This is a genomic window from bacterium (assembly GCA_035295165.1).
GTDB lineage: Bacteria > Sysuimicrobiota > Sysuimicrobiia > Sysuimicrobiales > Segetimicrobiaceae > JAJPIA01.
The window spans coordinates 57370-114500 of sequence record DATGJN010000091.1 but is presented as its reverse complement, the minus strand read 5'-3'; the positions used below and the strand labels follow the sequence as shown (position 1 = coordinate 114500).

At 68.8% G+C, this 57131-nt stretch carries 55 protein-coding genes (2 of these 55 only partly in view); 17 read left to right on the top strand and 38 right to left on the bottom strand.

The window, feature by feature from the left end; all coding sequences use genetic code 11:
- The 4 genes in view from VKZ50_15420 to VKZ50_15405 are tightly spaced (at most 40 nt apart) and all read left to right on the top strand, a layout consistent with a single transcriptional unit that may run on beyond the window.
- Positions 1-1066: the 3' portion of an amidohydrolase family protein gene (locus VKZ50_15420; GenBank protein ID HLJ61115.1), read on the top strand. 215 nt of this gene lie to the left of the window's left edge; the window shows 1066 of its 1281 coding nt (coding positions 216-1281); its start codon lies beyond the left edge, outside the window; it ends in the stop codon at positions 1064-1066.
- Between the two features lies 1 nt (position 1067).
- Entirely contained in the window at positions 1068-1889 is an 822-nt protein-coding gene (locus VKZ50_15415) for a creatininase family protein (GenBank protein HLJ61114.1), read from the top strand.
- Positions 1886-3160: an amidohydrolase family protein gene (locus VKZ50_15410; protein ID HLJ61113.1), complete on the top strand. Its 1275-nt coding sequence runs from the start codon at positions 1886-1888 to the stop codon at positions 3158-3160. Before VKZ50_15415 ends, VKZ50_15410 begins: the two co-directional genes overlap by 4 nt.
- Positions 3161-3200: 40 nt before the next feature.
- A complete protein-coding gene (locus VKZ50_15405) occupies positions 3201-4826 on the top strand; it encodes a peptide ABC transporter substrate-binding protein (GenBank protein HLJ61112.1) in 1626 nt (541 codons plus the stop codon).
- Positions 4827-4935: 109 nt separating this feature from the next.
- Here VKZ50_15405 and VKZ50_15400 read toward each other — a convergent pair whose 3' ends face one another.
- Positions 4936-5784 (bottom strand): maleylpyruvate isomerase N-terminal domain-containing protein, encoded by an 849-nt coding sequence (locus VKZ50_15400; GenBank protein HLJ61111.1) that lies wholly within the window; start codon positions 5782-5784, stop codon positions 4936-4938.
- On the bottom strand, positions 5781-6584 hold the full coding sequence (locus VKZ50_15395) for a prolyl oligopeptidase family serine peptidase (GenBank protein ID HLJ61110.1): 804 nt from the start codon (positions 6582-6584) through the stop codon (positions 5781-5783). The genes VKZ50_15400 and VKZ50_15395 overlap by 4 nt, the downstream gene beginning before the upstream one ends.
- A gap of 110 nt (positions 6585-6694) precedes the next feature.
- On the opposite strand from VKZ50_15395, the gene VKZ50_15390 reads away from it, so the two are divergent.
- Complete coding sequence (locus tag VKZ50_15390) at positions 6695-7198, top strand: NUDIX hydrolase (GenBank protein HLJ61109.1); 504 nt, start codon at positions 6695-6697, stop codon at positions 7196-7198.
- 21 nt (positions 7199-7219) lie between these two features.
- On the opposite strand, the gene VKZ50_15385 is transcribed toward VKZ50_15390, so the two are convergent.
- The 7 genes from VKZ50_15385 to VKZ50_15355 all read right to left on the bottom strand — a co-directional run bounded on the left by VKZ50_15385 (position 7220) and on the right by VKZ50_15355 (position 13124).
- Positions 7220-8023, bottom strand: a complete 804-nt coding sequence (locus tag VKZ50_15385) for a family 1 encapsulin nanocompartment shell protein (protein ID HLJ61108.1) — start codon at positions 8021-8023, stop codon at positions 7220-7222.
- Positions 8016-9095, bottom strand: a complete 1080-nt coding sequence (locus VKZ50_15380; protein ID HLJ61107.1) for a Dyp-type peroxidase — start codon at positions 9093-9095, stop codon at positions 8016-8018. Before VKZ50_15380 ends, VKZ50_15385 begins: the two co-directional genes overlap by 8 nt.
- 336 nt (positions 9096-9431) lie before the next feature.
- Entirely contained in the window at positions 9432-10250 is an 819-nt protein-coding gene (locus VKZ50_15375; protein ID HLJ61106.1) for an alpha/beta fold hydrolase, read from the bottom strand.
- A 172-nt stretch (positions 10251-10422) separates the two neighbouring features.
- Positions 10423-10653 carry a hypothetical protein gene (locus tag VKZ50_15370; GenBank protein HLJ61105.1) on the bottom strand — a complete coding sequence of 77 codons (231 nt, stop codon included), beginning with the start codon at positions 10651-10653 and terminating at the stop codon, positions 10423-10425.
- 11 nt (positions 10654-10664) lie between these two features.
- A complete protein-coding gene (locus VKZ50_15365) occupies positions 10665-11021 on the bottom strand; it encodes a Rieske 2Fe-2S domain-containing protein (GenBank protein ID HLJ61104.1) in 357 nt (118 codons plus the stop codon).
- Positions 11021-12151 (bottom strand): amidohydrolase family protein, encoded by a 1131-nt coding sequence (locus VKZ50_15360; protein HLJ61103.1) that lies wholly within the window; start codon positions 12149-12151, stop codon positions 11021-11023. The genes VKZ50_15365 and VKZ50_15360 overlap by 1 nt, the downstream gene beginning before the upstream one ends.
- Before the next feature lie 157 nt (positions 12152-12308).
- Entirely contained in the window at positions 12309-13124 is an 816-nt protein-coding gene (locus VKZ50_15355; protein ID HLJ61102.1) for an SDR family oxidoreductase, read from the bottom strand.
- Between the two features lie 365 nt (positions 13125-13489).
- Here VKZ50_15355 and VKZ50_15350 point away from each other — a divergent pair, with 365 nt between their 5' ends.
- Together VKZ50_15350 and VKZ50_15345 are read left to right on the top strand one after the other, a co-directional pair.
- On the top strand, positions 13490-14302 hold the full coding sequence (locus tag VKZ50_15350) for a creatininase family protein (GenBank protein ID HLJ61101.1): 813 nt from the start codon (positions 13490-13492) through the stop codon (positions 14300-14302).
- A gap of 8 nt (positions 14303-14310) precedes the next feature.
- Complete coding sequence (locus VKZ50_15345; GenBank protein HLJ61100.1) at positions 14311-15210, top strand: 5'-methylthioadenosine phosphorylase; 900 nt, start codon at positions 14311-14313, stop codon at positions 15208-15210.
- A gap of 36 nt (positions 15211-15246) precedes the next feature.
- On the opposite strand, the gene VKZ50_15340 is transcribed toward VKZ50_15345, so the two are convergent.
- The 4 genes from VKZ50_15340 to VKZ50_15325 all read right to left on the bottom strand — a co-directional run bounded on the left by VKZ50_15340 (position 15247) and on the right by VKZ50_15325 (position 17825).
- A complete protein-coding gene (locus VKZ50_15340; GenBank protein HLJ61099.1) occupies positions 15247-15684 on the bottom strand; it encodes a type II toxin-antitoxin system VapC family toxin in 438 nt (145 codons plus the stop codon).
- Complete coding sequence (locus VKZ50_15335; protein HLJ61098.1) at positions 15681-15926, bottom strand: CopG family transcriptional regulator; 246 nt, start codon at positions 15924-15926, stop codon at positions 15681-15683. The genes VKZ50_15340 and VKZ50_15335 overlap by 4 nt, the downstream gene beginning before the upstream one ends.
- Positions 15927-15979: 53 nt before the next feature.
- Positions 15980-16675, bottom strand: coding sequence for an AIM24 family protein (locus VKZ50_15330; GenBank protein ID HLJ61097.1), 696 nt, complete (start codon positions 16673-16675; stop codon positions 15980-15982).
- 130 nt (positions 16676-16805) lie between these two features.
- Positions 16806-17825, bottom strand: coding sequence for a copper amine oxidase N-terminal domain-containing protein (locus VKZ50_15325; protein ID HLJ61096.1), 1020 nt, complete (start codon positions 17823-17825; stop codon positions 16806-16808).
- Positions 17826-18009: 184 nt separating this feature from the next.
- Here VKZ50_15325 and VKZ50_15320 point away from each other — a divergent pair, with 184 nt between their 5' ends.
- Positions 18010-19149: a permease gene (locus VKZ50_15320; GenBank protein HLJ61095.1), complete on the top strand. Its 1140-nt coding sequence runs from the start codon at positions 18010-18012 to the stop codon at positions 19147-19149.
- A gap of 89 nt (positions 19150-19238) precedes the next feature.
- On the opposite strand, the gene VKZ50_15315 is transcribed toward VKZ50_15320, so the two are convergent.
- The 6 genes from VKZ50_15315 to VKZ50_15290 form a co-directional block, all read right to left on the bottom strand.
- A complete protein-coding gene (locus tag VKZ50_15315) occupies positions 19239-20057 on the bottom strand; it encodes an SDR family NAD(P)-dependent oxidoreductase (GenBank protein ID HLJ61094.1) in 819 nt (272 codons plus the stop codon).
- A 15-nt stretch (positions 20058-20072) separates the two neighbouring features.
- On the bottom strand, positions 20073-21317 hold the full coding sequence (locus VKZ50_15310) for an amidohydrolase family protein (GenBank protein HLJ61093.1): 1245 nt from the start codon (positions 21315-21317) through the stop codon (positions 20073-20075).
- Between the two features lie 50 nt (positions 21318-21367).
- Positions 21368-22243, bottom strand: coding sequence for an ABC transporter permease (locus VKZ50_15305; protein HLJ61092.1), 876 nt, complete (start codon positions 22241-22243; stop codon positions 21368-21370).
- Complete coding sequence (locus VKZ50_15300; protein ID HLJ61091.1) at positions 22240-23163, bottom strand: ABC transporter permease; 924 nt, start codon at positions 23161-23163, stop codon at positions 22240-22242. Before VKZ50_15300 ends, VKZ50_15305 begins: the two co-directional genes overlap by 4 nt.
- 131 nt (positions 23164-23294) lie before the next feature.
- Positions 23295-24974 carry an ABC transporter substrate-binding protein gene (locus VKZ50_15295; protein ID HLJ61090.1) on the bottom strand — a complete coding sequence of 560 codons (1680 nt, stop codon included), beginning with the start codon at positions 24972-24974 and terminating at the stop codon, positions 23295-23297.
- A 73-nt stretch (positions 24975-25047) separates the two neighbouring features.
- On the bottom strand, positions 25048-26259 hold the full coding sequence (locus VKZ50_15290; GenBank protein HLJ61089.1) for a M20 family metallopeptidase: 1212 nt from the start codon (positions 26257-26259) through the stop codon (positions 25048-25050).
- A 260-nt stretch (positions 26260-26519) separates the two neighbouring features.
- On the opposite strand from VKZ50_15290, the gene VKZ50_15285 reads away from it, so the two are divergent.
- From VKZ50_15285 to VKZ50_15260, 6 genes are all read left to right on the top strand, one after another.
- Complete coding sequence (locus tag VKZ50_15285; GenBank protein HLJ61088.1) at positions 26520-27281, top strand: GntR family transcriptional regulator; 762 nt, start codon at positions 26520-26522, stop codon at positions 27279-27281.
- 52 nt (positions 27282-27333) lie between these two features.
- The gene (locus VKZ50_15280; GenBank protein HLJ61087.1) at positions 27334-28455 is read left to right on the top strand and encodes a Gfo/Idh/MocA family oxidoreductase; all 1122 of its coding nucleotides are present in this window, start codon (positions 27334-27336) and stop codon (positions 28453-28455) included.
- A gap of 140 nt (positions 28456-28595) precedes the next feature.
- Complete coding sequence (locus VKZ50_15275; GenBank protein HLJ61086.1) at positions 28596-30269, top strand: ABC transporter substrate-binding protein; 1674 nt, start codon at positions 28596-28598, stop codon at positions 30267-30269.
- Positions 30270-30327: 58 nt separating this feature from the next.
- Complete coding sequence (locus VKZ50_15270) at positions 30328-31251, top strand: ABC transporter permease (GenBank protein HLJ61085.1); 924 nt, start codon at positions 30328-30330, stop codon at positions 31249-31251.
- Positions 31252-31281: 30 nt separating this feature from the next.
- Positions 31282-32190 carry an ABC transporter permease gene (locus VKZ50_15265; protein HLJ61084.1) on the top strand — a complete coding sequence of 303 codons (909 nt, stop codon included), beginning with the start codon at positions 31282-31284 and terminating at the stop codon, positions 32188-32190.
- Between the two features lie 220 nt (positions 32191-32410).
- A complete protein-coding gene (locus tag VKZ50_15260) occupies positions 32411-34093 on the top strand; it encodes a DUF885 family protein (GenBank protein ID HLJ61083.1) in 1683 nt (560 codons plus the stop codon).
- Between the two features lie 12 nt (positions 34094-34105).
- Here VKZ50_15260 and cydB read toward each other — a convergent pair whose 3' ends face one another.
- Positions 34106-35122 carry a cytochrome d ubiquinol oxidase subunit II gene (gene cydB / locus VKZ50_15255; GenBank protein HLJ61082.1) on the bottom strand — a complete coding sequence of 339 codons (1017 nt, stop codon included), beginning with the start codon at positions 35120-35122 and terminating at the stop codon, positions 34106-34108.
- A gap of 28 nt (positions 35123-35150) precedes the next feature.
- Complete coding sequence (locus tag VKZ50_15250) at positions 35151-36488, bottom strand: cytochrome ubiquinol oxidase subunit I (GenBank protein HLJ61081.1); 1338 nt, start codon at positions 36486-36488, stop codon at positions 35151-35153.
- Positions 36489-36661: 173 nt separating this feature from the next.
- Here VKZ50_15250 and VKZ50_15245 point away from each other — a divergent pair, with 173 nt between their 5' ends.
- The gene (locus VKZ50_15245) at positions 36662-36859 is read left to right on the top strand and encodes a hypothetical protein (protein HLJ61080.1); all 198 of its coding nucleotides are present in this window, start codon (positions 36662-36664) and stop codon (positions 36857-36859) included.
- A 3-nt stretch (positions 36860-36862) separates the two neighbouring features.
- On the opposite strand, the gene VKZ50_15240 is transcribed toward VKZ50_15245, so the two are convergent.
- The 5 genes from VKZ50_15240 to VKZ50_15220 form a co-directional block, all read right to left on the bottom strand.
- Entirely contained in the window at positions 36863-38251 is a 1389-nt protein-coding gene (locus VKZ50_15240; GenBank protein ID HLJ61079.1) for an NAD(P)(+) transhydrogenase (Re/Si-specific) subunit beta, read from the bottom strand.
- A gap of 17 nt (positions 38252-38268) precedes the next feature.
- Positions 38269-38565, bottom strand: a complete 297-nt coding sequence (locus VKZ50_15235) for an NAD(P) transhydrogenase subunit alpha (GenBank protein ID HLJ61078.1) — start codon at positions 38563-38565, stop codon at positions 38269-38271.
- Positions 38549-39727: a Re/Si-specific NAD(P)(+) transhydrogenase subunit alpha gene (locus VKZ50_15230; GenBank protein HLJ61077.1), complete on the bottom strand. Its 1179-nt coding sequence runs from the start codon at positions 39725-39727 to the stop codon at positions 38549-38551. Before VKZ50_15230 ends, VKZ50_15235 begins: the two co-directional genes overlap by 17 nt.
- 232 nt (positions 39728-39959) lie before the next feature.
- Positions 39960-43556 (bottom strand): pyruvate:ferredoxin (flavodoxin) oxidoreductase, encoded by a 3597-nt coding sequence (gene nifJ, locus VKZ50_15225; GenBank protein ID HLJ61076.1) that lies wholly within the window; start codon positions 43554-43556, stop codon positions 39960-39962.
- Complete coding sequence (locus VKZ50_15220; protein ID HLJ61075.1) at positions 43553-45217, bottom strand: NAD(P)-binding protein; 1665 nt, start codon at positions 45215-45217, stop codon at positions 43553-43555. The genes nifJ and VKZ50_15220 overlap by 4 nt, the downstream gene beginning before the upstream one ends.
- Positions 45218-45557: 340 nt before the next feature.
- Between VKZ50_15220 and VKZ50_15215 the strand changes: the two genes are divergently transcribed.
- Positions 45558-46352, top strand: a complete 795-nt coding sequence (locus VKZ50_15215; GenBank protein ID HLJ61074.1) for a nucleoside monophosphate kinase — start codon at positions 45558-45560, stop codon at positions 46350-46352.
- A gap of 52 nt (positions 46353-46404) precedes the next feature.
- Here the strand turns inward: VKZ50_15215 and VKZ50_15210 are convergent, their stop codons facing one another.
- The 3 genes from VKZ50_15210 to VKZ50_15200 all read right to left on the bottom strand — a co-directional run bounded on the left by VKZ50_15210 (position 46405) and on the right by VKZ50_15200 (position 49045).
- Entirely contained in the window at positions 46405-46905 is a 501-nt protein-coding gene (locus VKZ50_15210; GenBank protein ID HLJ61073.1) for a hypothetical protein, read from the bottom strand.
- A 212-nt stretch (positions 46906-47117) separates the two neighbouring features.
- Positions 47118-48101 carry an amidohydrolase family protein gene (locus VKZ50_15205; GenBank protein ID HLJ61072.1) on the bottom strand — a complete coding sequence of 328 codons (984 nt, stop codon included), beginning with the start codon at positions 48099-48101 and terminating at the stop codon, positions 47118-47120.
- A 98-nt stretch (positions 48102-48199) separates the two neighbouring features.
- Entirely contained in the window at positions 48200-49045 is an 846-nt protein-coding gene (locus VKZ50_15200; GenBank protein HLJ61071.1) for a CoA ester lyase, read from the bottom strand.
- A 104-nt stretch (positions 49046-49149) separates the two neighbouring features.
- Between VKZ50_15200 and VKZ50_15195 the strand changes: the two genes are divergently transcribed.
- The gene (locus tag VKZ50_15195) at positions 49150-49800 is read left to right on the top strand and encodes a hypothetical protein (GenBank protein HLJ61070.1); all 651 of its coding nucleotides are present in this window, start codon (positions 49150-49152) and stop codon (positions 49798-49800) included.
- A 76-nt stretch (positions 49801-49876) separates the two neighbouring features.
- Here VKZ50_15195 and VKZ50_15190 read toward each other — a convergent pair whose 3' ends face one another.
- The 9 genes from VKZ50_15190 to VKZ50_15150 all read right to left on the bottom strand — a co-directional run.
- A complete protein-coding gene (locus tag VKZ50_15190; GenBank protein HLJ61069.1) occupies positions 49877-50221 on the bottom strand; it encodes a DUF4870 domain-containing protein in 345 nt (114 codons plus the stop codon).
- Between the two features lie 160 nt (positions 50222-50381).
- Positions 50382-51392 (bottom strand): galactitol-1-phosphate 5-dehydrogenase, encoded by a 1011-nt coding sequence (locus VKZ50_15185; GenBank protein ID HLJ61068.1) that lies wholly within the window; start codon positions 51390-51392, stop codon positions 50382-50384.
- A 146-nt stretch (positions 51393-51538) separates the two neighbouring features.
- The gene (locus VKZ50_15180) at positions 51539-51943 is read right to left on the bottom strand and encodes a PIN domain-containing protein (protein ID HLJ61067.1); all 405 of its coding nucleotides are present in this window, start codon (positions 51941-51943) and stop codon (positions 51539-51541) included.
- Positions 51940-52188, bottom strand: coding sequence for a type II toxin-antitoxin system prevent-host-death family antitoxin (locus VKZ50_15175; protein HLJ61066.1), 249 nt, complete (start codon positions 52186-52188; stop codon positions 51940-51942). The genes VKZ50_15180 and VKZ50_15175 overlap by 4 nt, the downstream gene beginning before the upstream one ends.
- Positions 52189-52359: 171 nt before the next feature.
- Positions 52360-52899: a DinB family protein gene (locus VKZ50_15170; GenBank protein HLJ61065.1), complete on the bottom strand. Its 540-nt coding sequence runs from the start codon at positions 52897-52899 to the stop codon at positions 52360-52362.
- Positions 52900-52910: 11 nt separating this feature from the next.
- Positions 52911-53195 carry a hypothetical protein gene (locus VKZ50_15165; GenBank protein ID HLJ61064.1) on the bottom strand — a complete coding sequence of 95 codons (285 nt, stop codon included), beginning with the start codon at positions 53193-53195 and terminating at the stop codon, positions 52911-52913.
- 166 nt (positions 53196-53361) lie between these two features.
- Entirely contained in the window at positions 53362-54999 is a 1638-nt protein-coding gene (locus tag VKZ50_15160; GenBank protein ID HLJ61063.1) for a thiamine pyrophosphate-requiring protein, read from the bottom strand.
- A gap of 95 nt (positions 55000-55094) precedes the next feature.
- On the bottom strand, positions 55095-56789 hold the full coding sequence (locus VKZ50_15155) for an AMP-binding protein (GenBank protein ID HLJ61062.1): 1695 nt from the start codon (positions 56787-56789) through the stop codon (positions 55095-55097).
- A gap of 248 nt (positions 56790-57037) precedes the next feature.
- Positions 57038-57131: the 3' portion of an XdhC family protein gene (locus VKZ50_15150; GenBank protein ID HLJ61061.1), read on the bottom strand. Its footprint extends 857 nt past the window's final position; the window shows 94 of its 951 coding nt (coding positions 858-951); its start codon lies beyond the right edge, outside the window — the gene reads right to left on this strand; it ends in the stop codon at positions 57038-57040.

Genomic DNA, 57131 nt, shown 5'->3' with positions numbered 1-57131 from the left:
CCACCTCGGCATGGACCTCCGGCGGCGCATGAACACCGCGCCCAGCCTCGCGGTGCTGCAGACGGGGCGGTGGGCCACGGAGACGCTGATGGCGGGCATCACGTCGTTCCGCGACGCGGCGGGCGCGGACCTCGGCGTGAAGCTGGCGATCGAGCAGGGCGTCATCGCCGGGCCGCGGCTGTTCATCAGCCTCGTCATCATCACGCAGACGGGCGGGCACGGCGACCTGACCCAGCCGTGCGGCCTCGCCTCGGACTTTCCCCGGCTGCCCGGCGTCCCCGACGGGATCGCCGACGGGCCCGACGAGTGCCGCAAGAAGGTGCGCGAGGTCATCCGGCTCGGCGCCGACTGGATCAAGATCGCGACCACCGGCGGGGTCGGCTCGCCGCGCGGCGGACCGGCCACGCGCCAGTTCACGCTCGAGGAGCTCCGCGCCATGGTGGACGAGGCCCACGCCGCGGGCAAGGGTGTCATGGTGCACGCCCACGGTGGCGACGGGATCAAGCTCTGCCTCGAGGCCGGCGTGGACTCGATCGAACACGCCGCGGTCGCCGAGGAGGCCGACATCGAGCGGATGGCCCGCCTCGGCATCTGGCTCGTCCCGACGCTGAGCGTGACGGCGAGGATGAAAGAGCGGCTCGACGCCGACCCGCAGTCCCTGCCGTGGTATACGGCGGCGAAGCTGCCGCTGGTGTTCGACACGCAGCGACGCAACTTCAAGCGGGCGCTGGACTGCGGCGTCAAGATCGCGATGGGCACCGACGCGGGCGCGCTCGGCCACGCCCAGAACGCGAAGGAGCTCGTCTACATGACGGAGAGCGGCATGACGCCGATGCAGTCGATCGTGGCGTCGACGAGCATGGCCGCGGCACTGCTCGGCATGGCCGACTCGCTCGGTGCGGTGGCGCCCGGGATGCTCGCCGACCTCATCCTGGTGGATGGCGACCCGCTCGCGAACATCGCCGTCGTCGCGGATCCGCACCGCATCGCGCTCGTGATGAAGGACGGGATCGTCTACAAATCCCCGGCGCCCGCGTGGGCCGGGACGCGGACCGGGAGGATGTAGAATGCGGAAGTGGAGCCTCGCGCTGATGAGCTACAAGGAGATCGGCGCAATCCCGAAGGACGGGTCGGTGCTGCTCGTGCCGATCGGGTGCGTGGAGCAGCACGGCCCCGCCGGCTTCACCGGCGCGGACACGATCCTCGCCGAGTACGTCTGCCGGCGGACCGCGGAGGGTCTCGACGATGTCTACGTCGCGCCGCCGCTGTGGTTTGGGTACACGCCGTACACGGCGTTTCCCGGAACGGTGAGCCTGCGGCTCGATACGCTGCGCGCGGTCGTCCAGGACGTCGTCGGGGGATACATCGCGCACGGGTTCCGCCACGTCGTCATCGTGAACAACCACGGCCCGAACGAAGCCGCGATCGAGCCGGTCGCCGCGAAGATGCGGCAGCGGCACGGCGTGCTCCTGGCCATCCTGTACCCGTGGCGCCTCGCGAACCACGTCGCCCGCGACATCACCCCGAACGCCGACCAGGTCTTCGGGCACGGGGGCGAGCCCACGATCTCCGTCATGATGGCGCTCGCGCCGGACGCCGTGGCGCTCGAGGGGCACGCCGAGACTCGCGGGTACGTAGCGAGCGACGGGCCGATCTCGGTCGCGTCGTACCGGACCGGGAAGTTCCAGGGGTTCGAGATCGGCCTCTTCAACGAGGCGTCGGACGTGCTGCCGAGCGGCGCAAGCGGCGACTGGAGCGTCGCCTCGGAAGCGCGTGGCCGGCAGATCCTGGACCGCATGGTCGCGTACGCGCGCGAGTTCGTGCCGGCCTTCCTGCGCCTCAGCCAGGAGGCCCAGCGCCGCCGGGCCGCGGGGTCGGCGCGGGCGTGACCGCAGCCGTGACCCACGTCGTCAAAGCCGGCCGGCTGATCGAAGGCACCGGGGCCGCGGCGACGGGGGCGACCGCCGTGATCATCGAGGACGGGCTGATCGCCGACGTGCGCCCGCTCGACCGGCTGGGCGCGCTTCCGGCGGGCGCCCACGTGTATGACGGGTCGCGGTGCACGGCGATGCCGGGGATCATCGACTGCCACGACCACGTCGCGCACTTCGGGCTCGACCTGACGCGCCGCTTCCAACTGGCGCCGAGCCTGGCGGTGCTGCAGGTGGGCCGGTGGCTGGACGACACGCTGCGGGCCGGGGTCACGACCCTGCGCGACGCCGCCGGGGTCGACCTCGGCGTCAAGATGGCGGTCGACCAGGGCGTGATCGACGGGCCCCGGCTCCTCATCAGCCTGGTGATCATTTCCCAGACCGGCGGCCACGGCGATCTCACGCAGCCGTCCGGGCTCTCCTCGGATCTGCCGAGGCTTCCTGGGATTCCGGACGGCATCGCCGACGGCACGGATGGCGTGCGCCGCAAGGTCCGGGAGGTGCTGAAGCTCGGTGCGGACTGGATCAAGATCGCGACGAACGGCGGCGGCGGGTCGCCGCGCGGAGGGTACACGACCCGCCAGTTCTGTCTCGACGAGGTGCGGGTCATCGTCGACGAAGCGCACAGCAAGGACGTCCGCGTCATGGCGCACGCGCACGGCGGCGAGAGCCTCGACATGTGCCTCGCCGCGGGCGTGGACACGGTCGAGCACGGGGGGCTCGCCAGCGACCGCCAGCTTGAGGAGATGGCCCGCCGCCGGATCTGGCTGGTCCCCACCCTCAGCGTCACGCAGCGGATGGTGGAACGGATCCGGCGCGACCCGACGTCCGTTCCGGCCTACACCGCCGCGCGGGTGCCGGCGATGCTCGAGGAAAAGCGCAAGGTGTTCCGCCGGGCGCTCGCGCTCGGCGTGCCGATGGCGATGGGCACCGACGCAGGCGCGCTCGGACACGCCGAGAACGCGCGGGAGCTCGTCTACATGGTCGAGGCGGGGATGACCCCGATGCAGTCGATCGTGGCGTCCACCGGGGACGCCGCCCGGCTGCTCTCGATGGACGACCGCGTCGGCACGCTCAGGCCCGGGCGCCGGGCCGACCTGCTGCTCGTCGCCGGCGATCCACTCGACGACATCGCCGCCGTTGCGGACCCCGGCCGCCTCGCGCTGGTCATGAAGGACGGTCGCGTCTACAAGACGTTGCTCGACGGCCCCGCATCGGGAGCCGTGTAGCACGGGAATCACGGTACGAGACCCCAGGGGAGGGACAACGATGAGGACACGCGCGCGCACGATGACGGGGACGATCTGTACGATCGCATGGCTGGTTCTGGTCGCGGGCCTGATCGCGATCCCTGGGCCGCCGGCGGGCGCTGCGGCGACACCGGACACGCTCACGGTCGCGTATCCCCTGGAACCCGACACGCTGAACCCCTACGCCACGCACATTCCTGCGGTCGGAGACATGGGCTTGGCGGAGGGGTTCGTCACGAACGATGACAAGATGCGGTACATCCCGCTGCTGGCCCGACAGGTCCCGCTCCTGTCCAACGGCGGCGTGAAGCTGGTCGGCCAGAAGATGATCGTGACGTGGAAGCTCAAGCCGGGGCTCAAGTGGAGCGACGGCCAGCCGGTGACATCGGCGGACGCCCTGTTCACGTACAAGGCGATGATCGACACGACGTTCCGCGTTGACACGCGCCCGGGCTGGAACCTGATCGAGTCGGTGGACACGCCGGACGACCTGACCGTCGTCGCGACGTTCAAGACCCCGTACTCGGGCTACATCGTGAACACGTTCCGGTACCTGATGCCGAAGCACATCCTCGAGGGCCACGACCTGAACACCTACACCGCCTACAACCGGAGCCCCGTGCTCACCGGTCCCTACAAGGTCGAGTCGTGGCAGCCCGGGCAGTCGCTCGTCGAGGTCGCGAACCCGTACTACCGCGGCGCCGCGCAGGGGCTCCCGCACATCAAGCGGATCGTGTGGCGGTTTGTCCAGGACCCGAACACGCGGATCAACATGGTGAAGACGGGTGAGGCGCAGGTCGCGTGGCTCGTGCCGTTCGACCAGATCAAAGCGCTGCAGGCCACGCCGAACGTGAAGGTCGTCGTCTACCCGCTCAACGCGTGGATGCACTTCGACTTCAACCTCAAGCGGCCGATGTGGCAGGACGTCCGCGTGCGGCAGGCCGTCGCGTATGCGATCGACAAGCGCGGGATCGTGTCGAGCGTCCTCGGCGGCCTCGGCACGGCCGCGGGGCCGCCGATGACCCCGCTGACGTGGGCGTACGACGCGAAGGCGTACAGTCAGTACACGTACAATCCGGCCAAGGCGAAGCAGCTCCTCGCCGCGGCGGGCTGGACGCCGGGCGCGAACGGCGTGCTCCAGAAGGGCGGTCACGCGCTGACGTTCGAGAACTGCAATGCGACCGGGGACGCGACCCAGGACCGGGTCCAACAGGTCATCCAGGCCGAACTGCGCGCGGTCGGCATGGATATGCAGATCCACAACTACTCCTCGACCGTGTACGGGGAGATCCGGGTCACCGGCAAGTGCGACACCCTGTTCCACCGCTGGAAGATCGGCGCGCCGCCGGCGCTGTCGATCTTCTACTCGGCCGACGCGCTGCCGCCGAACGGCCTGAACGAAGACTTCTACGTGAACAAGGACGTGACGGACGTCATCAACCAGGCCGAACAGGAAATCGATCCCGCAAAAGCCAAGCCGCTGTTCTGGAAGGCGCAGGAGATGCTCGGGCGGGACGTGCCGACGATCCCCGTGTACTACATGGTCTCCGCCACCGCGACGAGCAGCAAGCTCGCCGGCCTCACCGGCAACCCCAGCAACGCCGGGGACGGGTGGAACATCGAGCAGTGGCGATACACGCAGTGACGGCCTGAGCCGCACCCCATCGACCCCAACGCGCCGCGAGGGAGCCGGTCTTCGGGCCGGCTCCCTCGCGCGTGGCGACCGCGCCGGGTCGCAGGCCGCACACCTGCCGCTACGCGATGACGGCGACCGTATCAAACACCACAGATGCCAGCGACGGATCTCCGCGCACCCGAGACTCGCGCAGCGCGTCCTGCCTGGCGATCCACCTCGTGAAGAGCCGCCACGCGATCTCCTGCGGAAGAACGACGAGCGCGTCCGGAGCGGGCGTATGTCCCAGATAGAGTCTCCAGGCTTCTGACTCCCGCACGAGCAGCCACTTGTCTCCCGCCGCTCCTGAAATCGCCATCTCGATCACCGTGTGCTCCGGAGCCTCCACCTTGCGATAGGCGCGGGGGAGCGCCCGCACAAACGTCTCCAGCGCGGGCCTGAGATAGCGGACGCTGCCGTAGCCCGGCTTCGCCACCGCATCGCGGATGTGCTGCTGATGATGCCACCGTTCGGTGTACTCACGAGCCACGTGCAGCCACGTGGGGGCCGGGTCCGGCCCCGCCCAGCTGACCGGCTCCGTCGGCGCGTCGGGGTCCAACGATTGGACGTAGTCGCTGACTTGGTCCCCGGTGAAGCGGAGGAGATCGCAGAGCAGGCGCGGACTGATCCGTCGCGCGGCGTCAACCCACGTGTCGTTGTGCGTCTTGAGAAACCGCACGAGTCCCTCGTAGTCGTCGATGCGAGCCCCGGCCGCCGCGTGACCGTCCCGCTGGCGCGAGAGGAGCCCCACGTCCACTCCGAGCAGGTGCAACGCCACCTCTCTCACCGACCAGGATTTCCGCGGGACGGGCGCGGCCCACTCCCCGGTGTCCAGCCCGGTCAAGAGCTCCAGGAGCCCAGTCAGGAGTTCAGGGAAGAGATGAGCGGTGACGACAGGCCGTAGCGCCCGCCTCGACGTCTCGTCGCTCACGGGACCACCGGTCGCGCGCTGCCGGTCTCGCCGCGCAGGTGTTCCTCGAAGAACGCGAGCGCCCGCCGCCACACGCCGGGGTGCTCGCGCCGGGCAAACCCGTGGTCCGCTTCCGGCACGAGCACGAGTTCCACACGACGGCGGGCGGCGGCGAGCGCATCGGCCATCGCCACGCTCTGCGCCGTCGGCACGCGGGTATCTCGATCGCCGTGGATCAGCATCACCGCGGCGGTGATGGAAGCGGCGCGGTCGACGGGCGATCGCACCCGCGTCCCGCCGGGGGTGCAGACACGCGGCACGTAGACGTCCCGGATCGCCGGAAAGGACGTCGTCTCGCGCCACGCATCGATGTCGGTCACCGGATAGTACGCGACCACCGCCTTCACCGACGCCGACCGCGCCGCAGTCAACAGCGCCACCTGCCCCCCCTGGGAGAACCCCAGGAGCCCAAGACGGGCAGGATCCACACCGGGTCGCGACGCGAGCCAGTCGAGGGCCGCGGCGATGTCGTCGGGCTGGCGCAACCCGCCGTCGTCCTCGCCGCCGGACCCCGGCCATCCGCGCAGGGACAGCGCGAGCGCGGCGTATCCCTCCGTCGCAAGTTCGCGAGCGACGCCCGCCACGTCCAGGGCAGCCCAGACGCCAGGCGGCCTCCACCCGTGCAGCACGATCACCGCGGCCGACGCGGCTCGACCCGGCGCCGCGGGAGGAAACAGCCATCCACTCAGCACCACCCCGGCGCCCGGCACGGTCACCAGGGCGCCGGCCAAGCGTGGGACACGGGGGGCGGTGCTGTCCATGGAGTCACTCCGGCGCATGCTCGACCGACGCTGCGCTGTGGTACGGTTCTTCCTGCAGGACGAACCTGCCTCTTTGGGGGCCGGACGGCGCTTTCTCCTGGAGGATCGCCATGCGAGCGCGCTTCTGCATGCAGTGCGCCGCGCCGCTGACGCCGGTCGGCGGCCGCGGCGTAAAGACCTGCCGCCGGTGCGGATGGACATACTGGAACAATCCCAAACCTACGGCCTCGCTCGTGATTGTGGACGGGGCGCGCGTTCTGCTCGCGAAACGAGCGATCCCTCCGTTGCAGGGGCACTGGGACCTCGTCGGCGGGTTCGTGGAGCCGGGAGAAACGGCGGAAGACGCGGCACGGCGTGAGGCACGGGAAGAACTGGGCGTCGAGGTGGAACTGCAGGGGACGCTTGGCACCTTTGCCGGAACGTACGGGTCCGGAGGAATCGCCACGCTGGACGTGTGCTACATTGCCCGGATCGCCGACGGGACTGCCGATCTCACCGCGGGCGATGACGTCGCCGATGTCGCATGGATGCCAATGCGCAGGTTGCCGAGACGCACCGTCCGAACGGCGCGCGCCGCCGTGAGCCGGCTGCGGGGGCTCCGCTGGGCGAGGTGATCAGTCCCTCGGCGCCGGCTCCTACCCGGGGGGCGTCAGCGCCACAGCGGCTTCTGCGGTCAATAGTAGGAAGGTGAAGGTCTCCTGCAGGTACAGGCGCACGACGGCGTCCGCATGGCTGGCGTAGCCGATCGACATATCCTGGCCGATGTGCAGATCGAAGTCGCCGCCGCGGGTGGTCAAGACAAACGCTCCGGCAATCGCCGGGGCCCAGATGATCTCGCCGTCTAGGAGACGTTTGACGTGCTGCAGCACGGGGTAGCCGTGGTCACTGGCCTGGCTGACGCCGGTGTAGGCGTCGGCGCTCAGCAGCACAGAGTACGGGCCGTTGACGCCGGCGAGACGCAGCTGGGTTACCGCCCGAGCGATCGCGCTCGGATATTCGCGCGCATCAGCGGGGAGGGGCATCACCGGGTGGCTGGTGCCCCGTCGGATGCCTCCGATGCCGACGGGAGCGTAGCCTTCGAAGACGGCCCGGTCCTCCGCAAAGGCCATCGTGCGCGCAGCATCCTTGAGCGGCTGCCAATCCGAGTCGTTGGCGCCGCGTTCCACGTCATCGATCGCCCGGCGATCCAGTTCGAACGGGACACGCAGCTCCACGAGCGCCGTCGCGTCGCGCTGCCAGGCGTGGATACCCTCCCCCGGAGCTTCGACAGGCCGAAGATGGCCGGTGCCGACGGCGGAAAAGGCGACGCCGTTAGGCCCGTGCACGTCGACCACCCGTCGTGCCGCAAGGTGGCGCTTGAGCGTGCGCGACGCTTCCTGCTCGATCTGAGCCCACGCGGCGTCGGAGATCGGGGCAAGTTCGCGGTGCAGGTTATTCATCTCGGGAGTCTCCTTTGAGGGAACCGATGCCGAGCGATCCGTCGCGCGATGGCGGTGCCGACTCGGGCGCAGACGGCGAGGACGGACCTGGTGGCGGCGCCGCGACGGCAGGCTCGCCGCCGGACACGTTCTCCAGGAACGTCACGGACGGGACGAAGAACAGCGTCCCGGTGACGGCGCGACTGAAGTCCAACAGCCGGTCGTAGTTGCCCGGTGGACGGCCGACGAACATGTTCACCAGCATCTGCTCGATCCGGTGAGGCGAGCGCGCGTACCCGATGAAATACGTACCGAATTCGCCCTTCGCCGCCTCGCCGAATGGCATGTTGTCGCGGAGGATCTCGAGCTGGACCCCGTCTTCCACGATCGTCGTGAGCGCGTTGTGCGCCGCGGTGGGCTTGACGGCGTCGTCGAGCTCGATGTCGGAGAGCTTCGTCCGGCCGATGATGCGCTCCTGCGCCTCGGTCGACAGCGCGTTCCACCCGCGGAGGTCGTGGAGATACTTCTGCACGATCACGTAGCTGCCGCCGGCGAACGCCGCGTCCTCGTCGCCGATGATGGTGGCGTCGATCGCCGCCTGATCCCTGGGGTTCTCCGTCCCATCGACGAACCCGATCAGATCGCGGTCGTCGAAATAACGGAAGCCGTGCGTCTCGTCCACAGGGGCCACCGCATCGCCGAGGCGCGCCGTGATCTGCGTCGCCAACTCGAAGCAGAGGTCCATGCGCTTCGCGCGGATATGAAAGAGGATATCGCCGGGCGTGGAGACCGCGCGGTGCGGCCGGCCGGTGACTTCCCGGAACGGATGGAGCTCCGCCGGCCGCGGTTGCCCGAAGAGCCGGTCCCACGCGTCGGAGCTAAACCCCACCACGCAGGACAGGTCGCCTTCGATGTCACGGAATCCGACCGCGCGCAGGAGCGCGCCGAGATCTCCGCAGAGCGCCCGCACCGCCGCGCAGCTCTCGACCCCCGGGTTCACGGTCACCACCAGAAAGATCGCGTCGCGCGTGAGCGGCGCCACCACCGGTTGCGGGGTGGCGTGTCCCGCCCGTTCCGCGCCGCCGGCGCTCACGCGAGGAGCCTCCATCTCGCGGCGCCCAAGCGATGCGCGCGAACGGCAATCTCGCAGGGGGTGCGTCTCTCCATCTGTCAGTCCCTTCCGTCGCGCCGGCGAGTTCCCAAGGGCGAGAGTGCCGCTTCGAGATCAAGCCGAAGCGAGTGTTCGCCGTCGATTCATCGCACCCTTGGCGCGTTCTCGACCGTCGGGGCCCCCCGCGGAGCGCGCCACCCGGTATGCTCATTGCGCGGTGGTGTGAGTAGTCGACTCTCCTCGAACCAGACGACCTTGACGTCTGAACTGTCTAGAGCACTGCTCGACCGGGCGGTGGCACTCCTCGTTCGACACGATTCACTGTCGCAGGAATGCAGTGACGGCTCGTGCGACGAGCTCGGGCGCGAGCCGACCCGCCATATGCCCTTGCCCGACGAGCGTCGTCACATGGCCATGCTGAAGTACTTGACTGAGCGCCGCTGTGGCATCCCTGAGGTGCTTCGCACTTTCACTCCCGACCAGCAGGAGGGTGGAGGACGTCAGCGCACTGTAACGGTCGACGCTCGAGCTGAGGCCGTCGATGGCTTCCACTTCACGAGTCCATGTGGGAGTACGCGACCGCAACTGCGGCCAAATTGGCGCCGTGCGCATTCCCGCGATTTGCCCGGCCGACAATCCGACGAAGCGCGTCAGGCCGATTTCAAGAGCCTCATCCAAGCGGCCCGTGGCGACGGCGGCCCGATATTCGCCAAGATGTTCACCCGCGACCCGCCCACCGACGGGAAGCGGAGGTTCGTACAAGATAAGGTGCGGCACCACGACGCGCATCGCCGTTTCGAGGGCACAGATCGCACCGAACGAGTGTGCGAGGAGATTTGCTGCGCGCCCCGCGGCCACGAGCACCGCGGTGATGTCGTCACACTCTCGCTCGATCGCGTAATCCGGCGCGTCACCGCTCAACCCTCGCCCGCGCCGATCCATCACATAGCAGGTGAAGTGATCGGCCAGCAGACTCGCCACGGTGAGCCAATCTTCACGCGTCGACAGGCTGCCATGAACCACTACCAATGCCGGTCCCGATCCGAGCCGGGTGAAGCCAACCCGCGTTCCATCGGATGAGCGCACGAATTCGTCGACTCGGGGCGCGTGTCCTGATCGGAGGTCGTTGCCCGCCATTCTACCCGAGATTCCCATCGATGATTGAAGTCGAGTCGATTCGAGCGTTCGCCGCCGGCCCGCAGTCCCCCTTCGCACGTTCCCGACCGTCGGGTGACACGCGCGGAATCCAGGACTCGCCACAGCCGACGGCCTCTGAATCTGGATGTTGGTCTCCAGTTCGCGGTGTGTTTCAGAAACCGTCCGACCGCCGAGTCCAGGGTTGGTCGGGACGGGTGATCGCCGGCAGCGGCCGGAGACTCTCCATGACCCAGTGCCCGGTGCGTCCGCTGCCGTCGCCCCGTTCGGCGGCAGGAAGCGCGGACGCGCGTCGGTCCCACCGGTTGTGCGCCGGCGTCCGCGCGTCTCGGACGTCCAACCAGAACGCCTGATCGCACTCGGCGCAGCGCACGAGATAGATCACGTCACGCTCCTCTACACCGAGACGACGACGTACTCTCCTTCGACGCGCACCGGATACTGTCGCAGCTTGATACCGGGGTAGGCCAGGCAGCGGCCAGTCGTGATGTCGTATTCGAGCGAATGCCAGGGGCACGTCAGGATCGCGCCCTCGCGCACCCACGCCCGCCTCCACTCCGTCTCGGCGTTCGCGATCAGGGTCCCGGTTACGCGCCCCTCGCACAGGGGTCCGAACTGGTGGGCGCACACGTTCGGCAGCGCGTAGTACCGGCCGTCCACGTTGAAGACACCGATCTCGATGCGCCCGCTGCGGACGACGCGGCGCGCACCGGAAGGGAACTCGCTGACCCGGGCGACCGTCACGTCGGCCATCACGCGCCCGTCTTCGGGGACTTGGCGGGGGCCGGGATCCCGAACAGCCGGAGGGCGTTCTCGCCCATGATCCGGCGTTTCGTCTCGGGCGCGAGCGGCAGGTCGAACACGTGACGCGGGTGGTCGAAGTCGTGGTGCGGCCAATCGGAGGCGAACAGGATGTGATCGTCCCCGATGACCTCAATCGTCGCCGCGAGGTGGCGCGGGTTCTCCGGCTCCTCGACAGGCTGCGTGGCGAAGTACATCTGTTTGACGTACGCGCTCGGCCGGTCCTCGAGGAACGGCACCTCGCGGCGGCTCTCGTTGTATTCCTTGTCCAGCCGCCACATGATGAACGGCACCCACGAGATCCCGGCCTCGGTGAAGCACACCTTGAGCTTCGGGAATCGCACCGGCACCCCGGTCGTCACCATGCTGATCAGGTTCGCCATCATCGCGAACGTATGCCCGACGGTGTGCCGGGCGAGCGCCGTGTCGAACTGCTCCACGTTGAACGGGAACACCGGGAACACGGCAGACACGCTGTGCAGCATCACGGGCAGGCCCGCGGCCTCGGCCGCGGCGTAGATCGGGTCGTACTTCCGGTGGCCCCACAGCGGGTACACCGCGGACGTCGGCAGATAGACCGCCACGACCTTGGGATCCGCACCGTACTTGTCGATCTCCCGCGCCGCGTCGACGGGATCCTGGGGAGCCGCGACGAGCGCGCCGTAGAGCGAGGGCTCCACCGCAAGCCACTTCTCGAGGAGCCAGCGGTTGTACGCACGGCCGAGGGCGGCCGCGTAGTCGGCGTTCGGCAACTGCGCCATGAGCAGCAGATGGTCGGGGAACAAGATCCCGATGTCCACCGAGATCGCGTCGAGCTCCTCGCGCATCTTCGCCGCGGTCGGGGTGGTCCGTCCGTGCAGGCCGCCCGGAAACGGCGGGTCGAGGCCCAGGCTCGGCGAGTACCCGCCGTAACTCAGGTAGCGCGACGGAAGGGTCGCCTGCAGTTCCAGAGACCGCCGCCACGGCATGTCACAGTACGGAGCGAGCGCTCCGGGTGGGTCGTCCGCGTGGATGTCGACGTCGACAACGACGACATCGCTCAGCTTCGTTCGTGTGTTCGACGGCGATGGGCTATCGGCCACGGAACGCACCTCCGAATCGCCACCCTGCATCCATCCCGACGAGGCCCACGCCCGGCACCCTCGTCGATCGGTGGCCCAGATATCAGTCTAGCAAAGCCTGCCGGGAGTCGAACGTGGCGTCAGGTCTCGCGGACACCGAGGCCCCGCGGCACGTCCACTAGGCACGCGGCGGGGGCGTGGCGCCCGGCGGCGTCAACCTCGGCGTGTACGGGGCGTTCGTGCGGCCGCAGTGCGAGCCGCCGCTGACCTCGAGATTGGCACCGGTCACCCATCCGAGGCGGTCGGACGCGAGCGCAAGCACCGCCTCCGCGACGTCGGTCGGCACGCCGGTCCGGCCGAGCGGGGTCATGTCGATCATCAGGTTCAGATATGGGTGCCCTGCCTCGCCGTGCCGCAGCGCCGTTGGGGTAACCAGCCCGGGCGAGATGGCGTTGACGCGGATACCGTGGGGGCCCAGTTCCGTCGCGAGCACGTGGTTCAGCATGTTGATCGCCGCCTTCGAGCCGCAATAGGCGGACGAGCCCGGCCGGCCGGACGTCGCGGCCCCCGAGGACAAGTTGATGATGACACCCCGTGCCCGACGCGCGACCATCTGACGCGCCGCGGCCCGGCACGCCAGGAAACACCCCTGGGTGTTGACGGTGAACGCCGACTGCCATGTGGCCAGGTCCATCTCCAGCACCGGCATGTTCGGGGAGTTCCCGTGACTCGTCACCAAGATGTCCACTGGCCCAAGCGACGTTGTGATCTCCGCGAGCATGCGGTCCACGTCCGCCTCGACGCTCACATCCCCGCGGAGCGCGACACCGCGACCTCCCCCAGCCCGCATGGCCTCGAGCGACTGCGTCGCGGCGTCCCCGTTCAGATCGCAGATCCCGACGGAGGCTCCCTCTCGAGCGAACGCCGCGGCGATCGCCCGCCCGATACGTCCGCCCCCGCCCGTCAGCCACACAACCTTGCCGGCGAATTCCATCTTCTCCCTCCGATGTACGACCGGTCCCTTCGAGAACCGCGCGCAACGGTTCGGGGATCTCGTCGCACTACGTTATCAATTCATCTGCGCTCTCCACAAAGACTTCAATATTGGCCTTCGCGCGCTTTGGACCCTCGTGCCACCGACTTGCCCGAGGCGCCGTCGCCTCTTTTCGGCAGGACGCGACTCCAAAGGAAGGCGGACTGCGAGGTCGACTCCTTGCCGCGGCGCCCCACGGCGGACGGCCAGGGAAGATCGACATCCCTGATCGAAGGATCTATCTGGGGAACGCTTCGGATGACGCCGCGGCCGGCGGGGACGTGCGGCACGGCCGGGTCACTCCGGGCGAGTCAAGGAGGTGGACAGTGGCCAAGCACCGGCTGGATGAGATGTCCTGGAAAGAAGCCGAAGAGGCGTTCAAGAGGTCCGACACCGCGATCATGGCCGTGGGCACTCTGCATTCGCACGGCCCGACGCCGATCGGCATCGACACGAGCTCGGTGGCGTGGATCGCCGACGAGGTCGGTAAGCGGACCGGGCTGGTAACGCTGCCGGCGGTCCCGTACGGCGAGAACGACAAGATGGCACACTACCCCGGTTCGATCACCATCAGCCAGGACGTAATCGAGGCGGTCTACACCGACATTTGCGAGAGCCTCTACGACAACGGCGTCCGCAAGGTGATCTTCCTCAACGGCCACGGCGGCAACCGGGAGCCGCTCATCCGGACGGGCCGCAACGTGCGGGAACTCGGCATGCTGATCGCGGTCTTGGAATGGTGGAACATCGGCAAGAAGATCGCGCCGAACGCGTTCCCCGAAGGCACCCACATCTGGGAGCTCGCCGTGGCGCTGGCGGTCAGCGGCGCGCACATCGCGGATGTGAGGCCCGGCGGGTACAAGGGCGAGTGGGGCGTGAACCCGCCGATGCGCCAGCTGTTTGGAGACAAGATCAAGCCGCTCGGCTTCAGCAACTTCGAGTATCAGAGCGCCCCGGTGATCATTCCGGTGGATTCCTGGGACGTAGACGTGGAGAGCGCGCCGGAGGTCGACAAGGCGGCGCTCGAGGCGCTGAAGCGGAGGGGCGAGGAGTCGCTCGCGCGCATCGTCGACCACATCGTGGCCTTCGCGAAGGACTTTCAGAAGCTCGACCCGGCCAAGGCGCTCCAAACGGCGTAGCGAGGACGATGGGCGGCGAGAAAATCCCGAAAGCCGCGTTGGCGCTGATCTCGGGCAGCGCCAGCTGGGGGCTCAGGTTTCCGGACGATCTCCGCGAGCCGGGCGTGCGCGTGGTCGAGCGCGGCCTCAGCTTCGATACGCCGTGGGGACGCACCGAGCGGTGGCAGCTCATCGAGTTCGACGGCGGCGTGACCGAAGACGGCCGCACCCGTCTCGCGCTGAACGTGTTCTCGCACGGCTGGCCGCTCGACGCCGTCGACCACTCGGCGCATCGTCGAGTCTTCTGGACTCTGGCGCAGGCGGGCGTGCGCAAGGTGCTGGCCGACAGCACCTGCGGCTCGATCAACCGGGCGCTGCAACCTCGGGACTTCGTGGTCACCAGCGACGTGCTGGACCTGGGCCAAACCACGTACTCGACGCTGCCGGGGCGATTCGCGTACGCGTGCCGCGGGAATCAGCTCGTGTGCCCCAGCCTGGGCCGCACGCTGGAACGCACAGCCCGGCGGCTATGGCCCGCCCCCGACCGCGTGTACGGCATGGCCAACCGGCTGGTGATGGCGCATACATGGGGGCCGCGCTTCGAGACCCCCGCCGAAGCCCGCGCGCTCCAGTCGCTCGGCGCCGACGCAGTCAACCAGAGCATCGCTCCGGAGGCCACCAACGCGCGCGAGATCGGCGCGTGCTTCGTCAGCGCGTCGTACGTGACCAACTACGTCGACGGCGTCATCCCGGAAGAGTGGGGTGCGTTGGACACGATCCACGAGGAGCTGGGCGCGACCGCGGCGCGCATCAGCCTGCGCACGATCGCGCATGCCGAGCTGACCGACGACTGCGGCTGTGGCGGGTATCGGAAGGTCAGACCCGCTGCGTACGGGGTGAACGCCCAAGCCAGCGGACAGGACACCTGACCGGGCTCGAAGCGTTTCGACTTCGACGCACGCTCGTCAGGTCTGCGCCGCGAGTGGATTGAGAACCCGGAGACCCGGAAAGCGCTCGAAGTCTCGGTCGCTCGAGCAGAGCGTCGCCCCGTGTTCGATCGCCAGAGCGGCGAGATGAGCGTCAGTCACCGCGGGGCCTCTCGCGTGCACGCGAGTGAGAAGGTCCTGCAAAATCGTCCAGTGTCGCTCTCCCGGCTCCACAATCGTCACCATCGGCTGCGCCAACCAGTCGGAAACGATTGGGACGGCCTCGCGGATCGTCAGCGGATGTTCGAATGCCCGCGGGTTCGTCGCAATGCGCAGAAACGCAAGGATCGTCGCCCACGCGAGACACACTGGATCCGTATGGGAGAGCACCTCCTCCAGCCAGTCCCGCGCGCGCACATGGTGTTCGAACGCGGGGTTGTACGCGTACAACAAGAGGTTGACGTCGACGAGGATCACTTGTGAAGCGGACCTTCCAATTGCTCCACCAGTTCACTCGTCTTGTCGTAGTCGAGGCCCGGCCGCAGCCCGAGCGAGCGTGCCTTCACGGTGAATCGTTGCGCAGGCCTATTCACGCGGCGCGCCGTCAGACCAAGACGGATAAACTCGTTCACGACCTCCTTGAACGATCGTCCCGATCGTCGCACTTCGTCCTTGAGCCTCGCGGCAACGTCCTCGTCTAATGTGATTGTTGTTCGCACATCATGATGCTAATATAGCAGCATCATGATGTCAACACGCACCCCCGTAGCGTCTAACCGTCTGTCGGCATGTGCAGGTACATGGACTGCAGCGCGACTCGCCCCGGGCCGGTGAAGCGGTTCCAAAAGAGGTTGCCGGCGCTCGCGAACAACCCGGTCGAGACCTTCTGAAAAATGGTCTGCATCTGCACGGTACGGTCCTTGTAGATCCACCCCCCGGGCTCGATGTCGATCTGTTCTCCGGCGCCGAGCGTCAGGGAAAACACGTTGCCGTATCCGTGGAGCCAGAGAATGCCATCGGATTTTGTACACGTGAAGGTGTCGATGAAGAACCCCGTTCCCCCGAAGAGGACGTTCGCGGCCCCTTTGACCCGGTTGAACGTGTAGTCCATGGCGTCCGTGGCCGCGAGGAACTGATGTTCCCGAACGTCCACGGCCTCGCCCGGCTTCATGTGGAGGGCGAAGACGTGCCCGGCGCCGTCCCGGCTGAACGCGATGCGGCCGGCGCCCTGCGTCTGCGTCACGAACACCGGCATGCCGGCGAGGACGCGTTTGACCGCACCCCGAAGAGGCTTGATCGCGATGTTCACGGCCGGGTCCTTCCACAACAGGATGTGATGCTCGAAATAGACCGGCATGCTGCCCAGCTCTACATGCAGCACCGGAACGAGCTCACCTTCGATGTGATACGTCACGCCTCCGAACGTCTCGTCGCGCGCCTGGGTCGGCAGGATCACAGGAACAGGCATGCACACCCCTCCATGAACCGAATCGATCGGGCACCTGTATACTGCTTGCCCGATGGCGCATCGACGTAGACGCGGAGCCGCGTCGCGGGGACGCGGCTCCGTTACGTGAGGCGTCGCGCAGAATGTTCGGCTACCGCCAGTAGCCGGCCACCCGCACCCAACCGACCGTCCGGCGGGTCCAGTATCCAGGCACCCAGTGCGCCGTCCGCCACGGCGTCCGCTGCCAGCGACCCGGCGTCCACACCCACTGCCTCGCGTCCCACCGCCAGTCCCCTTTGATCCAAATGGCATCTGGACCCGGCTGCCGACCGATCACCTCGACGCGAGGGGGCGGCGGAGGGTTTTGCGTGACGGCATATCCCCCCCAGTAGCCTCCGATCCATGTCCATCCCGCGGAGCGATGCTCCCAACGGCTCGAAACCCAGACCGCACCGGGAAACGGCACCGCGTCCCACCAACCGGACGTCCACACCCACCCGCCGGCGTACCGCCAGTGGCCCGCGATCCAAACAAACCCCGGACGGGACGGCGGTGGCGGTTCGCGCCGGGGCGGCGGCGGTGGAGCCACGACCACCTCCACAACCGGTGGAGGGACAACGACCTCAACGATCTGGGGAGGCGGCGCGATCGCAGCCGGTCGGGGCGGAGGCGGCGCCGGGGTAGACGGACCGTAGCGCACCGACGGCGGCAGGGCGGAGGTCTGGCTGATCGTGACCGTCGTCGTTGCCGCGTTCCAATCGACGCGCACCCCCAGTGCCTCGCTGACGAAGCGCAACGGAATCATCGTCCGCCCGTCCACGAGCACCGGCGGCGTGTCCAGTGTCCGCGCCGCTCCGTTGACCGTCGCCTGGGAGGATCCGATCTGAAGCGCCACACTGGTATTCCCGCGTTGTGCCAGCACGGTCTGCGTACCGCCGTCCCAGGCGACGACGGCCCCCATCTGTTCGAACAGTCCCCGCAAAGGCACGAGCACCCGCCCCGCGGCGATCACCGGGGGCACGTCGAGGCTCGCGAGCCGGCCGTCGACGTACACTCTCACGTAGGGTGCCGGGACGATCGCCTGCGCCGCGGCGCTAGTGACCAGGGTCATCACCAGCACGACGGCGAACCATCCGCCGGCACGCGCGCGCCTGCCTGAACTCCATCTCATTGACAACACCTCCACCCCCCCAAGCGCCCGCGTCGGCAAGAGAGGTTCCCCGAGAGCCCGGCGAGCACCATCGCCCGACACGATGGGACCCAGCGGCGTGCACGCACTCAGCGCCGACGAACGCTGGCGCGCGGCCCTCGGTTTCGATGGTACACTGGGGGCCAGGAGCGATGACGTGGAACCCGTGATCCGCGCCTTGGACCTGAGTTTCGCCATGTTCTGGGAGATCCTGTGGCCGCTGATCCTCGGGTTCGCCCTGTCGGCGGCCGTGCAGGCGTTTGTCTCCAAGAGAGACATGGCGAGGCTCCTCGGCGACGACTCCGGGCGGTCGATCGCGCTCGCGAGCCTGTTCGGCTTCGCGTCCTCCTCCTGCTCGTACGCGGCCGTAGCGCTGGCGCGGTCCCTGTTTGTCAAAGGCGCCCACTTTACCGCGGCGATCGTGTTTCAGTTCGCCTCCACGAACCTCGTGATCGAACTCGGAATCATCATGGCGGTGCTGCTGGGTTGGCAGTTCACCGCGGCGGAGTTCCTCGGCGGCCCGTTCATGATCGTCCTGCTGTGGCTGATCTTCCGGCGCACGCTCACGCGCGCCCGCGTCGCCGCGGCACGGGCGCAAGCCGGACGTGGTCGCCGGGGCCGCATGGAAGGCCACGCCGAGATGGACATGGCGGTGGTCGACGCCCGCCCGATCCTGGTCCGGGCCATCTCGGTCGACGGCCTGACCGCGATGAGCCAATACTTCGTCATGGACTGGGCGGCCGTGTGGATGGACGTCGCCGGCGGGCTTCTCATCGCGGGCGCCCTCGGGGCTTGGGTGCCGGCTGAGTTCTGGCGGCGCTTCTTTCTGACGGGCGACCCGCACCTGGCCTTCGTCTGGGGGCCGGTCGTGGGCCCGCTCGTCGCTATCGTGTCGTTCGTGTGCTCCGTGGGCAACGTGCCGTTGGCGGCGATCCTATGGAACGGCGGCATCAGCTTCGGCGGCGTGGCCTCGTTTGTCTTCGCCGATCTCATCATCCTGCCGATCCTGGACATCTACCGGCGGTACTACGGCGGCGCGATGGCGTGGTATCTCCTCGTCACGTCGTACGCGGCGATGGTGGCGGCGGGATGGGTGGTGGAACTGATCTTCGGGGCGATCGGGTGGGTGCCGCGCACGCGCCACGCGCTCGTGCTCGAGGCCCACCTCGCGTGGAACTACACGACTGTCCTCAACCTCGTCTTTCTGGCGCTGGCCGCGGTCTTCGCCTGGCGGTTCCTGCGCACCGGAGGTCTCGAGATGCTGCGCATGATGAACCGGCCGATGCCCCACCACGAGACCGCATAGCCCTCGACCTCCGCGACCGCAGCGCCGAAGTCGAGGCGCCGCGGCGTTCCGAACCGCCGCGGCGCCTCGATCGGTCCCCGACCGCCTGCCTACCGGCTCTCGCTGACCTGCCCGTAGAAGGCGTCGACGCTCGGCCCTTGCACCGCCAGTTTGCCCGCGGAGTACCCGCCGTCCACGCACAGCACCTGGCCCGTGACGAACCGCGCCCGGTCGGACGCGAAGAACAGCACGGCGTCGGCGATCTCATCCGGCGCCGCGAGGCGGCCGAGCGGCACCTGCGCGATGAACGCGCGCTGGTACTCCGGGGTCTGCATCGAGCGCGAGATCCCCGCGATGTTGGTCAGCCCGGGAGACACCACGTTGACCGTGACCCCGTGCCGCCCCATTTCCATCGCCAGCACGTGGGCGAGCTGGATCTCGCCCGCCTTCGACGCCGCGTGGGGGCCGCCCCGGACGCGCGCGTTGTTGCCGGAGGTGGAGCCGATCAGGATGATGCGGCCGCCCTGTTTCTGCGCGATCAACCGGCCGCCGACCGCCCGGCTCAACAGGAACGCGCCCCGCAGCTGCACGTCGATCTGAAGATCCCACTCTTCGTCGGACAGATCGACGATCTCCTTATGCACCCCCACTCCGGCGCCGTGGACGAGGATGTCGACGCGCCCGCACTGCTCCACGACGCGGTCCACCATCGCGTTGACCTGGCCGCTGTCCCGCACATCGGTGTGGATGAAGCGCACGTCGCAGCCGCGTGCCGTGAGATCCCGCACGCCGGCCTCGGCCCGCTCCGCGTCGATGTCCGCGATCACGGCGCGCGCTCCGTCCTGCGCGAGCCGCCGCAAGATGACACTCGAGACCCCCTGCGCCGCCCCCGACACGATGGCGACCTTCCCTGAGAACTCTCCGGTCATGACCACCCTCCCCTGTCAGCCGATTCGGTTTTTGAACACACCGCCGTCGCGCATCACGAGGACGATCCGGTCGACGTCCTGGAGCACCTCGACGTCATCCAGCGGATCGCCGTCCACTGCGAGGAGGTCCGCGCGCATGCCCGGCCGGAGCGTGCCGGTGTCCGGGACGGCGCAGCATCCCGCGGCCACGGAGGTGGCCGCGCAGATCGCCTCCATGGGGCTCATGCCGTATTCCACTAAGAGGCTCAGCTCGCGGGCGTTCCCGCCGTGCCGCAGCCCGCGGGAGTCGGTGCCGGCCGCGATCCGCACCCCCGCGCTGTGCGCGCGGGCGAACGCCCCCTTCTGCAGCGGCGCGATCTCTGCGGCCTTCTGGACGCTGTACGGCGACAGGGCCCCCGGCTCGGCCGCCATCTCCAATCGGACGCGCATGTTCAGCAGGGTGGGCACGAGATACGTGCCCTGCCGCACCATCGTCGCGACGTCCTCCTCGTCGAGCGGTCCGAGATGCTCCACGGAGTGCACGCCGGCGCGCAGCGCGTTCTTGAGGCCCTCACCGCCGTACGCGTGCGCAGCGACGGGCCGGCCGAACGCGCGCGCCTCCTCGACCACCGCGCGGACCTCCTCGAAGGTGAACTCGCGCGTCAGGACGCCGCTGATCCGCGAGCTCACACCGCCGGTCGTCGCGATCTTGATGAAGTCCGCGCCGGCACGAATCAGCCGTCGCGTCAGCAGCCGGAGGGGCTCCACGCCGTCGCCGACCCCGTCCGGCGTCCCCGGCAGCCGCAGGAGTTCGGTGTGAAACCCGACCGCGTTCGTGTAGTCGGAGAGGCCCGCCGTCTGCGTGATGATCGCAAGACAGATGAGCGCACGCGGCCCGGGCAGCACGCCTTCCTCGACCGCCATCTTGAGCCCCAGGTCGAGGCCGCCGGGGTCCCGGACCGTGGTGAACCCGGCCTGCAGCATCCCACGCATCGTCTCCGCGACGCGGAGCACGTGCAGCGACGGCGGGGTCCCGCTGCGATCCGCGAGACTGCGCGGCGGTGTCGCCAGGTGATCGTGGCAGTCGAACAGTCCCGGCATCACGGTGAGCCCGCCGGCGTCCACCACCCGCGTCCCCGGCGGGCGCCTGACCTGACTCCACGGCCCGACATCGGTGATTCGGGCCCCGGCGACGGTGACGGCCTGGTCGCGCAGGGCCGCGCCGGCGCCGTCCAGGAACGTGCCGCACCGGATCACCACGGGAACAGCGCTTGCGCCCATCTCTCAGCCTCCGATCCTATCGATCTTCGCGCCACACGTGGGCGCGGATCCTACAACTTCAGCCGCGGGTCGAGCGCGTCCCGCAGACCGTCCCCGAACAGGTTGATCGCCATGACGATGACCACGATCGCGAGCCCGGGGAACGTAGACAGCCACCAGGCCGTGCTCATGAACGACCGCCCCTCGCTCAGCATCGCCCCCCAGTCCGGCGTGGGCGGCCGGATCCCCAGGCCGAGGAAGCTGAGCGCGGCGCCCGCGATGATCGCGCCGGGGATGCCGAGCGTCACGAGCACGATGATCGGCGCCGACACGTTCGGCAGGACGTGCCGGAAGATGATGCGCAGGTCGCCGCAGCCGGTGACCCGGGCCGCCTCCACGTACTGGAACTCGCGCACCGCAAGCGTGGACCCGCGCACGACGCGGATGAACACAGGCATGCCCGAGACGCCGACCGCCACCATCGCGCTGCTCAGGTTGGGGCCGAGCACCGCGATGATGACGAGCGCGAGCAGGATGCCGGGAAACGCCAGCATGACGTCCACGATGCGCATGATGACCAGATCGACGGCGCCGAGGTAGTATCCCGACAGCAGCCCGAGCACGGAGCCGCCCGCGACCGAGATCGTCACCGCGGCGAACCCCATCGCCACCGAGACGCGCGCGCCGTAGACGATCCGGCTGAGGATGTCCCGGCCGAACTGGTCGGTCCCGAGCCAGTGATGCGGACCCGGCGGGTCGAGCGACTCGGAGACGTTGAGCCGGATCGGATTGTCGGGGGCGAGGCGCGGGGCGGCGATCGCGGCGCCCACGATCAGCAGAAACACGATGCCGCCGGCCGTCGCCCCCTTGTTCTGAAACAGACGGCCGAGCGCATCGCTCCACAGGCCGCGCGGGGCGCGCACCGGTGCGGGGCTGAGCGCGCTCATTCGAACCGGATCCTCGGATCGATAAACGCGTACGACAGATCCACGAGCAGGTTCATCGTGACGTAGATCAACGCGAGCACCAGGATGACGCCCTGCACCGTCGGGAGGTCCTTGTTCTGGATCGAGTCGACGACGAGCTTACCGAGACCGGGCCGCGCGAAGATCGTCTCGGTGAGGACGGCGCCGCTCAACAGCCCGCCGAACTGCAGCCCCATCGCCGTGATTACCGGGATGACGGCGTTCGGAAGGGCGTGGCGGAACACCACCACGGCACCGCGCAGCCCTTTCGCGCGCGCGGTCGTCAGGTACTCCAGCCGCAGCACCTCGAGCATGCTCGACCGCATCAGCCGGGCGAGCGTCGCCGCGGAGAGGAGCGCGAGCGACACGGCGGGGAGGACTAACCCTTTCAGCCCCGGCTCGCTCGTCGCGGGGAGCCACCCCAACCGCAGCGAGAACAGCATGATCAGAAGGAGGGCCAGCCAGAACACCGGCACGGACACGCCAAACAGCGCCACCATCATGGAGAGGGTGTCGACGGCGCTGCTCCGCCGCAGCGCGGAGAGCAGCCCGAGCCCGAAGCCGAGGACCACGGCGATCGCCATCGCCGCGATCGCCAGCTCGACCGTGTTGGGGAACCGGGTCAGGATCTCGACGGTCACGGGGCGGCTCGTCTGGAGCGAGCGCCCAAGGTCGCCGTGCAGCGCGCGCCACACGAAGTCGCCGTACTGCACGTAGATCGGGCGGTCGAGCCCCATCACGTGGCGGATCTGCGCGAGCCGTTCCGGCGTCGCCGTCTGCTCGCCGATGTAGATCGATGCCGGGTCTCCGGGAATGAGAAACAGCATCAAGAAGACAACCATCGACGTCAGCACGACCGTCGGCACGGCGAGCACGATCCGGCGCTGGACGTACTTCAGCATGCGCGGCGGCGCGTCACGCGTCCACGGACGGCCCGCTGCCGCCTGTCCGTCGCGCGGGTGCGGAGCGAGGGCCCGGCCGGCCGGCCGGGCCCTCGGCGGCGCCTCACGAACCGTTCAACGCGGGCGGCGCCTCACTTCCGTAGCGACGCGCCGTGGAACAGGACGTTGGTCGCCGACCAGTCGAGCACAATGCCGTCGACCTTGCCCTTTTGGTACGCAAACAAATCGAGCGGATCGGCGTACCCGATCATGATCGACTCGCGCAGCGTCTTCATCTGGATCTGGGAATAGAGCTGCTTCCGCTTGGCCGGATCGGTGGTCGCCGCCGCGTCGTCGATCAGCTTGTCCATCTCCGCGTTCTTGTAGCGGTTGCGGTTCGTCCCGCCGTCCGCGTTCTTCGAGTACAACAGGATGCGCACGACGTCCGGGTCCGTGTCGGGCTCCCACCAGAACTGCAGGTGGTGCTGACCGGCGCGCACGGCCGAGAAGTACCCGCCCTGGGACAGGCCGTGCAGGTCGATCTTGATCCCGATCTGCGCGTACATGCTCTGCAGGAACGTCGCCATCGCCGTGAAGTCGGAGTTGTCGGCGCGGTAGTAGAGCCCGAGCGTGAGGTCCTGCCCGCCCTTCTGACGCACGCCGCCCGATCCCATCTTCCACCCCGCCTCATCCAACACGGCGCCGGCCTTCTTGGGATCGTAGGGGTAGACGTTGCGCGTCGCGGGATCGTAGCCGAACGTCGCCGCGGTCAGGACGCTGCTGGCCGGCTTGAACACACCCTGCCAACATGCTTTGATCATCGCGTTCTTGTCCACGCCCCACTGCAGCGCCTGCCGGACGCGCACGTCGTCCGTCGGGGGGTTGGTCACGTTGATCATCATCGTCCAGCCCGACCCGGTCATCAGGCCCTGGAGCAGCTGGACCGTCGTGTCGCGCTGGAGATTCTGGTACTCCTGCGTCGGCACGTCCTGGATCACCTGCACCTCGCCGGACTTGAGCGCGGCCAGCCGCGTCGAGGACTCCGGGATGATCCGGTACGTGATCGCGTCGAGCGCCGCGGGGCCCCGAGTCTTGAAGATCGACGGCGCCCACCGGTAGTCGGGGTTCCGGACCATCCGCACGGCGCTGTCGGTCGTGTAGGAGTCGAACTTGAACGGCCCCGTCCCGACCGGATGCGCGCCGAAGTCCTTACCGTACTTCTTGACCGCATCGGGCGATACCGGCGCGAGGAGCGACTGCGCCGCCGAGCTCAAGAACGGCGCGTACGGATCTTTGAACTTGACCACGACCGTGTAGGGATCCACGACCACGCTGCTGTCGTACGGGCCGATCGCCGAGAACGCGGACTGCGATTTCAAGTTCGGGTCCACGATGCGATCGAACGTGAACTTCACCGCGTCGGCGTTGAACGCGGTGCCGTCGTGGAACTTGACGTCGCGCCGGAGGTGGAACGTGTACTGGGTGGCGTTCGCGTTGACCTCCCACCGTTCGGCCAGCCCCGGCACGAACACGCCGGCCTTCGACTCCCACACCAGCGGATCGAAGATATGATAGGCCATGCGCGCGACGTCGGAGAACGTCGTGACGTTCGGATCGAGCGTGTCGAATTTGTTGGTCAGACCGTAGAACAGCTCGCCCCCCTGGGACGCGCCTGCCGCGAACGTCCGCCCGGTCTCGCCGAAGACCCCGCCCAGCGACGCCGCGACCCCGGCGGCCGCCGCGGTCCGCACGAACGCGCGCCGCGACAATCGGGCGGCCCCGCTCCGAAGGCGCTCCTCCCTCTTCGACGATCGTGTGACTCGGATGCTCATGCTGCCTCCTCCTCTCACCACCGTTGAATGGCCCCTCGAATCGACGGCCGCGGGCGCGAGCGCCACCCGGTCGTCAACCTTCCTCAGGACGAACGGGAATCTGGCCGAGATCGTTCTCCGCGAACTCCCGCCGCGCCCGCTCGGCCGCGTCCGGGCGCCCCAGGACGTCGATCGCCGTCATCGCCTCGATCTTTGCGGCGGCGAGCGCGGCCTCGAACGCCTCGGGCCTGCAGCTCGCGGCGACCGCCTCCGGCGTGTGCGCCGTGACGCCGGCCGGCCACGTCGCGGTGCTGAAGTGGGTCGCCGGCACCAGATGCGAGACGTTGCCGAAATCCGACATGCCGCCCATCGTCACCCGGTGGCTCAGGTCGATCCCGAGGTGCCGGGCGTTGTCGACGGCGAGTCCGGTCACGGTCTCGTTCAGCTTCATCCCGCGCTCCAGGATGCCGTACTCGATCGCCAGCCCGGTGCGCGTGGCCAGCGCCGCGCCCCGGGCGCAGTCGACGACCATCTCCCGCAGCGCGACGAAATCGCTTTGCCCCTCGAAGACGCGGACGACGAAACGCGCGACCGCGGTCACGGGGAACGCGCGCCGGCCGCCGCCGTCCGGAATGCTGCCGGTGACGCTGACGTCGGGGCGGAAATGCTGGCGGAGCAGGTTGACGTTGTTGAACAGTGCGAGCACGCCGTTCAGCGCGTCGATCGCGAGGTCGGGATGGGACGCCGCGTGCGCGTGCTTCCCGGTGAAGGTGAAGGTCAGGCCCTGGCCGGTGCGCATGCGCTCGAGCACGTTTGCCTCGGCGCTCGGGTGGAAGATCAGCGCGAAGTCGAGCCCGTCGAACACGCCGGCTCGAAGGAGCAGGGTTTTGCCCGACGGCCCCTCCTCGGCCGGCGTGCCGTGCACGCGGACGGTACCCGGGAGGTCGTCGATCACGTCCGCGAGCCCGATCCCCGCGCCGACGCCCGAGATCGCGAGCAGGTTGTGGCCGCAGCCGTGGCCGAGTTCGGGCAGGGCGTCGTACTCGCTGAACACTCCGACCGTCGGACCCTGCCTCGATCCAGACCGCGTCGCGGTAAATGCCGTCGGCAACCCGCCGACCCCGGACTCGACCGCGTACTCCTCCCGCTCCAGCAGCTCGGCGAGCCAGCGGGAGGCCTGGTGTTCCTCGAAGGCGACCTCCGGGGTGGCCCAAATACGGCGAGAGATCTCGACGAGGGCTGGAGCCGCCTCATCGATACGGCGGCATGCCCTCCGCTTGAGGTCCGCGATCGATTCCGGACTCACGGGAGACCTCTCACCCGCACCTCTCATCTGGCAAGCGTGGACGAGGTCGTGACGACGGTCGTCTATTGACAGTGACCGCCTGCATGATAGCATGGAAAATGTCGACAGTCCACAGTCGAGCGTAACATGACCAACCTCTTCGTTGCCAGCGCGGTCGCGGGGTCCGGGCGTGAGAAACGGATCGCGACGGCGAGCACGGCCGCAGCCGACCAAGAAGTTGGCGCGCGGCGCCCCAGATGCCGTGATGCCGGGGTGACTTGATGACCGCGCACACGTTGAAGCTCCGCCGGCCAACGCGACTTCGCGTCGTGGACGACGCGTGCAAGAGCCTCGAGGACGCGATCCTCTCCGGGCAGGTGCAGCCGGGAGAACGGCTCGTCGAAGCGGCGATCGCCGCCCATCTCGGCGTGAGCCGGACGACCGTCCGTGAAGCGCTGCTGATGCTCCAGCAACGCGGCCTCGTCGTGAACGAACCGCGGCGCGGCACCTTCGTCGCGCGCCTGGCCCCCGCAGACGCGCTCGACTTGAAGATGACGCGCGCGCTGCTGGAGGCGTTTGCCGCGCGCCTGGCCTGGCGGTCCATCGACGACACCATGATCGAAACGATGGAAACCCTGCTCGCCGAGATGACAGCGTGCCGTCTGCCGGACGGCTTCCCGCGGATCATCCAAATCGACCTCGCGCTGCACCGGCTGCTCGTCGAACGCGCGGGATCGCCCCGCCTGCTCGACCTGTGGGCCAGCCTCAACGGTCAGATCGGCGCCCTCATGCTGGTGGCGGTAGAACGCAGCCACGCCACGGTCGAGGACGTCGTGACGTTTCACCGCCGCCTCATCGATGCGATGCGCGCGCGCGATCCGCTCGTGCTGCAGGCGACAATCATCGACCACTATGTCCGAGGCGGTCTCGACACGGACGCGCTGACCTCCGCGATCGAGCGGGTGCTCGGTACGCTCGCCGAATCCGAAGCGCCCTCGGGCGCGTCGACGCGCGGTCCCGAGCCGCGGGTCCAGGACCGGTAGATACTCCGGCCCCGCACGGCGGGGCTGAGCAGATCTGGAAGGGAGGCCCGCCATGAACGACTCCGTTCTTCGCATCGGGGTACTCGGCGCCGGCAATTGGGCGAAGTCCGCCCACGTCCCGGGGTGGCAGCGCGACCCCCGCGCCAAGGTCGTCGTGATCTGCGATCCCGAGGGCACGCGCGCCGAGGAGTTCGCGGCGCGGTTCGGGATCCCCGAAGCCAGCACCGACTGGCGGGCTGTGGTCGGACGTCCGGACCTCGACGTCATCGACATCGCGACACCGTCCCACACCCATTTCGAGTTGTCGTCCACGGCGATCGGCGCCGGCAAGCACGTCCTGTGCGAGAAGCCCGTCGCGTACGATTTCCGGCAGACCCAGGATGCGGCGGCCCTGGCGAAGCGCAAAGGCCTCAAGACGAAGCTCGGATTCACGTTCCGATACAGCCCCGGCGTCCAGTACGCGAAGTCCCTGATGGAGGAAGGGTTCGTCGGCACGCCGTTCATCTTCAACGGATACGAACAGAACTCCCAATGGCTCGATCCCGCAGTCCCGCTCCGCCAGGTCGACCACACGGCGGACCAGGCGACGCTGCAGACGTCGTCGCTCGAAGGGTACGGCGCGCCGGTCATCGACATCGGCCACTGGTGGGTGGGCGCCGACTACACCCGCGTCGTCGGCACGATGCGCAACTTCATCCCCGAACGCATGGTGCGCGCCACCGGCCGGAAGATGCGCATGAACATCGACGACGGCGACATCTTCATCGGCGAGTACGCGAACGGCGCGCTCGGCTCGATTCAGACCAGCTTCGTAACCATCGGCAACTACCCCGGGATCGAAGCGCGTCTGTACGGCGAGCGCGGTGCGATCATCTGTCGCCTCGTTGAGGAGTCTGGCGTTGCCGAGACGATCAAGGTCGGCACGCCGGACGCCGTTGAGTTCAAGCAGCTCGAGATCCCGGAGCGGTTCTACCCGCAGGGCGGACATCCGCGCGAGTCGTGGCGGTCGCTGTTCTACGCAAACCTCATCAAGGATTTCATCGACGAGATCCGGGACGGCGGCCCGCGCAACCAGGGCAACTTCGAGGACGGCGCATGGGTGCAGCAGGTGATCAACGCCGTCGAACGGTCGTTCCAAGAGAGCCGCTGGGTGTCGCTTCCCCTGCAGCGCTAAACGCGCGGCCTCGCGCGTCGTGGGGCGTTAGAGGAAAACCGTCGGAAGACCACGTACAGGGGGCGCAATAACGGCGCGCGAGTCGTGCGCCGTGGCCGCTCGCGCAGGACGGCTGTGCAGGTCAACTCCAGGAGGGAGCCATGGGACGCCACGCAGACGTCACTCCCGCCACCCCCGCCACCACAAGACAGCATGTCCGGGCAGCACGCCTCGGGCGACGTCAGTTCCTCACGCTCGCCGGCGCCTCGCTCGGCGCGATGGCGGCCGGCCTTGCAGGCGACCGGACCCCGGCCGCCGCCGCGCCGACCCGCGGCGGCACGCTCGTCTACGGGCTCGGCTTCGACCTCGACAACACGATGGACCCGGCGGTCACGAACTTCGATTCGACGATCCGGGTCACCCAGAACATCTGTGAGCCGCTGGTGTGGGAGCCGACGCCGGGGCGGTTCGTGCCCGCGCTCGCGGAATCGTGGTCCATCTCTCCCGACGTGAAGACGTACACCTTCAAACTCAAGCGGGGGGTCCGGTTCACCGACGGCACGCCCTTCAACGCTGCGGCCGTCAAGTTCTCGCTCGACCGGATCATGGACCCGGCAACGAAGGCCGGACAGTCGCACGATCAGATCGGGCCGTACGATCACACCGAGATCGTGGACGACTACACGGTCCGGGTCGTCATGAAGGAAGGGTACGCGCCCCTGCTGACCAACCTCAACGGGTACCTCGGCATCGTCTCGCCGACGGCCGTGAAGCAGATGGGGGCCGAATTCGCGCGCCACCCCGTCGGCACCGGCCCGTTCGTGTTCAAGGAGTGGGTCACCAACGACCATATCACGCTCGTGCGGAACCCCGACTACAACTGGGGGTCGTCGTTCTTCAAGAACCGCGGGCCGGCGTATCTCGACCAGGTCGTGTTCAAGATCATCCCGGACGCGTCGGTGCGCACCGGCACGCTCAAGAGCGGCGAGACCCAGTACATCGACGACATCGATCCGCTGCAGTACGCGGACCTGCGGCGCAGCCAGCGGTTCTCGGTGGTGCGAAAGGGCCAGCCCGGGTCGGGGCGAACCCTGCTCCTGAACGTGACGAGCAAGGGCCCGGTCGCCGACATCGCCGTCCGGCGCGCGATGGAGTATGGCGTCGACCGGGACGGCCTCAATCAATCCGTGTTTCACGGGCTCATGGAAGTGGCGTGGAGCCCGCTCATGAAAGTCACGTTCGGGTACGATCCCGCGGCGGCAAAGATCTATACGTTCGATCCGGCGAAGGCCAAAGCGATGTTCGAGGAAGCCGGCTGGAAGGTCGGCGCCGACGGGATCCGCGAGAAGGCCGGGCAAAAGCTCACGTTGGACTTCCCCATCATCGGGCGGCCACGGGACAAGGCAATGGCCGAGTCCATTCAGGCCAGCCTGCACGACGTCGGGATGAACGTGATCGTGACGCCGCTGGAGATCGGGGCGTTCCGGGCGCGCGTCGCCCAGAACCAGTACGACGCCAACTTCATGTGGCTCTCGTATGGCGATCCCGACGCCCTGCGGGCGATCTTCCACACGCAGCAGGGACCGGGGTTCAACCGCGGGCACTATAGCGTCCCGGAGGTCGACCGGTGGCTCGAGCAGGCGGCCGCGATCAACGATAAGGCGACCCGCGCGCGGCTCTACGCGCAGATCCAGCAGCGCGTGCTCAGGGATGCGGAGTGCATCCCGCTGGTGGACACGATCACGTACAACGCGAAGCGCGCGGAGGTTCAGGACGAGTACCTCGACGCGCTGGCCTCGTATGTCTATCTGAACGACGTGTACCTCAGGAAATAGGCGCGCCCTCCGCGCGTGCACGCCGATGGGGTGACGCGGACCCGCTCCGCGTGAGCTCATGAGCCGCTACATCGCGCAGCGCCTGGTGCACCTGGTTCCGATCCTGATCGGCATCTCGATCATCACGTTCCTGATGCTGCACCTCCTGCCGGGCGACCCGGTGCTGATCTTCGCCGGCGACAAGCCGATTACGGCGGAACATGCCGCGGAGCTCCGCCACCAACTCGGGCTGGACCGGCCGATCTGGGTCCAGTACGCGAGTTACGTGACTCGGCTGGCCCACGGGGACCTCGGGGTGGGCCTGCACAGCGACCGTCCGGTCCTGGACAGCATTCTCGAGGCCGCTCCGGCCACAGCCGCGCTCACTCTCACGGCGCTCGGGGTGGCGGTGGTCCTGGGGCTGGGTCTCGGCATCATCGCCGCGCTCAGCCACGGCACGTGGCTTGACACCGCGACCATGGCGCTCGCGATCCTCGGCGTCTCCATGCCGGTGTTCTATCTCAGCCTGCTGATGATCATCTTCCTCTCGTTCGATCTGGGGTGGTTCCCGGCAACGGGACAGGGTGGTCTTGCGCATCTGGTCATGCCGGCGACCGCGCTCGGCCTCGTGTCGTCCGCGGTGCTCGCGCGGCTCGTCCGATCGAGCATGCTCGGCGTGCTCCGTCAGGACTACGTCCTCACCGCGACGTCGAAGGGTCTCACCCGCCGCGTCGTGGTGCTGCGCCACGCCCTTAAGAACGCGCTGATCCCCGTCGTCACGGTCCTGGGCCTTCAACTTGGGTCGCTCCTCGGCGGCGCGGTGGTGACCGAAACGATCTTCTCCCGCGCCGGCCTCGGACGACTTGCCGTGGACGCCATCCTCAACCGCGACTACTCCCTGGTGCAGGGCACGGTGTTGTTCTCGGCCCTCGCGTACGTCCTTGCGAATCTGGTCGTCGATGTGACGTACGCGGCCATCGACCCGCGGATCCGGTACGAATGAGCGGGCGATGCGGCATGCGGGGCATTGCCGATGAGTAGCGACAAGACCACCGTCGCCCCCGAACGCCTGGCGGCCCAACGCGCGGGGGATGCGGCGGCGCACCACAGGCCCGCGGTGCTCGTCAGACGTGCGGGCCGCAGCCGGAGTGCGCTCGTGGGCGGGCTGTGCCTGCTCACGATCGGCCTCGCCGTCCTGCTGGCCCCGTTGATCAGCCCGTACAGCCCCGTCACCACGAACCAGCGCGCCCCCCTCGCGGCGCCGACCGCGGCCCATCTCATGGGGACCGACCGATTCGGCCGAGACATCTTCTCGCGCGTGCTGTGGGGCGGGCGGCTCTCGTTGCTCGTCGGCGTCGTTTCGGTCGCGATCGCGGCCACGGCGGGCGTCACCCTCGGGCTGCTGGCCGGGTACCACGGACGGGTCACGGACACCGCCATCATGCGGTTCGTGGACGTCTTGCTGTCCTTCCCCAGCATTCTCCTCGCGCTGGCGATCATCGCGACGCTCGGCAGCAGCCTCACCAACCTCATGATCGCGGTCGGCATCTCCGCGATTCCCAACTACGTGCGCGTCACGCGCGGCATGGTCCTGAGCCTCAAGGAACGCGAGTTCGTCCTGGCCGCCAGAGTCGCGGGGTGTCCCACGTACCGGATTGTCACGCGCCACGTCCTCCCCAACGTCGTCTCGCCGTTGATCGTCCTGACCACGCTGGGGACCGCCGGCGCGATCATCACGGGATCGACGCTCAGCTTCCTGGGGCTCGGCATTCAACCGCCGACGCCCGAATGGGGCAACATGCTCGCCGACGGCCGGGAGTTCCTGGCGAACGCGTGGTGGGTCGCGTTCTTTCCCGGCCTCGCGATCATGCTGAGCGTGTTCGCGATCAACCTCCTCGGCGACGGCCTCCACGACGTGCTCGATCCGCACATTCGTCTCTAGCCGTGGGGCGGCCGCGTGAAGGAACCCACGCACGTTGCGAACGCGCGAAGACGCTCGGGCCTGCGGCGGGTGGGCGAGCGATGCGCTCGCCAAGAGTGAAAGGGGTGCGGTGATGGCGTGGACAGGGGCACGGATCCGGGTCGGGAGCCGCCTTCGGCGGGCGGGCGCGGTGCGCCCCGTGCAGGGACGTCGGCCGCTGCCGCGGGAGGGCGACTGACCCGTGGCGGCGTTCACCGGCTGGCTCGACGACTTCTTCGCCGTCTATTACCGGCACCGTCCGGTCAACGCGACCTTCGCCGGCGTGCACGACCACGACGACCGGCTGCCCGACTACTCCTCGCGCGGCGTGGACGAGGCCGTCGCGGCCATGGATGCGCTGCTCGCGTGGCTGCGGAACCTGCCGCGGGAGCCGCTCAGCGAGAGTGAGGAGACCGACCGCCGGCTCGCCGAGGGCTTTCTCGCGATCCAGCGGTGGGAGTTCGAATCATCCCACTTCCATCGCGGGAACCCCTGCGTGTACACGGGGGAAGCGATCTTCGGCGTCATCGGGCTGTTCCTGCGGCCGTTCGCCCCGCTCGCCGAGCGCGCGGAACACGCCGCAGCCAGGCTGTCCGCGGTTCCGGCGCTGCTCGACCAGGGACGGCGACACCTGCGGGAGGCGCCGGCGGCCTGGATCGACCGCGCGGTGCGCGAGTGCACCGGCGCCCATCGCCTGCTCGGCGAGGGGATCGACCTGCTCCTGCGCGACGCGGGCCTGGCGCACCCGGGGCTTCGCGCGGCCGCAGCCCGCGCCTCGGCGGCGTTCGCCGAGTTCGGGCACTATCTGGAGACCGATCTCCGGGCGCGCGCGACCGAGGGCTACGCGTGCGGGGGCGACGCACTCGATCTTCTCCTCCGCCACGGGCATTGCCTCGATGAGAACGCGGACCAGATCGCGGCCTACGCGGAGGAACAGATCGCCTCCTGCGAGAGCGCGCTTGCCGCCGGCGCGGGCACGTTCGGCGCGCGGACGCCGCAGGAGGCGCTCGGGCAGCTCCTGGATCGCCATCCGTCCGCCGAGGAGTACTACGCGCGCTACGCGGACGTCTGGCGGCGGGCCCGCGAGGCGGCGCTGGCGCACGATCTCGTCACTTGGCCGGACCACCCGCTGCGCTACGTGCCTCAACCCGTCTGGGCGCGGGGGGCGGCCCCCTTCCTCTATTTCCTGTCCTACCGGTCCCCCGCGCCGTTCGACCGCGCGCCGGTCGTCGATTACCTCGTCTCGCCGATCGAGCCCGAAATGCCGCCCGCCGAACAAACCCGGCGGCTGCGCGCGGCCAACGACAGCGTCATCAAGCTCAACCACGTGATCCACCACGGCGGGCTCGGCCACCACGTGCAGAACTGGAACGCGTATCGCGCCCCGTCCCGGATCGGCCAGGTCGCCGCGGTGGACTGCGCCTCGCGGATCGCGATGTTCTGCGGCGGCACGATGGCCGAGGGATGGGCGTGCTACGCGACGGACCTGATGGACGAGATCGGTTTCCTCGAGCCTCTCGAGCGATACGCTCAGCGCCACGCGCGCCTCAGGCAGGCCGCCCGCGCGCTCGTCGACGTTCGCCTCCACCAGGGGGCCTTTTCCTTGGACGACGCGGTGGCGTGCTACCGCGATCGTGTCGGCATGACCGCCGAGGGGGCGCGCGCCGAGGCGGTCAAGAACAGCATGTTCCCGGGCGCCGCGCTCATGTACCTGGTCGGCACCGACGCGATCCACGCGCTCCGGCGCGCACTATCGTCCCGGCCGGGGTTCACGCTGCGGGGGTTCCACGATCGGTTCCTGTCGTACGGTTCCATCCCCGTCGCGCTGATCCGCGAACGCATGCTTCGCGCAGAGGACACGCGGCGCGGCGATGGGACCGGGTGATCCGACGCGCCGTCAGTAGTGCGCGCCGCCGTCGAGCCGAACCTTTCCCGCGAACGCCCGGTACGCGACGATCTGGTACGCCAGGATGAGCACCACGCCGGGGATCAGCCAGAACGCCGCGGCGATCAGCCCGGCCGGTGACGCGGCGGCGTTCGCCACCGTGAGGCTGCGCTCGGGGAACGGGCGCGAACGCAGGAGGTACGGATAGGCGCCGACCGCGGTCGCGACGAGAAGCGCCGCGATCAATCCGCTGGACGCGAGGAACGCGGCGCCGTGCCGCCGCCGGTCGTGGGCCCGCCACATCGCCACGACACACCACCCCGCGGCCAGCGGCACGAGAAGCCAGACGGGGTAGGCCCAGTAGTTCCCGAGCAGCCCCGGCCGCAGCACGAACGTCGCGACCGTCAGCACGACGACCAGCATCGCCACGATGCTCCAGAGGCGCCCCGCCGCGAGGTGCGCGCGCTCGTGCAGCGCCCCGTCGGTCTTCACGCACAGGTAGTACGCCCCGTGCAGCATGAGGAGCGCCAGGCTGAACACGCCCATGACGAGCGCGTACGGGTTCAGCAGCGACGCGAACAGCCCCTGGAACCACCCGTGCTCGTCGATGGGCACACCGGTCACGATGTTGCCGATGGCGACCCCGTACAGGACCGCGAGCAGCAGGCTGCTCACCGAAAACACGACGTCCCAGGCGCCCTGCCACAGGGGATCCGCGATGTGGTGGCGGAACTCGAGCGCGATCCCGCGCCCCATCAGCAGCCACAGGACGATCATCAGCGGCAGGTAGAAGCCGCTGAATCCCACGGCGAACGCCCGCGGGAACGCGAGCAGCGCGCCCACGCCGACGCCCAGCAGCCAGACCTCGTTGGCGTCCCAGACGGGGCCGATCGCGTTGAGCACGGTCCGCCGCTCCGCGTCGTTGCGGGCGACGGTGAGGTGCAGTGCGCCGACCCCGATGTCAAACCCGTCGAGCACGGCGTATCCCACGAGGAGCACGGCGAGAACTATGAACCAGAACGTGCCCATCGCCACCCGCCCCTTTCCGGCCGGCGCCTCAGCGCGCCCGTTCCATCGGGCCCTCGTCCGGGCCGCGCAACACGATCAGGATCGCCAGAAACACCGTGAGAACGCCGAGCAACGCGTACATGCCGGCGAACCCGAGGACCGTGAAGATCGTTTCGCCCGCCGCGACGTTCGGGGAGACGCCGGCGACCGTCCGCAGGAGCCCGTACACGAGCCACGGCTGGCGTCCGACCTCGCTGACCACCCAGCCGGCCTCGTTCGCGATATAGGGAAACGGCAGCAGCAGCAGGAGGATCCACAGGAACCACCGGCTGGCGAACAGTGCGCCCCGCCACCACAGCGCCACCCCGAGGAGCAGGGCGGCGATCAGCATGGTGCCGAGCCCCACCATGATGTGGTAGGCGTAGTACGTGAGCTGCACGAGGGGCCACTCCGCCTCGGGATAGTCGTTGAGCCCCTTGACCTCCGCGCGGAAGCTGCCGTACGCGACATAGCTGAGCACGTCGGGAACCTCGACCGGATCGAGCAGTCGGTGCTCGGTCGTGGACGGCATCCCGAGGATGGCCAGCGGTGCGCCGTACCGGGTCTCGAACAACCCTTCCATCGCGGCCAGCTTGACCGGCTGGTAGGCGGTCACGTTCCGGCTGTTCATGTCGCCGGTCGGAAACAACTGGGTCAGCGCGAACACCGCGCCCACGCCGACGCCCATCGCCACCGAGAGCCGGCCGAACTCAAGATGCCGCCCCGCGAGCAGATAGTAGGCGCCCACGGACGCCATGACGACGGCGGCGGACAGGACCGCGCCGTTCATCACGTGGGCGTACTGCCACCACAGGAACGGGTTCCCGAGCAGCGCCGCCAGGCTGCCGATCTGCACGGTGCCGTCCGCGGCGACGCGGTAGCCGACCGGGTGCTGCATCCAGGCGTTGGTCGCGGTGATGAAGAGACCGGACAGCCACGCGCCCGCGGCGACGAGCACCGAGGACAACCAGTGGAGCCGCGGGGAGACGCGCCCCTCCCCGAACAGCAGGATCCCGAGGAACGTGGACTCCAAGAAGAACGAGAACACGCCTTCCAGCCCGAGCGTCTGCCCGATGATGCCCCCGGCGAACGCGGAGAACTGGGCCCAGTTGGTCCCGAACTGGAACTCCATGGGGATCCCGGTGATCACGCCCATCGCGAAGTTGAGCGCGAAGATCCGGGTCCAGAAGCGGGCCGCCGCGCCGTACCGCGCGTCGCCGCGACGGAGCTCGAGCGTCTTCAGCACGACGATCAGCGGGGCGAGCCCCATCGTCAAGATCGGAAACAGGTAGTGGAACATGATGGTGAACGTAAACTGGATGCGGTCGGCGATCACGGAGTCGGTCATGCGGGTACCCCAAGGCCCAACGGATCACACGCTCTTTCCGCCGTTCGACGGGCGCGCCCAGAATACCCCCCCGCCGGACGCGGCTTGGCGCGGTTTGCGATGGCACGTTTCGGGGGACAGTATTCTAGAACGGCACTGGACGGCACGAACCATCGCGGTCAGCGAGGCGATTCATGTCCAGGACAGCGCAGGTCGCCGGCGTGAACGTCAACGTCGATCCCCGCAGTCGGGCGCGTCAGCGACGGCTCCGCATCGTACGGCGAGACGGGCAGCCGACGCGGCTCGAGGCCAAGACCCACGCCCGCCCCAAGCGTCCGTGGCCCGTGAGCGACCCGGCGTTCTGGCTCGCCCTCGGACACGGGGGCGCGTAGCGGCTACAGCGCCTTCACAATCTCCTCGGTCATCTTCTTCGCATCGCCGAACAGCATCATCGTGTTGGATTTGTAGAAGAGCGCGTTGTCGATCCCGGCGTAGCCCGGCGCGAGCGATCGCTTCACGAACAGCACGGTCTTCGCCCGGTCCACGTCCAGGATCGGCATCCCGTAGATCGGGCTCGAGGGATCGTCCCGCGCCGCGGGGTTCGTGATGTCATTCGCGCCGATCACGTAGGCCACGTCCGTCGCCTGAAAGTCCGAGTTGATCTCCTCCAGCGCGAAGACCTCATCGTACGGCACGTTCGCCTCGGCCAGCAGCACGTTCATGTGACCGGGCATCCGGCCCGCGACCGGGTGGATCGCGTACGAGACGCGCACGCCCCGGCGCTTCAGCGCGTCGGCCATCTCCCGGACCGCGTGCTGCGCCTGCGCCACCGCCATCCCGTAGCCCGGCACGATGATCACCGACGCCGCGTTCTCGAGAATGAACGCGGCGTCTTCCGCCGAGCCCGACGTCACGGACCGATCGGTTTTCCGCGCCGCCGGTCCGGCGCTCTCGCCGCCGAACCCGCCGAGAATGACGCTCACGAACGACCGGTTCATCGCCCGGCACATGATGTAGCTCAGGATCGCGCCGGACGACCCCACCAGCGCGCCGGTGACGATGAGCGCGGAGTTCTCGAGCGTGAAGCCGATGCCCGCGGCGGCCCACCCCGAGTAGCTGTTGAGCATCGAGATCACGACCGGCATGTCCGCGCCACCGATCGGCGCCACGAGCGTGACCCCCAGCACGAACGCCAGCATGGTCACGACCCAAAACACGTCCGCGGACGGCGTGTGCACGAACGCGCCCAGCAGCAGGACGATAACGGCGCCGATCACGACGTTGAGCGCGTGCTGGCCCCGGAACACCACCGGATCGCCGGAGATCACGCCCTGCAGCCGCGTGAACGCGACGATGGACCCCGTGAACGTCACGGCGCCGATGACGACGCCGAGCGACATCTCGATCCGGCTCTGCACCCTGATCTGCCCCAGAGCGTTGACGATCCCGTAGCCCGTAGGATGGTAGAAGGCCGCGGCCGCCACCAGCACCGCGGCCAGTCCGACGAGGCTGTGAAAGGCGGCCACGAGCTGGGGCATCGCGGCCATCTTGATGCGGAACGCGATCACGAGGCCGACGATCCCGCCGGCGCAGACCGCGAGCGCGATGCTGCCGTACGACGTGACCTGCGGGCCGAGCGCGGTCGTCAGGATGGCGACGGCCATGCCGGCCATGCCGAACACGTTGCCCATCCGCGCCGACTCCGGGTTGGAGAGCCCGCGCAACGCGAGAATGAACAGTACCGCCGAGGCTAGGTATAGGAGCGCCGCGAGATCAGCCGACATGCCCGGAGTCCCTGCCGCTATCGCTTTCGCTTCCGGTACATCACCAGCATCCGCTGCGTGACGGCGAAGCCGCCGAAGATGTTCACCGAGACCAGCGCGGTCGCCACGAGGCCCAACACCTTGGACCGCGTCACCTCGGCCGGACCCGCCGCGATCAGCGCACCCACGATGATCACCGACGAGATCGCGTTCGTCACCGACATCAGCGGAGTGTGCAGCGCGGGCGTCACGCTCCACACGACGTAGTAGCCCACGAACACCGCGAGCACGAAAATGGAGATCTGGAAGACCAGCGGATCAACCACGCCCCGCACGACTCAACTCCTTCTCATCGAGGAACATCGGATGCACGATCGCCCCGTCCCGGGTCAGGAGCGTCGCCTTCACGATCTCGTCGTCCCCGTCGATGTTCAACTGCCCGGTCTGCTTGTCGAACATCGGCGTAATGAAGTGAAGCAGGTTCTTCGCGTACAGCGCGGACGCGTCGGTCGCGATCCGGCTGGGCCAGTTCTCGTACCCGACGATCGTCACGCCGTGCGCCACCACCACCTCGTCCCGCTTCGACAGCGCGCAGTTGCCGCCGCTCTCCACCGCGAGATCCACGATCACGGCGCCCGGCTTCATGTCCGCGACCATCTCCTCGGTCAGGAGCACCGGGGCCGGCCGGCCCGGGATCTGGGCGGCCGTGATGACGACATCGACCGTCCGCACCGTGTCGCGGATGAGGGCGGCCTGTTTCTGCTGGTACTCGGCGCTCATCTCGCGGGCGTAACCGCCTGCCGTTTCGGCGGACCGCGTCTCCTCGTCCTCCACCATGAGGAAGCGTCCGCCGAGGCTCTCCACCTGCTCCTTGGTCGCGGGGCGGACGTCCGTCGCCGAGACGATGGCGCCGAGACGGCGGGCGGTCGCGATCGCCTGCAGGCCCGCCACGCCGACGCCCATCACGAGGACGCGCGCGGGCGCGATCGTCCCGGCCGCGGTCATCATCATCGGGAACGCATGCCCGAGCGCGTTGGCCGCCTCCAGGACCGCCTTGTACCCGGCCAGGTTGGCCTGGGAGGACAGCACGTCCATCGCCTGCGCGCGGCTGATCCGCGGCAGGAGCTCGAGCGCAAACGTCGTGAGCCGCCTGGCGGCGTAGGCCTGGAGCGCGGCAGGATCCTGGTGAGGCGCGAGCAGCCCGATCAGCATCGCGCCTTCCTTCATCAGGGCGACCTCGTCGGGGGCACCCCGCTCTCCGCGGAGCGGTCGCCGCACCTTGAGCACAACATCCGCCGCGCCGACCACGGCCTCCGGTCCCTCGAGCAGGGTTGCGCCAGCCTGCTGGTAGTGGGCGTCCGTGAAACACGCGCCTGCCCCGGCGCCCGCCTCCACGACCACCTCGTGGCCGAGACCGACCAATTTCTTTGCTGTATCCGGGGAGGCTGCAACCCGCCGCTCGCCGGCCAGCCGTTCTCTCGGGACGGCGATTTTCACGGTTGGCCCTCCCCGACGATCTTCGACTCCGCTGTCGTCATTCGCACACCTCGCACGAGCCCTCGTGGGATCCCGCTCTGTCTCCGTAATGGTAATGCCACACTACGCCGTTCTCCAAGACATTACGTGCCCTGCGGCGTCGTTCCCTATCGGAATCGGCCAGCCCCGGGCGAGGGAGCGGCACCGCGCCGCGGGGCCGATGCGCCCCCGTCGCGACCTCCCCCGTCCCCGATCACGCACCCTGAGAATCCGCGGGCGTCCCTACCGTCGCGGGATGGAACCGGCTGCCGTCGCGCGCCGCCATGTCCTCGTACTGCCGGTACTTCTCGTCGACCACCGCCTGCGCCATCCGCATCAGCGCGTCGGCCTCCTGGGGGCGCGACGCGGCGAGCGAGGTGTAGCGGGCCTCGTTCCGTGCGTAGTCCCGGAACGGAATCACCGGGCGGGGCGAATCGAGCCGGAACGGGTTCTGTCCCGTCTCGCGCATCGCCGGGTTGAAGCGGAACAGCGGCCAGTACCCGGATCCCACCGCCAGCGCCTGCTGGCGCATCCCAAAGCGCATGTCGATCCCATGAGCGATACAGTGGCTGTACGCGAGAATCAACGCCGGTCCGTCGTAGGCCTCGGCCTCGCGAAACGCGAGCAAGGTCTGCTGCGGGTTTGCGCCCATCGCGACCTGCGCCACGTAGACGTTGCCGTACGCGATCGCCTGCAACCCCAGGTCCTTTCGCGCCGTGCGCTTGCCGGCGGCCGCGAACTTGGCCACCGCCCCGAGCGGCGTCGCCTTCGACGCCTGGCCGCCGGTGTTCGAGTAAACTTCGGTATCGAGCACGAGCACGTTCACGTCGCGACCGGACGCCAGCACGTGGTCGAGGCCGCCGTACCCGATGTCGTAGGCCCAGCCGTCGCCGCCGACGATCCAGACGCTCCGGCGGATCAGATAGTCGACGACCGAGAGCAGGTCGCGCGCCCGCGGGTCGGCGAGCCCGCCGAGCCGCTCCTTGAGCTGCGCCAGCCGGTCGCGCTGTGCCCGGATCTCCGACTCCTGGATCTGGGGAGCGGCCAGGATCGCCTCCGCGAGCTCGCGTCCGACCGTCTCGGCCACATCCCGGAGACGCGTGCGTGCGAGCTCGACCTGCTTGTCGACCGCGAGCCGGAAGCCCATCCCGAACTCCGCGTTGTCCTCAAACAACGAGTTCGTCCAGGCCGGACCCCGCCCTTCGTGGTTCGCCGTCCACGGCGTGACCGGGAGGTTGCCGCCGTAGATCGACGAGCACCCCGTGGCGTTCGCGACCTGTAGCCGGTCGCCGAACAGCTGGGACAGCAGGCGCAGGTACGGCGTCTCGCCGCAGCCGGCGCACGCACCCGAGAACTCGAACAGGGGCTGCAGAAACTGCACGCCGCGCACGTTGGCGAAGTCGACGCGGGCGCGGTCGTTCACCGGGAGCGCCTCGAAGAATCGGACGTTCTCCCGCTCCGGCTCCACGAGCGGCCGTTTGTCGGCGAGGTTGATCGCCTTCATCCCGGGTACCGTCGGGCTGTCGGCGGGGCACGCCTCGATGCACAACCCGCACCCCGTGCAGTCCTCAACGTAGAACTGCAGCGTGAAGCGCGTCTCCGGATAGCCGCGCGCGTTCACCGGCGCCGACTTGAACGTCGCCGGCGCGCCGGCCATCCGGTCCTCGTGATAGTACCGGGAGCGGATGACGCTGTGCGGACAGACGAAACTGCACTGGCCGCACTGGATGCAGAGATCAGGCTCCCACACCGGAACGACGTCGGCGATGTTGCGCTTCTCGTACGCGGCGGTCCCCGAGGGGAACGTGCCGTCGGCGGGGATCCGGCTCACCGGCACGTCGTCGCCGTGCCCGGCCATGATCGCCGCCGTGACCTCCCGCACGAACAGCGGCGCGTCCGGCGGCACGATCGGCGCCAGCTCCCGAACGCCGGGGCGGCGGCCGGTCAGGTCGACCTCGTGCAGTTCGGCGAGCGCGCGGTCCACGGCGGCGAAGTTCTGCCGCAGCACCTTCTCGCCCCGGCGGGCATACGTCTTGCGAATCGCCGTCTTGATCTCGTCGATGGCGCGGTCCCGCGGCAGCACGCCGGAGATCGCGAAGAAGCAGGTCTGGAGCACGGTGTTCGTGTGGGTGCCCAGGCCGGCGTCGCGGGCCACCCGGTTAGCGTCGATCACGAACACGCGAAGGCGCTTCGCGAGGATCTGCTCCTGCACCAACCTGGGCAGGTGGTCCCACAGCGCGTCCGGCCCGTGCGGGCTGTTCAGCAGGAACGTCGCGTTGGGCGCGGCCAGGCTCAGCACGTCCTGGCGGAACAGGAAGTCGAACTGGTGGCAGGCCAGGAAGTCCGCCGCGTCGATCAGGTACGGGGAGCGGATCGGCGACGGGCCGAACCGGAGGTGCGACACGGTCTGCGCGCCGGACTTGTGCGAGTCGTAGACGAAGTACCCCTGCGCGTAGAGCGATCCGTCCTCGGCCAGGATCTTCACGCTGTTCTTGTTGGCGCTGACCGTCCCGTCCGCCCCCAGCCCATAGAAGACCGCGCGCGTCACCGAGGGAGGCTCGATCGAAAAGGCGCGGTCGACCGCGAGGCTGGTGTGCGAAACGTCGTCGATGATCCCGAGCGTGAAGCCGTTCTTCGGCCGTTCGCGGCCGAGCTCGTCGAAGGCGGCCTTGACCATCGCCGGGGTGAAGTCTTTCGAGGACAGGCCGTATCGCCCGCCGACGACGACCGGCATCGGCGGACCGCCCGCCTCCGCCGAGGCCTGCGCGAGCGTCGTCACCACGTCGAGGTAGAGCGGTTCCCCCGCGGAGCCCGGCTCCTTCGTGCGCTCGAGCACCGAGATCGCCCGAGCCGACCGGGGTACGGCGTCCAGGAACGCGCGCGCGGGCCACGGGTGGAACAACCGCACCTGGACGACGCCGACCTTCTCGCCCCTCGCACACAACCACTCCGCGGTTTCGCGCGCCGTTTCCGCTCCGGAGCCCATGATCACGACCACGCGCTCGGCGTCCAGGGCGCCGGCGTACTCCACCGTCCGGTACCGCCGGCCGGTGAGCCCCGCGAAGCGGTCCATCGCGCTCTGCACGATGTCCGGCACCCGGGCGTAGTACGGGTTGACCGCTTCCCGCGCCTGGAAAAAGGTGTCGGGGTTGTGCGCGGTGCCGCGGATGAACGGCCGCTCCGGGTTGAGCGCACGGGCCCGGTGCTGCCGGACGAGGTCGTCGTCGATCATCGCCCGCAGGTGCTCGTCCGAGATCAGCGTGAGCGTGTTGAGCTCGTGGGACGTGCGGAACCCGTCGAAGAAGTGCACAAACGGGACGCGGGAGGCGAGCGTCGCCGCCTGGGCGATCAGTGCCATGTCGTGCGCTTCCTGAACCGACCCGGACGCCAGCAAAGCGAACCCGGTCGTACGCACGGCCATGACGTCGGAGTGGTCTCCGAAGATCGACAACGCCGACGTGGCCAGCGACCGCGCCGCGACGTGGAACACGGTCGCGGTCAGCTCCCCCGCGATCTTGAACATGTTCGGCAACATGAGCAGCAGCCCTTGCGACGCGGTGAAGGTCGTCGCGAGCGCGCCCGACTGAAGGGCGCCGTGCACGGCGCCGGCGGCGCCCCCCTCGCTCTGCATTTCCTGCACGATCGGCACGTTCCCCCAAATGTTCCGGACGCCCGCGGCCGTCCAATCGTCCGCGAGCTCCGCCATGGTGGAGGACGGCGTGATCGGATAGATGATGCACAGCTCGTTCACCCGGTAGGCGACGTGCGCCACCGCGGTGTTGCCATCCATCGTCGCCCTGGACCCGCTCATGACGCGCCTCCCCGCCGCGCCGCGGCGTCCGCCGATGGTTCGGGGATCATCTCCATCGAGTGCACCGGACACTGTTCCACGCACACGGCGCAGCCCGTGCATCGCGTGAGGTCCACGCGGTAGCCGTTCCCGGGGCCGAGCCTCGCGATCGCGGTCTCCGGGCACGCTGCGTAGCAGTTGTCGCACTCGAAGCAGTTGCCGCACGAGAGGCACCGGCGCGCCTCGTGCAGCGCCTGCGCCTCGGTGAGGCCCGCGAGCACCTCGGCGAAGCTCGCCGTGCGGTCGGCGGGCGCCAGCGTCGGCTGTTCCGACGGCAGCGCATCGCTGTAGATGGGCAGGTTCAACATCTCGAGCGACACGAGCGGATGGGCCGGCGGCTTCTCGTAGACGACCCCGCGCAGCCACGCGTCGATGTATCGCGCGGCCTTCTTGCCGTGTCCGACCGCGACGGTGACGGTGCGCTCGCTCGGCACCATGTCGCCGCCTGCGAACACGCCCTCGGCCCCGGTCATCATGTTCGGCGCGACGACGATCGTGCCGTCGTCCTTGAACTCGACGCCCGGCACGCTCCGGAGGAACGCACTGTCGGTCTCCTGCCCGAGCGCCAGCACGACGGCGTCAGCCTGCAGGGTCTCGAGCTCGCCGGTCGCCTGCGGCCGCCCGTGTTCGTCGAGCGTCATGCGTTCGACCGTCACGTCGGCGCCGTCGATCTGTTTGATCGTCGTCAGCCACTTGATCTTGACGCCCTCGGCCACGGCGTCGTCGGCCTCGAACGCATGCGCCGGCATATGCGCGCGGTCGCGGCGGTACACGATCAGCGGCTCGGTCGCGCCGATCCGGCGCAGCGTCCGTGCCGCGTCCATCGCCGTATTGCCGCCGCCGTACACGATGACGCGCCGGCCGAGCAGCGGGCGCTCGCCGGTCCCGACACCCCGCAGCAGCGTCACCGCGTCGAGCACCCGGACGGCGTCGCGCGCCGGGATCTCCACGTGCCGGCCGATGTGCGCGCCGATGGCCACGAACGCCGCGTCGAACCCGCCGGCCGCCTTCTCGGCGGCGAGGTCGGTGACCTTATGGTTGAGCCGGATCGTCACCCCCATCGCCTCGATGCGATGGATGTCGGCCATCAAGTCGCTGCGGGGCAGGCGGTACTCGGGGATCCCGAAGTGGAGCATCCCGCCCGCTACCGGCCCGGCTTCGCAAATCTCCACCGCGTGACCGAGCCGGCGCAGGTGGTACGCGGCGGACAGCCCGCTCGGTCCGGCGCCGACCACGAGCACGCGGCGTCCCGACTCCGGCGCCCCGCGCGGGACCGTCCACCCCTCGGCGTTCGCAAGATCCCCGAGAAAGCGTTCGACCGCGTGAATGCTGACGGCGCTGTCGAGACCGGCCCGGTTGCACGAGCTCTCGCACGGGTGATAGCACACGCGGCCGTGCACCGCCGGCAGGGGATTGTCGCGGATCAACGCCCCCCACGCCGCGCGGAACTTCCCGGCCTGCGCCAGGCCGAGCCACGCCTGGATGTCCTCGCCGGCCGGGCACGCGTGGTTGCACGGCGGCAGGAGACTGACGTACATCGGCCGCCGGGCGCGAACCGGACCCGTTCCCGGTTCCCGCGTAAGATCCACGACCGGGCTCATATCGCGCATGGGAGGGACCATCCTCATCCTCCTCGTGAAGCCGCCGCGCCCGCCGATCGCCGCCGGGCGCGCCATTCCCTTGGGATTTGCCCACCTCGTCACGAGATCTCTCACCCGGCGACAACCGGTGCCCGCCGTCGAGACGGCGCACCTCCGCCGGGGACAACGCCAGCCCTCGGCGACCTTCCTTCTCAGGGTACGGGGAGGGGTTCCGGCAGGCAATCCGGCGAGGAATGTATCCGCCGCGGGGAAAGAATCAGGGAGAATCGGCCGCCCGCCTGATGGCGTTCCCCTGACTGTAGGGTACCATGTTGGCGGTACCGGCCGGGGAAACCGGCGCAGGGAGCCGGAGGGATCTGAATTGCCCGAGGGAACGAAGCGTCGCGCGGCACCGATGGTCCGCGCCCGCACAGCGCTCCATGCTGGCGGAACCGCCCCGATCATCCTGCTCATCGGTCCTCCGGGATCGGGTAAGGGCACTCAGGCGCGCCTCCTCGCCGGCCTCCGGCGGCAGGTGCACATCGAGGTCGGCGAGCACCTCCGAAGCGAGGTGCGGCGCCACTCACGCCTCGGGCGCCGGATCAGCCACTATGTCGCGGCCGGGGCGCTCGTGCCGAGGGAGATCGTGCGGGCAGAGGTCGCCGCCATCCTGCACAAGAAAAAGCGGGCCATTGCCCGGAGCGGCGCGATCCTCGACGGCTATCCGCGGACACTGGCGCAGGCCAAAGACCTGCTGCGCCTGCTTCGCGATGCCGGCCTGCGCAACCCGCTCCTCGTCGTGAGTCTCCGGGGGCCGGACCGATTGTTCGTCGCACGGCTGCTCCAGCGCGGACGCTCCGACGACACGCCCGCGGTCGCCCGCCGGCGCCTCCGCCTGTTCCACAAAGCCACGGCGCCGATCCTCCGGTTCCTGCGGCCGCGGCTGCCGGTGATCGACGTCGCCGCGGTTTCGTCGGTGCCGGTCGTCATGCACGCCATCCAGGCCGGTCTGGACGCGCGATACCGCTCCGACGGAGCGCGGGCGTGGACGCCGCGACCCGAGCGTGCGGTGACCGCACGCCGGTCAGCCCCGAGAGCCGGGGGGCGCGGGGACGGCCCGGCGCCGCAATCGCGCCAACAGCCCGGCGCGAAAGCCCGCAGCAAGCGAGCCAGCTAGCGTCCCGACGTTCGCACGCCGACCGCATCCCGGCGACCGGTCCTCGGCGCCGTCATGCCTGACGGGATCCCATCAGCTTCGGCACGAGCAGCGCGACCGCGACCGCGGGAATGTAGTGAATCACGGTATCGGCCGGGAGCAACGCGGTCGGGAAATGTCGGACGCCAAAGTGACCCATCCCGACGAGCGCGGCCAGTTGCCGCACCGGCACGATGAGCCCTTCGACGGGGATGCCGAGGCGCGGTCCGTGCCCCGCCGGCATCGGGAGGAACGCGACCATCGCGCTGTCGAGCGTGGCGATCGCGAGGCTGAGCGCCCACAGCGCGCGGACGGGTCGTGCGGAGATCCGCGTCAGGATTGCGTAGAGTAGACCGCCGGCGATGCCGGCCGCAAAGGCCGACCATGCGGTTTCCGCCGGTTCCGGATAGCGGGCGCCCATCAACAACTGCGCCGCCACGCTGGCCGCCGCAGCAATGACCCCTGCGCCGGTACCTGCGAGCAGTGGGACGAACCCCGCCGGCGTCGTCGTGCCGACTGCCTGATCGTGCGTCACGTTCACTCACCTCCCGGGCACCACGCCCGTCGTTGCGGCTGACGGCCGCGCTCAGTGGGCCACACCCGTCAGCCTAGGGCGGCCCCGTGAAGAAGTTGTGCCGGGGAGGCGAATCTCTTGTGAACCCCGATCGCGGCGCCGCCGGTTTCCACCCTAGCAGGCGCCGATGACGCGCCCATGACGGGGGACCGGTGCCGGGGTCGATGGTGCGGCTACAACGCCAGCAGACGCGCGGCGTTCCCGCCGAGGATCCCCGCCTTGACGGCGTCCGCGACCGGGAGCGCCCGGAGGCTCTCCAGCATCTTTGGAATGCTGCCGATCTGATGAGGATAGTCGCTACCCGCGAGGAGGTGGTCGGCGCCCGCGAACTCGATCGCGAGACGCAACGCGTTCGTGTCGAAGTTGACGGTATCGTACCAGCACTGGCTCTTGAGGTACTCGCTCGGCGCTTTCCGGATGTGCTGCCGGCACTCCCGGAACGCCTCGTACCCGCGGTCGAGCCGCTCGACCAGGTATGGGATCGTGCCGCCCAGGTGGCTCAGCACCCATCGGATCCGCGGGAAGCGCTCGAGCACGCCCGCGAAAACCAAGTGGGCGGCGGCGAGCGTCGTATCGAGCAGGAACCCCACGAGCGGCATCAACCAGTATTCGGTCATCGCCTCCACCCCCACCGGGGACGTGGGATGGATGTGCAGGATCGCGCCGCGATCGTTGGCGACCTCGTACAACGGCCAGAACCGGCGGTCGGCCAGCGCGACGCCGTTCACGTTGCTGAACAGCATCGCGCCGCGAAACCCGAGCTGGGTCACGCAGCGCTCCAACTCCGCGACCGATGCGGCAGGGTCGTTGAGCGGCAGCGTCGCAAGCGCGCTGAAGTGCCGACCGCGCTCCGCCACCACCCCGGCGAACGCGTCGTTCACCAGCTTCGCGAGTGCCACCGCCCGTTCGGGCCGCTCGACGTGCGTCCCTGGCGTGGTCAGGGTCAACACCTGGCGGTCGACGCCGTGCTCGGCCAGGACGTGTTCCCGGTAGGCGATGTCGCGATGCCCGCGCACGGCGATGTTGTAGTCGCCCGGGTAGTGGAGCAGCGGATTCCCCGCTTGATCGTGCGTGACCCGGACGTTGCCGGGATCCTTAGCGAGCGCGTCGAGATACGCGGGCGGATAGAAGTGGTCGTGCACGTCGATGACCGGCACCGGAGAACCCCCTGCGCGGAGCGAATGACGAGCGTCGGGCGCTGTGGTGCTTCGCCGGGACCGGTCGTGAGCCTGCACGTACTATCCGCCCGCGGCCCTCAGCGGGACGCGAGACTGACGACGCGCTTTGCCGATCGGTACACCGGCACATCGATCATCTTGCCGTCGACCTCGCAGACCCCGCCCGCAGCGCGCTCGTACGCTTCCACGACGCGCCGCGCGTGAGCCACCTCGTCGGCCGACGGGGTGAACACACTCAAGATCGGTGCGATCTGCCTCGGGTGCACGGCCATCTTGCCGGTGTACCCGAGCGCCTTGCTCCGCCGGGCTTCCTCGATCAGCGGGCCGTCGTCGGGATCCCGCAGACGCAGATACGGCACGTCCCACGCGACGATCCCCGCGCCCGCGGCCGCACGCACGACGTGCGCGCGGTGCGCCAGCATCGGCTCCCAGGCCAGCTCCGCGCCGAGGTCGGCGGCGAGGTCCACCGCGCCGAACACCAGCGCGACCACGCCGGGCTGCCGCGCGATGTCCTCGGCGTGACGCAGCCCCAGCGCGGTCTCGATCAGCGGGATGAACAGCGCCGGGCGGGGAGCGAGCACGCAGGCGAGCAGGTGGAGCTCGGCCGGGTGCTCCGCCTTGGGTACAAGGATCGCGTCCGGGCGGACGTTGCCGTCGGCAAGCGCGGAGACGTCCTTGAACCCGGCCGGCGTTTGCAGACTGTTGATGCGCAGACAGCGGAGGAACCCATCGCCGAGCGGCGCGGTCCTCAGGTAGTCGATCGCGACGGCGCGCGCGGCGTCCTTCTGGGCGCTGCCGACGGCGTCCTCGAGATCGAGAATCTGGCCGTCCGCCCCGGTCGACGGCGCTTTGGCGAATCGGTCCGACCGGTCGCCCGGCGTAAACAGCAGCGTCCTGACGGTGGAGAAACTGGTCTCCGGCATCGCCGAGAGGTTCGCGGCCAGATTGTGAAGGGCCTCCCCCTGAACTCGGGACCAGCGGCCGCGGTCGTCCCGGCGCTCCGGTTGGGCTGGCTCGGGACGTGTCCATGGTCATCGCATTCGCCCCGGCGTCCGCGGACCACGTGATCGGTGGACGGCACTCCCGGAGCCGCGCGACCGCGCCGGGAGGAGTTGATCGGGACGTTGAGAACGCGATCATGCACATGCATGTCGTTCTGAGCCTGAGGGGTCTCGCTGCGGCAACCGTGGCCGCGTGCCTCATCGGCGGCGCGGCGTACGCCGACGCCGCCCACGAGATCGTGCCCGGTCAGCGCATTGGGCCGGTGCTGTTGGGCGAGCCGCTTGCGCGCGCCGTAGCGGCCCTGGGGCCGTATCGATCTAGCGCCGTGCTCACGGAGACGCCGGTGCGCCTTCGCGAGTACCGCTGGTACACGAACACGTCCCACGGAAGCGAGGTCCCCGCGGCGGCCAGCGGCTTCGCGGTCACGTGCCTTCCCGACAACCGGATCACCCAGGTGAACGTGCGGTACCTGCCCGCCTACGCCACGCCGCAGAATCTCCACACATCGGGACCCAGGGGCGCGCGCGGCTCCAGCCTGTTGAACGTGACGCTGGCCATGGGACAGCCCGGCACGCTCACGGCCGGGCAACCCGGCATGCGCAAGATGGAATACGCGGGCGTCCGGTTCTGGATCGACACCGACACCCAAATGGCGGCGCGCATCGACATATTCTAGCGCCGCGGCGCCGTCCGACGCCTCCGTCGGCTCGCGCGATGCGCGTTCCCGCCACGCGAGAAGATTGCCGTCGGTGTCACGCCGCGTACTTCCGGGCCCAGTCGCTCACAAACGGAATGGAAAACTCCCGCCCGTTGTACGCCTGGACCGCGTAGTAGATCGACACCACGATAAACACGGGCCACAGGAGCGGGTAGAACAAGAACAACCAGTGCAGGAACGGCAGGCTGGCCACGAACACCCACGCGAAGAACAGAATGACCCACCCGATGGCCCAGAAGAGAGCCGTCCACCCGTGGTGCCGCATGAATGGGTCCTTCTTGATGTCGGTGAGCACGATGATCAACGCGATGATCCAGATCGGGTACGCGAGCGCCGCGAGCAACCGCTGCGACTGTTCAGGGGCAGCAGGAGCACTCATGGGATGAAGTCCCCCCTTCTTTTGGTTCCGAGGGGCCAAGATTCCCGGTTCGCGGTGGGCATCCTGCGTCCCGGACGATCGCCCTACGTCCGGCGCCCCGATCCCGGATACCGCAGTCCAGACGACCTACCCCGCAGCCGAGTGCGCGCGACCCTCGTCGCTACGGCGCGAGGATGATCTTGGCCGCGCTCACGTCCCCGCCCAAGAGCCGTTCGAACGCCGCGGGCCCGTCCTCGAGCGGTCGCTCCTCCAGCCACGGGCCCGCCTCAAGGATCCCCGCGCCGAGTAACGAGAACGCGCGCTCGAAGGTCTCCGCCCGATAGGCGAATGACCCGGTGATCGCCGTCTCGTTCCGCACGATGTCGTTCACGGGAAACGCGGATTCGGCCTCGTGCAACCCCACGAGCACGACGCGCCCGCCGCGCCGGGCCGCGCGAACGGCCGTCTGACGTGTGACGGTCAGCCCGACGGCGTCAACGGCGACGTCGACCCCCGCGCCGCCGGTGAGTGCCTGTGCACCCGTTGCCGCGTCGGCGGTTCCGTCGAACACGTGCGTGGCGCCCCAGGCGAGGGCCGTGCGAAGACGCGCGGGGTTCGTGTCGGTACAGGCGAGCACACCAGCGCCGGCGCGCCGGGCCACCGCCAGCACGCACAGTCCGATCGTACCGCTCCCCAGGACGAGCACGCTGTCACCGGGCGCGATCTGGGCGAGCTCGACCGCGCGCACCGCGCACGCCAGCGGCTCCGTCATCGCGGCCGTGACCGGCCCCATCTCCGCGGGCACTGGATAGCAGTTCTGGACAGGAACCGCAACCAGATTCGCAAACGCGCCGGCGCGGTGCGCGCCGATAATCTCCCGCCGGGCGCAGAGGTTTTGAGCGCCTGCGCGGCAGGCGCGGCATTCGCCGCACGACAGCAACGGGTTCACCGTGACCCGCTGACCGCGGACGAGGCGGCTGCCGGGGGGGACGTCCTCCACGCGGCCGCAGAACTCATGCCCCATGATCAGCGGTGGTTTCCGGATGCTGCTCTCGCCGAGGTAGCCGGAAAGCTCCGAACCGCAGATACCGACGGCCTCTACCCGGATGATCGCCTCGCTCGATCGGAGCTTCGGCTCGTCGACCTGCTCCAGCATCATCGACCGGGGACCGCGCCACACCAACGCGTGCATCTTAGCCTCCCTACCCAGGGCACCACCCTACGGGTTCAGCGCGTTTAGGTGTTCCCGTCCGTATCCTGTTGCGTTGACAACTGAACCTCCGCGCCGCGACTCGTGCGCCCTCAGATCGTCATTTCGATACGGGCGTTCGGGAAGGGTCACACGCGGATAACCTGCACGCGCGGAATAGCCAGGAAGTCCTCGTCTTGAGTGTACACGGGGAGGTCAAGCGCCACGGCGGTGGCCGCGATCCATGTGTCCATGATTTTGGGACGCTTGCCCTGACACCGCGCCTCGGCCGCGAGCTCCGCAAAGGCCCGCGCGACCGCGGCATCAATCGGCAACGGGTCAAACAAGGCTTCAACAGCGGAAAGCGTGCGGAGACGCTGCGCGCGAACTTGCGGATCCTCGGCCATCACAACCCCGAGATACAACTCCGCGATCGTCACCACCGACACCGCCACGGTGTCCGGCAACGCCCCGAGTGGCCGCTGGTTCTCCCGGGCGACGAACACCGATGTGTCGAGCAATCCGCGATCGCTCGCACCGGTAGGGAAGGTCACAGCTCCTCTATAGTGGCGCCGGTCACTGCCGTTATCTGCCTCGTGAATGCGCGGTCGAGCGGGGCACGCTCGATGAGTCGTGCAACCGCATCACGCGGCACGAAATTCCGTCGGGCTCCGCCGATTGGGACGAGGTCGGCGACGGGCCGGCCGTTTACGGTAATTCGCACTTCCTGGCCACGCTCCACTTGCCGCAGCACTTGCCCGATTCGGTTTCGTAGTTCCCGTTGAGGAATAATCTTCATAGCTCTAGTGTAGCATATGTGCTACATCCCGTCACGAGGAATCGTGATCTGTCTCCGCGGCCTCGCGTTAGGGACGGAACAGCTTAGTAGTTCGTCCGGCCTGTGCTGCATCGCGACGCGTCTCCCTTGGGGACGGGTCTCCCACCGCCTTTGGCACACTATAGGGAGACGTCATGCGTCATGGTCCACCATGGGCGTGCGTCTCCACATCAGACGCGAATAGTCCAAGTTTTCCGCGCTCACACCCGCCTGCCGGAGCATGGCCATCACCTGGGCGCGATGATGCACCTCGTGGAAGAGCAGTTGGCCCGCGATGCCACCGGCCGTGGTCTCCGTGCGCATCGGCGGGCTGAACGAACGCGAAAGGTATTCGATGCGGCGGGTCGCATCACCCATGCGGACCAACGCCCCGCGGGTCGTCTCAGCCTGCTGCCGCCAAGCGCTCGCAAGCGGCGCCAGATCGGGGAAATGGTCCACCGTGAACGGGTTGTCCCCGGGACCGTAGTCGATGCCGGCCAGCCGGTTGGCATAATTCCATTCCGCGGCAGCGAGATGCACCAGCGTCATGCGAATCGAACCCAACCCGATTGGAAAGTCCCGAGCGTAGACGGAGGCCGGCTGGGCGAGGATCCAGTCTAGGAGCACGGCCCGCGCGCGCACCACATAATCGAAAAAGTGTACGAAATCGATCTGAGGCGACACCGGCTCCATGGGCGCCTCCCTCAACCGGACGCGATGGAACGCCGGCCCAGGAGTTTCGCCGCGCGCGTGCCCGGGCCGCGTCCTTGAGCTCCGACGACGGTCTTCGAACCTCTCACGCTCGGGGCCTTGATCACGAGAAAGTTCGCACGCTTGCTGAGCACGCGCTCGGGCACGTTGCTGACGACGCCCGGCGCGACGACGAAGTACTGCCCCGCTGAGAGCACGATGCGGTGCCCGGCGATGCGTCCCTGGACCCTGCCGCTGAGGAGCAGCGTGCACTCGATCATCTTCGACTCCGTCTTCATCGCGTGTCCGGTAGGACCCGCAGGAAACTCCTGGTACTTCACCTCGACGCGGTTGGTTCGACGCACTCCCCGCGGGACAAAAAACCCGACGAACCACCCACCGCGTCGCTCGGCGAGCGCGTCCTTCCGAAAGTCGCCGACGTAGTATCGGCGTGAACGGGTCGCGCTACTTGAAGATCGAATACTCGATCTCCTTGGCCGTGATGAACTCCAGCAGCGCCGGGGTCCCCTCCTGAGTCTTCCGCACCGCGCGCTGGATCGCCGGCACGATCTGTGACGGCTCCGTCACCCGCTCTCCGTGGCCGCCCAGCGCCTGCGCGAGCGCCGCGTAGTTGCCGGAGATGTCGGTACTCCGGTACTTTGCCGTGGCCACCTGCATGATGGGCAACTCGATCGCCATGCTGAAGTTGTTGAACAACACGGAGAGGATCGGGATGCGCTCGCGCGCCGCGGTCTCGAAGTCCATGCCGGTAAACCCGATCGCCGCGTCGCCCCAGACGTTGATGCACAGCTTCTCCGGCTGCGCCAGCTTCGCGCCCATCGCGAGCCCGAGCCCGTACCCCAACTGGGTCGTCTTGCCCCACCCGATGTAGGACAGCGGCGCCTCCGTGACCCAGAACGGCGAAAGCTGGTCGCGCGGGCTGCCCGCGTCGTGCGTAATGATCGTATTGGGCACGTCGACGGTGTGCAGCAGGTCCCAGATGACCCGGTACGGGGACAGCGGCACTTCGCCGGACGTCAGCTTCGGCATCCACCGCTCGAGCCACGGCCCGCGGACCGCCGTGATCTCGGCGGCCGTCTTCGCCGCCTGCTCGCGGCGGGGCGTCCGCACCCGCTCCTTCACGGCGGCGAGCACCGCGTCGAGCGTGAGCCCCGCGTCACCCAGCAGCACATGGTCCGCCGGCACGTCCTTGTTCAGGTCGGCCGGGTCGAGCGTGGCGTGGATGAGGACCTTGCCGGGCGGCATCGGCACGGCGTAGTTGGTCGTCGCGAAGCTGCAGCCGATTCCGAAGATCACGTCGGCGCGCTGCAAGAACTCGTGGACGGGCTGGGGGACGGATCGGCCTCCCGATCCAAGCGACAGGGGATGAGTCTCCGGGAACGCGCTCTTCCCCTGGAGGCTCGTCGTCACCGGGGCGCCGAGCCACTCCGCCAGCTCGCGAAGCACCGCCCACGCGCGCGCGTAGTGCACGCCCTGCCCCGCGTACACGACCGGACGGGCGGCCCCGACGAGGACGTCCGCGACCGCCTCGACCGCCTGCGGGTCCGGGCCGGTGCGCACGCCCGTCACCGCGCGGTAGGTCAGGGGCTCGGGGATCTCCTCGACGAGCACGTCGGTCGGGAACTCGACGAGCACCGGCCGCGGCCGGCCGGTCCGGACCTGCGTGAACGCGCGTCGCATCGCGGCCGGCGCTTCGCGCGCGAGCAGCACCTGCTCCGACCACTTGGTGACGTGGCGATAGTTCAGCGCGGAGTTGAAGTTGGGCGGCACGTTGGTGAGGCGGCGGGGATAACCGGCCGGCAGCACGACGATCGGCACTGAGTCGCCGTACGCCTGCGCCACGCCGCCGAACGAGTTCTCCGCGCCGGGGCCGTGCTGCATCGCGAACACGCCGATCGTCTGTCCCGAGGACAGCCGGCTCACCGCGTCGGCCATGTGCAGCCCGGTCCGCTCCTGCCGAATGATGATGGTCCGGATGTCGGCGACCGCCGCCGCTTCGATGATGGGGTTCACGGGGTAGCCGATCAGAAACGTCACGCCCTCGCGCTTGAGGATCTCGGCCACGGCCGTCGCCACGTTCATCTCTGTGCCTCCCTCATGGAGCGTTCCATCGCAGAACGCGATCGCGTCACCGTACGACGCGCCTGCTGGACCGCTGCCGGGTCAGACGCGCGGTCTCAGCGACTGAACTCGACAAAGTCCTCCTCCCAAAACTCCTGGACGCCGCGTCGCTTCTCCTCGTGGCGCGCCTGCTCGCGCTCTCTCAACTCGATTCGCCGGATCTTCCCCGAGATGGTCTTCGGGAGCTCGCAGAACTCGAGGCGCCGGATGCGCTTGTACGGGGCGAGGCGCTCGCGCGCAAACGTGAAGATGGCCCGCGCCGTTTCCTCGGTCGGCTCGACGCCGGGCTTGAGCACGAGGAACGCCTTCGGCACGCTCAACCGAATCGCGTCCGGGCTCGGGACCACCGCGGCCTCGGCGACCGCGGCGTGCTCGATCAGCGCGCTCTCGAGCTCGAACGGGCTGATTCGGTAGTCCGAGCTCTTGAACACGTCGTCGGCCCGGCCGACGTACCAGAAGTAGCCGTCCCCGTCCCGCGACGCCACGTCGCCCGTCAGATAGTAGTCTCCGGCGCGCGCGGCGTCCGCCTCTGGACCGCCGAGGTATCCCTCCATCAACCCGACGGGGCGGGGGCGAAGCGCGACCGAGATCTGGCCCTCGTCGGCCGGCTGCCCTGCCGCGTCCAGGAGCGCCAGACGATAGCCGGGCAGCGGCCGTCCCATCGACCCGAGCTTGACCGGCTGGCCCGGGGTATTCCCGACTAGGGCCGTGGTTTCGGTCTGTCCGTATCCGTCCCGGATCGTCAGATTCCAGGCCGCGCGCACCTGTTCGATCACTTCGGGATTCAACGGTTCGCCCGCGCTCGCCACCTCGCGGAGCCGCACCGGGTAAGCAGGCAGATCCTCCAGGATCAGCATCCGCCACACGGTGGGAGGCGCGCAGAGCGACGTCACGCCGCCGCGCGCCACGGCGCCGAGGATCTGCTTGGCGTCGAAGCGCGGCTGATTGTACACGAAGATCGTGGCGCCAGCGTTCCAGGGCGCAAACAGACTGCTCCAGGCGTGTTTGGCCCAGCCTGGGGAGCTGATGTTGTAGTGGACGTCGCCCTCGCGCAGGCCGAGCCAGTACATCGTGGAGAGGTGCCCGACCGGGTAGCTCCGGTGCGTGTGCATGGCCATTTTGGGCTTGGCGGTGGTCCCGGACGTGAAGTACAGCAGCAGCAGGTCGCTCGCCCGAGTCTCGCCGTCGGGCGCGAAGCGCGCGGGCGCCGCGTAGACGTCCGCGTACGGTGTCCAGCCCGCGACCGCGCCGCCGACCGCGATCCGCGTCCCGGGTCCCGGAAACCCGCCGAGCCGCTCGGCCGCGGCGGCATCGACGACGAGATGCCCGAGCCCACCCCGCGCGATCCGGTCCTCGAGGTCGGCCCGGTTGAGCAGCGTCGTCGCGGGGCTCACCACCGCGCCGAGCTTCATCGCCGCGAGCGTGACCTCCCACAGAGGGACGACGTTCCCGAGCATGAGCAGGATCCGGTCGCCCCGGCGAACGCCGCGGCCGCGCAGGAAGTTGGCGACGCGATTCGACCGCTCGCTGAGCTCGGCAAACGTCAGCGCCTCCTCCGGCGCAGACTCCGACACGATCCGAAGCGCGGCGCGATGATTCCCCTCGGCGTACCCGCCAAAGTAATCCAGCGCCCAGTTGAAGTGCGACGGCTCCGGAGGCATGAAGCCCTGATAGGCGGCCTCGTAGTCCTCGCGTCGCGCGATCAAGAAGTCCCGCGCCTCTCGAAAGGCCCTGCCGGCGCTCCGGTTCATGGCTCACCCCCTTCGCGAGTCGCCCAGACGGGCGGTCGAAGATCGCACACGAGCAACAAGCCGGGGGAACGCGAGTCGGTCTTCCGACCTGCCCACGTGTTCTCCTCCCGCCGGGGGCGTCGGAAGAGGGCGGTGTCGCGGAGGTGGCAGACCCGACCGGGTGGCCGGCAGGGCGGGCGCCGTGTGGCCCTGGCGGACAGCGGAGATGCAGCGCCTGCCTCGCGCCCGCCAGGCGGTGCGCACGCGTCCTATCCGGCGGCGCCCTCTACGTATCGCGCGGGATCCTTGTCGAACACGCGCTTGCAGCGGGCACAGCAGAAATAGAAGCTCCGGCTTCCGACG

Coding starts and splice junctions, on each gene's coding strand:
- VKZ50_15415 (HLJ61114.1), top strand. CDS start 1,068: ATGCGGAAGTGGAGCCTCGCGCTGATGAGCTACAAGGAGATCGGCGCA.
- VKZ50_15405 (HLJ61112.1), top strand. CDS start 3,201: ATGAGGACACGCGCGCGCACGATGACGGGGACGATCTGTACGATCGCA.
- VKZ50_15395 (HLJ61110.1), bottom strand. CDS start 6,584: ATGGACAGCACCGCCCCCCGTGTCCCACGCTTGGCCGGCGCCCTGGTG.
- VKZ50_15390 (HLJ61109.1), top strand. CDS start 6,695: ATGCGAGCGCGCTTCTGCATGCAGTGCGCCGCGCCGCTGACGCCGGTC.
- VKZ50_15385 (HLJ61108.1), bottom strand. CDS start 8,023: ATGAATAACCTGCACCGCGAACTTGCCCCGATCTCCGACGCCGCGTGG.
- VKZ50_15375 (HLJ61106.1), bottom strand. CDS start 10,250: ATGGCGGGCAACGACCTCCGATCAGGACACGCGCCCCGAGTCGACGAA.
- VKZ50_15365 (HLJ61104.1), bottom strand. CDS start 11,021: ATGGCCGACGTGACGGTCGCCCGGGTCAGCGAGTTCCCTTCCGGTGCG.
- VKZ50_15355 (HLJ61102.1), bottom strand. CDS start 13,124: ATGGAATTCGCCGGCAAGGTTGTGTGGCTGACGGGCGGGGGCGGACGT.
- VKZ50_15345 (HLJ61100.1), top strand. CDS start 14,311: ATGGGCGGCGAGAAAATCCCGAAAGCCGCGTTGGCGCTGATCTCGGGC.
- VKZ50_15330 (HLJ61097.1), bottom strand. CDS start 16,675: ATGCCTGTTCCTGTGATCCTGCCGACCCAGGCGCGCGACGAGACGTTC.
- VKZ50_15325 (HLJ61096.1), bottom strand. CDS start 17,825: ATGAGATGGAGTTCAGGCAGGCGCGCGCGTGCCGGCGGATGGTTCGCC.
- VKZ50_15315 (HLJ61094.1), bottom strand. CDS start 20,057: ATGACCGGAGAGTTCTCAGGGAAGGTCGCCATCGTGTCGGGGGCGGCG.
- VKZ50_15310 (HLJ61093.1), bottom strand. CDS start 21,317: ATGGGCGCAAGCGCTGTTCCCGTGGTGATCCGGTGCGGCACGTTCCTG.
- VKZ50_15305 (HLJ61092.1), bottom strand. CDS start 22,243: ATGAGCGCGCTCAGCCCCGCACCGGTGCGCGCCCCGCGCGGCCTGTGG.
- VKZ50_15300 (HLJ61091.1), bottom strand. CDS start 23,163: ATGCTGAAGTACGTCCAGCGCCGGATCGTGCTCGCCGTGCCGACGGTC.
- VKZ50_15295 (HLJ61090.1), bottom strand. CDS start 24,974: ATGAGCATCCGAGTCACACGATCGTCGAAGAGGGAGGAGCGCCTTCGG.
- VKZ50_15285 (HLJ61088.1), top strand. CDS start 26,520: ATGACCGCGCACACGTTGAAGCTCCGCCGGCCAACGCGACTTCGCGTC.
- VKZ50_15280 (HLJ61087.1), top strand. CDS start 27,334: ATGAACGACTCCGTTCTTCGCATCGGGGTACTCGGCGCCGGCAATTGG.
- VKZ50_15275 (HLJ61086.1), top strand. CDS start 28,596: ATGGGACGCCACGCAGACGTCACTCCCGCCACCCCCGCCACCACAAGA.
- VKZ50_15270 (HLJ61085.1), top strand. CDS start 30,328: ATGAGCCGCTACATCGCGCAGCGCCTGGTGCACCTGGTTCCGATCCTG.
- VKZ50_15265 (HLJ61084.1), top strand. CDS start 31,282: ATGAGTAGCGACAAGACCACCGTCGCCCCCGAACGCCTGGCGGCCCAA.
- cydB (HLJ61082.1), bottom strand. CDS start 35,122: ATGGGCACGTTCTGGTTCATAGTTCTCGCCGTGCTCCTCGTGGGATAC.
- VKZ50_15250 (HLJ61081.1), bottom strand. CDS start 36,488: ATGACCGACTCCGTGATCGCCGACCGCATCCAGTTTACGTTCACCATC.
- VKZ50_15245 (HLJ61080.1), top strand. CDS start 36,662: ATGTCCAGGACAGCGCAGGTCGCCGGCGTGAACGTCAACGTCGATCCC.
- VKZ50_15240 (HLJ61079.1), bottom strand. CDS start 38,251: ATGTCGGCTGATCTCGCGGCGCTCCTATACCTAGCCTCGGCGGTACTG.
- nifJ (HLJ61076.1), bottom strand. CDS start 43,556: ATGAGCGGGTCCAGGGCGACGATGGATGGCAACACCGCGGTGGCGCAC.
- VKZ50_15220 (HLJ61075.1), bottom strand. CDS start 45,217: ATGGTCCCTCCCATGCGCGATATGAGCCCGGTCGTGGATCTTACGCGG.
- VKZ50_15200 (HLJ61071.1), bottom strand. CDS start 49,045: ATGCCGGAGACCAGTTTCTCCACCGTCAGGACGCTGCTGTTTACGCCG.
- VKZ50_15195 (HLJ61070.1), top strand. CDS start 49,150: ATGGTCATCGCATTCGCCCCGGCGTCCGCGGACCACGTGATCGGTGGA.
- VKZ50_15190 (HLJ61069.1), bottom strand. CDS start 50,221: ATGAGTGCTCCTGCTGCCCCTGAACAGTCGCAGCGGTTGCTCGCGGCG.
- VKZ50_15185 (HLJ61068.1), bottom strand. CDS start 51,392: ATGCACGCGTTGGTGTGGCGCGGTCCCCGGTCGATGATGCTGGAGCAG.
- VKZ50_15175 (HLJ61066.1), bottom strand. CDS start 52,188: ATGAAGATTATTCCTCAACGGGAACTACGAAACCGAATCGGGCAAGTG.
- VKZ50_15170 (HLJ61065.1), bottom strand. CDS start 52,899: ATGGAGCCGGTGTCGCCTCAGATCGATTTCGTACACTTTTTCGATTAT.
- VKZ50_15165 (HLJ61064.1), bottom strand. CDS start 53,195: ATGAAGACGGAGTCGAAGATGATCGAGTGCACGCTGCTCCTCAGCGGC.
- VKZ50_15160 (HLJ61063.1), bottom strand. CDS start 54,999: ATGAACGTGGCGACGGCCGTGGCCGAGATCCTCAAGCGCGAGGGCGTG.
- VKZ50_15155 (HLJ61062.1), bottom strand. CDS start 56,789: ATGAACCGGAGCGCCGGCAGGGCCTTTCGAGAGGCGCGGGACTTCTTG.